The organism is Collinsella sp. AM41-2BH, assembly GCF_003468085.1.
Lineage (GTDB): Bacteria > Actinomycetota > Coriobacteriia > Coriobacteriales > Coriobacteriaceae > Collinsella.
The window spans coordinates 11,998-69,668 of sequence record NZ_QSGH01000001.1; the positions used below are offsets into that span (position 1 = coordinate 11,998).

51 protein-coding genes, 6 tRNA genes and 1 CRISPR repeat array (1 of these 58 running past the window's edge) are annotated in these 57,671 nt (G+C 58.5%); of the genes, 43 read left to right on the forward strand and 14 right to left on the reverse strand.

Annotated elements, in window-relative coordinates; translation table 11 throughout:
• Positions 1 to 378 precede the first annotated feature (378 nt).
• The 17 genes from asnB (at position 379) to DW899_RS00150 (ending at position 19,771) form a co-directional block, all read left to right on the forward strand.
• Positions 379 to 2,259: an asparagine synthase (glutamine-hydrolyzing) gene (gene asnB, locus DW899_RS00060; RefSeq protein ID WP_117563808.1), complete on the forward strand. Its 1,881-nt coding sequence runs from the start codon at positions 379 to 381 to the stop codon at positions 2,257 to 2,259.
• Between the two features lie 112 nt (positions 2,260 to 2,371).
• Entirely contained in the window at positions 2,372 to 3,934 is a 1,563-nt protein-coding gene (locus DW899_RS00065; RefSeq protein ID WP_117799669.1) for a Mur ligase family protein, read from the forward strand.
• Positions 3,935 to 4,041: 107 nt separating this feature from the next.
• Complete coding sequence (locus tag DW899_RS00070; protein ID WP_117799670.1) at positions 4,042 to 4,953, forward strand: HAD family hydrolase; 912 nt, start codon at positions 4,042 to 4,044, stop codon at positions 4,951 to 4,953.
• 51 nt (positions 4,954 to 5,004) lie between these two features.
• Positions 5,005 to 5,889, forward strand: coding sequence for a glutamate racemase (gene murI / locus DW899_RS00075; protein WP_117799671.1), 885 nt, complete (start codon positions 5,005 to 5,007; stop codon positions 5,887 to 5,889).
• Between the two features lie 53 nt (positions 5,890 to 5,942).
• Entirely contained in the window at positions 5,943 to 6,668 is a 726-nt protein-coding gene (gene rph, locus DW899_RS00080) for a ribonuclease PH (RefSeq protein WP_117799672.1), read from the forward strand.
• Positions 6,669 to 6,814: 146 nt separating this feature from the next.
• Positions 6,815 to 7,456: an RdgB/HAM1 family non-canonical purine NTP pyrophosphatase gene (gene rdgB / locus DW899_RS00085; protein ID WP_022094898.1), complete on the forward strand. Its 642-nt coding sequence runs from the start codon at positions 6,815 to 6,817 to the stop codon at positions 7,454 to 7,456.
• Between the two features lie 3 nt (positions 7,457 to 7,459).
• A complete protein-coding gene (dtd, locus tag DW899_RS00090; protein WP_117799673.1) occupies positions 7,460 to 7,906 on the forward strand; it encodes a D-aminoacyl-tRNA deacylase in 447 nt (148 codons plus the stop codon).
• A 130-nt stretch (positions 7,907 to 8,036) separates the two neighbouring features.
• Positions 8,037 to 8,333 (forward strand): Veg family protein, encoded by a 297-nt coding sequence (locus tag DW899_RS00095; RefSeq protein WP_117799674.1) that lies wholly within the window; start codon positions 8,037 to 8,039, stop codon positions 8,331 to 8,333.
• Between the two features lie 2 nt (positions 8,334 to 8,335).
• On the forward strand, positions 8,336 to 9,232 hold the full coding sequence (gene ispE, locus DW899_RS00100) for a 4-(cytidine 5'-diphospho)-2-C-methyl-D-erythritol kinase (RefSeq protein ID WP_117799675.1): 897 nt from the start codon (positions 8,336 to 8,338) through the stop codon (positions 9,230 to 9,232).
• A 49-nt stretch (positions 9,233 to 9,281) separates the two neighbouring features.
• Positions 9,282 to 9,358: transfer RNA gene (locus DW899_RS00105), tRNA-Pro, on the forward strand.
• A 112-nt stretch (positions 9,359 to 9,470) separates the two neighbouring features.
• On the forward strand, positions 9,471 to 9,746 hold the full coding sequence (gene tatA / locus DW899_RS00110) for a twin-arginine translocase TatA/TatE family subunit (protein ID WP_158554565.1): 276 nt from the start codon (positions 9,471 to 9,473) through the stop codon (positions 9,744 to 9,746).
• A 106-nt stretch (positions 9,747 to 9,852) separates the two neighbouring features.
• Positions 9,853 to 10,323: a transcription elongation factor GreA gene (greA, locus tag DW899_RS00120; protein WP_006234960.1), complete on the forward strand. Its 471-nt coding sequence runs from the start codon at positions 9,853 to 9,855 to the stop codon at positions 10,321 to 10,323.
• A 78-nt stretch (positions 10,324 to 10,401) separates the two neighbouring features.
• A complete protein-coding gene (gene lysS, locus DW899_RS00125) occupies positions 10,402 to 12,366 on the forward strand; it encodes a lysine--tRNA ligase (RefSeq protein WP_117799677.1) in 1,965 nt (654 codons plus the stop codon).
• Between the two features lie 320 nt (positions 12,367 to 12,686).
• Complete coding sequence (locus DW899_RS00130) at positions 12,687 to 14,255, forward strand: threonine/serine exporter ThrE family protein (protein WP_199570232.1); 1,569 nt, start codon at positions 12,687 to 12,689, stop codon at positions 14,253 to 14,255.
• Between the two features lie 310 nt (positions 14,256 to 14,565).
• A complete protein-coding gene (locus DW899_RS00140; RefSeq protein ID WP_117799745.1) occupies positions 14,566 to 15,159 on the forward strand; it encodes a DUF2798 domain-containing protein in 594 nt (197 codons plus the stop codon).
• Between the two features lie 186 nt (positions 15,160 to 15,345).
• Positions 15,346 to 17,988, forward strand: a complete 2,643-nt coding sequence (locus DW899_RS00145; protein WP_117799678.1) for an ATP-dependent Clp protease ATP-binding subunit — start codon at positions 15,346 to 15,348, stop codon at positions 17,986 to 17,988.
• Between the two features lie 325 nt (positions 17,989 to 18,313).
• Positions 18,314 to 19,771 carry an aminoacyl-histidine dipeptidase gene (locus DW899_RS00150; RefSeq protein WP_117799679.1) on the forward strand — a complete coding sequence of 486 codons (1,458 nt, stop codon included), beginning with the start codon at positions 18,314 to 18,316 and terminating at the stop codon, positions 19,769 to 19,771.
• Between the two features lie 127 nt (positions 19,772 to 19,898).
• On the opposite strand, the gene DW899_RS00155 is transcribed toward DW899_RS00150, so the two are convergent.
• The 3 genes from DW899_RS00155 to DW899_RS00165 form a co-directional block, all read right to left on the reverse strand.
• Positions 19,899 to 21,203 (reverse strand): type II toxin-antitoxin system HipA family toxin, encoded by a 1,305-nt coding sequence (locus tag DW899_RS00155; protein ID WP_117799680.1) that lies wholly within the window; start codon positions 21,201 to 21,203, stop codon positions 19,899 to 19,901.
• Positions 21,204 to 21,635 (reverse strand): helix-turn-helix domain-containing protein, encoded by a 432-nt coding sequence (locus DW899_RS00160; protein WP_117799681.1) that lies wholly within the window; start codon positions 21,633 to 21,635, stop codon positions 21,204 to 21,206.
• 128 nt (positions 21,636 to 21,763) lie between these two features.
• Complete coding sequence (locus tag DW899_RS00165) at positions 21,764 to 22,342, reverse strand: manganese efflux pump MntP family protein (protein ID WP_117799682.1); 579 nt, start codon at positions 22,340 to 22,342, stop codon at positions 21,764 to 21,766.
• Positions 22,343 to 22,568: 226 nt separating this feature from the next.
• On the opposite strand from DW899_RS00165, the gene disA reads away from it, so the two are divergent.
• The 6 genes from disA (at position 22,569) to DW899_RS00195 (ending at position 28,107) form a co-directional block, all read left to right on the forward strand.
• Positions 22,569 to 23,636: a DNA integrity scanning diadenylate cyclase DisA gene (disA, locus tag DW899_RS00170; protein ID WP_089572525.1), complete on the forward strand. Its 1,068-nt coding sequence runs from the start codon at positions 22,569 to 22,571 to the stop codon at positions 23,634 to 23,636.
• Entirely contained in the window at positions 23,636 to 24,364 is a 729-nt protein-coding gene (ispD, locus tag DW899_RS00175; protein ID WP_117799683.1) for a 2-C-methyl-D-erythritol 4-phosphate cytidylyltransferase, read from the forward strand. Before disA ends, ispD begins: the two co-directional genes overlap by 1 nt.
• On the forward strand, positions 24,354 to 24,848 hold the full coding sequence (ispF, locus tag DW899_RS00180; protein WP_006234975.1) for a 2-C-methyl-D-erythritol 2,4-cyclodiphosphate synthase: 495 nt from the start codon (positions 24,354 to 24,356) through the stop codon (positions 24,846 to 24,848). Before ispD ends, ispF begins: the two co-directional genes overlap by 11 nt.
• Before the next feature lie 3 nt (positions 24,849 to 24,851).
• A complete protein-coding gene (cysS, locus tag DW899_RS00185; RefSeq protein WP_117799684.1) occupies positions 24,852 to 26,318 on the forward strand; it encodes a cysteine--tRNA ligase in 1,467 nt (488 codons plus the stop codon).
• Positions 26,319 to 26,505: 187 nt separating this feature from the next.
• Entirely contained in the window at positions 26,506 to 27,426 is a 921-nt protein-coding gene (gene rlmB / locus DW899_RS00190; protein WP_117799685.1) for a 23S rRNA (guanosine(2251)-2'-O)-methyltransferase RlmB, read from the forward strand.
• A 3-nt stretch (positions 27,427 to 27,429) separates the two neighbouring features.
• The gene (locus tag DW899_RS00195) at positions 27,430 to 28,107 is read left to right on the forward strand and encodes an NYN domain-containing protein (protein WP_117799686.1); all 678 of its coding nucleotides are present in this window, start codon (positions 27,430 to 27,432) and stop codon (positions 28,105 to 28,107) included.
• Between the two features lie 27 nt (positions 28,108 to 28,134).
• Here DW899_RS00195 and DW899_RS00200 read toward each other — a convergent pair whose 3' ends face one another.
• Complete coding sequence (locus DW899_RS00200; protein ID WP_117799687.1) at positions 28,135 to 29,475, reverse strand: DNA-binding protein; 1,341 nt, start codon at positions 29,473 to 29,475, stop codon at positions 28,135 to 28,137.
• Between the two features lie 223 nt (positions 29,476 to 29,698).
• Between DW899_RS00200 and DW899_RS00205 the strand changes: the two genes are divergently transcribed.
• From DW899_RS00205 to rplA, 18 genes are all read left to right on the forward strand, one after another.
• Positions 29,699 to 29,773 (forward strand) — tRNA-Thr (locus DW899_RS00205).
• Between the two features lie 572 nt (positions 29,774 to 30,345).
• Positions 30,346 to 32,619 carry a CRISPR-associated helicase Cas3' gene (gene cas3, locus DW899_RS00210; protein WP_117799688.1) on the forward strand — a complete coding sequence of 758 codons (2,274 nt, stop codon included), beginning with the start codon at positions 30,346 to 30,348 and terminating at the stop codon, positions 32,617 to 32,619.
• Positions 32,620 to 32,640: 21 nt separating this feature from the next.
• Positions 32,641 to 33,294, forward strand: a complete 654-nt coding sequence (gene cas5c / locus DW899_RS00215) for a type I-C CRISPR-associated protein Cas5c (protein WP_117799689.1) — start codon at positions 32,641 to 32,643, stop codon at positions 33,292 to 33,294.
• On the forward strand, positions 33,291 to 35,078 hold the full coding sequence (cas8c, locus tag DW899_RS00220) for a type I-C CRISPR-associated protein Cas8c/Csd1 (RefSeq protein ID WP_117799690.1): 1,788 nt from the start codon (positions 33,291 to 33,293) through the stop codon (positions 35,076 to 35,078). The genes cas5c and cas8c overlap by 4 nt, the downstream gene beginning before the upstream one ends.
• A 33-nt stretch (positions 35,079 to 35,111) precedes the next feature.
• A complete protein-coding gene (gene cas7c, locus DW899_RS00225; protein WP_117799691.1) occupies positions 35,112 to 36,017 on the forward strand; it encodes a type I-C CRISPR-associated protein Cas7/Csd2 in 906 nt (301 codons plus the stop codon).
• A 2-nt stretch (positions 36,018 to 36,019) separates the two neighbouring features.
• Positions 36,020 to 36,643 carry a CRISPR-associated protein Cas4 gene (gene cas4 / locus DW899_RS00230; protein WP_117799692.1) on the forward strand — a complete coding sequence of 208 codons (624 nt, stop codon included), beginning with the start codon at positions 36,020 to 36,022 and terminating at the stop codon, positions 36,641 to 36,643.
• A 12-nt stretch (positions 36,644 to 36,655) separates the two neighbouring features.
• On the forward strand, positions 36,656 to 37,681 hold the full coding sequence (cas1c, locus tag DW899_RS00235; protein ID WP_117799693.1) for a type I-C CRISPR-associated endonuclease Cas1c: 1,026 nt from the start codon (positions 36,656 to 36,658) through the stop codon (positions 37,679 to 37,681).
• Positions 37,682 to 37,683: 2 nt separating this feature from the next.
• Positions 37,684 to 37,974, forward strand: coding sequence for a CRISPR-associated endonuclease Cas2 (cas2, locus tag DW899_RS00240; protein ID WP_117799694.1), 291 nt, complete (start codon positions 37,684 to 37,686; stop codon positions 37,972 to 37,974).
• 168 nt (positions 37,975 to 38,142) lie between these two features.
• A CRISPR array of direct repeats spans positions 38,143 to 39,959; the repeat unit is 32 nt; unit sequence GTCGCGCCCCGCGCGGGCGCGTGGATTGAAAC.
• Between the two features lie 776 nt (positions 39,960 to 40,735).
• Positions 40,736 to 40,817, forward strand: a tRNA-Tyr gene (locus DW899_RS00245).
• Between the two features lie 10 nt (positions 40,818 to 40,827).
• A tRNA-Thr gene (locus DW899_RS00250) sits at positions 40,828 to 40,903 on the forward strand.
• 3 nt (positions 40,904 to 40,906) lie between these two features.
• A tRNA-Met gene (locus DW899_RS00255) sits at positions 40,907 to 40,983 on the forward strand.
• 96 nt (positions 40,984 to 41,079) lie between these two features.
• Positions 41,080 to 42,270, forward strand: a complete 1,191-nt coding sequence (gene tuf, locus DW899_RS00260; protein ID WP_117799695.1) for an elongation factor Tu — start codon at positions 41,080 to 41,082, stop codon at positions 42,268 to 42,270.
• Positions 42,271 to 42,549: 279 nt separating this feature from the next.
• Positions 42,550 to 42,699, forward strand: a complete 150-nt coding sequence (gene rpmG, locus DW899_RS00265) for a 50S ribosomal protein L33 (RefSeq protein WP_022093895.1) — start codon at positions 42,550 to 42,552, stop codon at positions 42,697 to 42,699.
• 13 nt (positions 42,700 to 42,712) lie between these two features.
• Positions 42,713 to 42,788, forward strand: a tRNA-Trp gene (locus DW899_RS00270).
• Positions 42,789 to 42,864: 76 nt separating this feature from the next.
• Positions 42,865 to 43,203 (forward strand): preprotein translocase subunit SecE, encoded by a 339-nt coding sequence (secE, locus tag DW899_RS00275; protein WP_117583102.1) that lies wholly within the window; start codon positions 42,865 to 42,867, stop codon positions 43,201 to 43,203.
• Positions 43,204 to 43,206: 3 nt separating this feature from the next.
• On the forward strand, positions 43,207 to 43,743 hold the full coding sequence (gene nusG / locus DW899_RS00280) for a transcription termination/antitermination protein NusG (protein ID WP_006234984.1): 537 nt from the start codon (positions 43,207 to 43,209) through the stop codon (positions 43,741 to 43,743).
• 120 nt (positions 43,744 to 43,863) lie between these two features.
• Entirely contained in the window at positions 43,864 to 44,292 is a 429-nt protein-coding gene (gene rplK / locus DW899_RS00285) for a 50S ribosomal protein L11 (protein WP_022093893.1), read from the forward strand.
• A 117-nt stretch (positions 44,293 to 44,409) separates the two neighbouring features.
• Complete coding sequence (rplA, locus tag DW899_RS00290) at positions 44,410 to 45,117, forward strand: 50S ribosomal protein L1 (RefSeq protein ID WP_022093892.1); 708 nt, start codon at positions 44,410 to 44,412, stop codon at positions 45,115 to 45,117.
• Between the two features lie 125 nt (positions 45,118 to 45,242).
• On the opposite strand, the gene DW899_RS00295 is transcribed toward rplA, so the two are convergent.
• From DW899_RS00295 to DW899_RS00335, 9 genes are all read right to left on the reverse strand, one after another.
• The gene (locus DW899_RS00295; protein WP_117799696.1) at positions 45,243 to 45,953 is read right to left on the reverse strand and encodes a metallophosphoesterase; all 711 of its coding nucleotides are present in this window, start codon (positions 45,951 to 45,953) and stop codon (positions 45,243 to 45,245) included.
• Positions 45,950 to 47,866: a BMP family ABC transporter substrate-binding protein gene (locus DW899_RS00300; protein WP_117799697.1), complete on the reverse strand. Its 1,917-nt coding sequence runs from the start codon at positions 47,864 to 47,866 to the stop codon at positions 45,950 to 45,952. The genes DW899_RS00295 and DW899_RS00300 overlap by 4 nt, the downstream gene beginning before the upstream one ends.
• A 94-nt stretch (positions 47,867 to 47,960) precedes the next feature.
• On the reverse strand, positions 47,961 to 48,728 hold the full coding sequence (locus DW899_RS00305) for a mechanosensitive ion channel family protein (protein WP_117635370.1): 768 nt from the start codon (positions 48,726 to 48,728) through the stop codon (positions 47,961 to 47,963).
• Positions 48,729 to 49,063: 335 nt separating this feature from the next.
• A complete protein-coding gene (locus DW899_RS00310; protein ID WP_022093887.1) occupies positions 49,064 to 49,858 on the reverse strand; it encodes an ABC transporter ATP-binding protein in 795 nt (264 codons plus the stop codon).
• Positions 49,851 to 50,774 (reverse strand): ABC transporter permease, encoded by a 924-nt coding sequence (locus DW899_RS00315; RefSeq protein ID WP_117655043.1) that lies wholly within the window; start codon positions 50,772 to 50,774, stop codon positions 49,851 to 49,853. Before DW899_RS00315 ends, DW899_RS00310 begins: the two co-directional genes overlap by 8 nt.
• Positions 50,775 to 50,978: 204 nt before the next feature.
• Positions 50,979 to 51,959 (reverse strand): ABC transporter substrate-binding protein, encoded by a 981-nt coding sequence (locus DW899_RS00320; protein ID WP_117799698.1) that lies wholly within the window; start codon positions 51,957 to 51,959, stop codon positions 50,979 to 50,981.
• 160 nt (positions 51,960 to 52,119) lie between these two features.
• Positions 52,120 to 52,905 carry a hypothetical protein gene (locus DW899_RS00325; RefSeq protein WP_117799699.1) on the reverse strand — a complete coding sequence of 262 codons (786 nt, stop codon included), beginning with the start codon at positions 52,903 to 52,905 and terminating at the stop codon, positions 52,120 to 52,122.
• Positions 52,906 to 53,163: 258 nt separating this feature from the next.
• The gene (gene asnS / locus DW899_RS00330) at positions 53,164 to 54,567 is read right to left on the reverse strand and encodes an asparagine--tRNA ligase (protein ID WP_117799700.1); all 1,404 of its coding nucleotides are present in this window, start codon (positions 54,565 to 54,567) and stop codon (positions 53,164 to 53,166) included.
• A gap of 181 nt (positions 54,568 to 54,748) precedes the next feature.
• Positions 54,749 to 55,312, reverse strand: a complete 564-nt coding sequence (locus tag DW899_RS00335) for a PTS glucose transporter subunit IIA (protein WP_117799701.1) — start codon at positions 55,310 to 55,312, stop codon at positions 54,749 to 54,751.
• Positions 55,313 to 55,558: 246 nt separating this feature from the next.
• On the opposite strand from DW899_RS00335, the gene DW899_RS00340 reads away from it, so the two are divergent.
• Positions 55,559 to 56,461, forward strand: coding sequence for an alpha/beta hydrolase (locus tag DW899_RS00340; protein ID WP_117799702.1), 903 nt, complete (start codon positions 55,559 to 55,561; stop codon positions 56,459 to 56,461).
• A 272-nt stretch (positions 56,462 to 56,733) separates the two neighbouring features.
• On the opposite strand, the gene DW899_RS00345 is transcribed toward DW899_RS00340, so the two are convergent.
• Positions 56,734 to 57,384 carry a GntR family transcriptional regulator gene (locus DW899_RS00345; RefSeq protein ID WP_117756911.1) on the reverse strand — a complete coding sequence of 217 codons (651 nt, stop codon included), beginning with the start codon at positions 57,382 to 57,384 and terminating at the stop codon, positions 56,734 to 56,736.
• Between the two features lie 254 nt (positions 57,385 to 57,638).
• Between DW899_RS00345 and DW899_RS00350 the strand changes: the two genes are divergently transcribed.
• Positions 57,639 to 57,671 carry the start of a dimethylarginine dimethylaminohydrolase family protein gene (locus DW899_RS00350; RefSeq protein ID WP_117583089.1) on the forward strand. The gene runs 744 nt beyond the window's last position, so only the first 33 of its 777 coding nucleotides appear in the window; its start codon is at positions 57,639 to 57,641; its stop codon lies off the right edge, out of view.

Below are 57,671 nucleotides of genomic sequence, written 5' to 3' on the forward strand. Positions count from 1 at the left end.
AAGGGGCGATGCCCCGCTGTCCTAGCCTGAAAGGGAAAAACGGAATAGGCGGACCGACCGTTCGGCTGAGTCTGGGAAGAGGTGCCGGGCGGCGGGCGGAGCATGGCCGCCGGACCCATCGAAACACATCTCCACCGTTCCTTCAACTGGGAAAACGGCGCCCCCGGGCCCCGGAGGGGGCCGCGGGGGCGTTCGGCTAGGTGCGGGAACGGCCTATTTGCTCAATATGTTCGGCTGAGATCGGAAATCAACCCGCGTGTCGGCGCGGAGCTGATTCAGTTGAGATTGCCTGAACATTCCGCCCCTCTTTACGCCCTCGGGTATACTCAAAAGCTACTGATTCGATTTGATGCCCAGCAACAGCAGAGGGGATAGTATATGTGCGGTTTTGTCGGTTTTGTCGGTGGGACGGATAACCAATCCGAGGTGCTCACCAAGATGATGGACCGCATCGTCCATCGCGGTCCCGACATGGGCGGTCAGTTTATCGACGGCCGCGTTGCCCTCGGCTTCCGCCGCCTGTCGATCCTCGACCTGACCGAGGCCGGCGCCCAACCTATGGCCAACGAGGACGGTAGCGTCGTCATTGTCTTCAACGGTGAGATCTACAACTTCCAAGAACTCCGTTCCGAGCTCGAAGCCAAGGGCTACAAGTTCCATTGCGGCGCCGACACCGAGAGCCTCCTGCACGGCTACGAGGAGTGGGGCGAGGCCGTCCTCGATCGCCTGCGCGGTATGTACGCCTTCGTCATCTGGGACAAAAAGAAGAACAAGCTTTTTGGCGCCCGCGACATCTTTGGCATCAAGCCGCTTTACTACTATCCCATGGCCGATGCGGGCGACGGCGCTCCGGGCGTGCTCTTTGGTTCCGAGATCAAGAGCTTCCTGGACTACCCGCACTTCCACAAGGCGGTCAACAAAAAGGCCCTGCGTCCGTACATGACGCTGCAGTATTCGGCAACCGAGGAGACCTTCTTCGAGGGTGTCTACAAGCTGCCGCCGGCGCACTACTTTACCGTCGATATCCCGACCGGCAAGATGAACATCGAGCGCTACTGGGATTGCGATTACTCTGCCGTCGAGAAGCCGTTCGAGGAGTACGTCGACGAGCTGGACGAGGTCGTGCACGAGAGCGTCGAGGCCCATCGCATCGCCGACGTCAAGGTCGCGTCGTTCCTCTCCGGTGGCGTCGACTCTAGCTACATCGCCGCTTGCCTCATGCCCGACAAGACCTTCTCGGTGGGCTTTGACTACAAGAACTTCAACGAGACCAACTACGCCAAGGAGCTTTCCGATAAGCTCGGCGTCGAAAACGTTCGCAAGATGATTACCGCCGACGAGTTCTTCGGTGCGCTCGAGGACATCCAGTATCACATGGACGAGCCGCAGTCCAACCTGTCTTCCGTGCCGCTGTGGTTCTTGGCCGAGATGGCCCGCAAGGACGTTACCGTCGTGCTTTCGGGCGAAGGCGCCGACGAACTCTTTGGCGGCTACGCCTACTACGAGGATACGGTTCCGGTGCGCAAGTACAAAAAGATGGTGCCGCTGCCCATCCGTCGCGCGCTCGGTAACCTGGCGCTGCATATGCCGTACTTCAAGGGACATAACTTCCTGGTCAAGGGTGCCGAGATCCCCGAGAAGTCGTTCCTGGGACAGGCTCTGGTATGGCCGGAGCGCGAGGTCGACGGCGTGCTCAAGCCCGAGTACAACACCGGCGATGGCGCCTTCGAGCTTGCCGCTCCCATCTATGCGCGCGTGAAGGGTCAGCCCGAGCTGGTCAAGAAGCAGTACCTGGACATGAACATGTGGCTTCCGGGCGACATTCTGCTCAAGGCCGACAAGATGTGCATGGCGCACTCGCTGGAGCTGCGCGTGCCCTTCCTGGACCGCAAAGTCATGGAGTTCGCCGAGCACATTCCCGACCGCTACCGCATCAACGAGAACGGCAACAAACAGGTACTCCGCCACGCTGCCAACAAGTCGCTGCCCGATGAGTGGGCCACCCGTCCCAAGGTGGGCTTCCCGGTGCCGATTGTCTACTGGCTGCGCGAGCAAAAGTGGTACGACTATGTCAAGGAGTACTTCACCGCGCCGTGGGCAAGCGAGTTCTTCGATACCGACGAGCTCATGCACCTGCTCGATCTGCACTTTGCGGGCAAGGGCGATTTCCAGCGCAAGATCTATACGCCGCTCGTGTTCCTGGTGTGGTACAAGCGCTTCTTTATCGACGAGGACCAGCCCGCTGTTCAGGCTGCCTAGCCTCGGCTTACGAACGCCTGCGCGTAACGGCTCCTCCGGGAGCCGTTTTTGCGTGGGTGCGTTTCAGTTACTATAAAAACCGTCCCTGCCAAATGGCTGAGAAAGGTGAAAGATGCACCATTCGGATTCCGCGACCGTGACCACGGTCGATACGCTTGCCAAGCTTCTCGATGTGTGCGGCGAGCTGCGCGCATCAGAGCAGGTTGACGAGCGTGCCGTGACCGGCTGCTCGTTTGATTCGCGCGCGGTCTCGGCAGGTGACGTGTTCTTTTGCAAAGGTGCTGCCTTTAAGCCCGCGTTTTTGAGCATGGCGCTCGATGCGGGTGCCGTCGCATTTGTGTGCGAAGAGTCGCTGGTCGAGTCTCTGGAGCCGCTGGCGCAGGAGAGCGGTGCTGCGATGCTGGTTGTTGATAGCGTTCGCACGGCCATGGCCCTGTTGCCGCCGGAGGTCTACGACCGTCCCGACCACGACGTCAAGATCGTGGGCATCACCGGTACCAAGGGAAAGACCACGGCCGCTTTTATGCTCCAGTCGATTATCAAAGCGGCGGGCGAGTCCTGCGGCATGATCGGCTCGGTGAGTACCGACGATGGCATCGAGTGCTATGAGAGCACCAATACTACGCCCGAGGCCCCCGAAGTCTGGCGCCATATCGCCAACTGCCGCACGTCCGGTCGCCAGTCCATGGTCATGGAAGTCTCGAGCCAGGCGCTCAAGTACCAACGCGTCGAGAATCTGCCGTTTGACGTGGCGTGCTTCCTCAACATCGGCCGCGACCATATCTCGCCGATCGAACACCCTACGTTTGAGGATTATTTTGAGAGCAAACTCAGGATCTTTGACCAGGCAAAGACCGCCGTGGTGAATCTGGGCACCGAAGAGGTCGACCGTGTGCTGGAGGCAGCGTCGACGGCCGAGCGCTTGGTGACCGTTGGCGTCGAGCATCCCGAGGCAAGCCTGTGGGCGAGCGACGTACGCATGGTCGGCTTTAGCATCGAGTTCAACTTGCATGGCCTGTGTGCCGACGAGTCCGAGGCGGGGGAGAAGATCCTGCTGGGTATCGCGGGAGACTTTAACGTGGAGAACGCGCTGGTCGCTATCGCCGCCGCGCGCGAGATCGGCATCGGTATCGAGGCTATCAAGAAGGGCCTCTCCAAACTGCGTGTGCCGGGCCGCATGGAGGTCGTGGAGTCGAAGGACGGCCGCGTGATTTGCGTTGTCGACTACGCGCACAACCAGCTTTCGTTCCGCTCGCTTTTCTCGTCGGTCAAGCGCGCGTTTCCCGCCAGCCCGGTCATCGCAGTGTTTGGCGCCGCCGGCGGCAAGGCGCAGGAGCGCCGCGAGCAGCTTCCGCGCGAGGCCGCACCATATTCCGACCTGATGATCTTTGCCAACGAGGATCCAGCTCACGAGGACCCGATGAAGGTCTGTCGCGAGCTTGCCGAACATGTTCCCGACGATACGCCGAACAAGATCATCCTCGATCGCGAAGCCGCTGTGCATGCGGCGTTCAAGGCAGCGCGCGAGGAGTACGTCAACCCTGATGCTCCCACCATTGTCTTGCTGCTGGCAAAGGGTGACGAGGAGCTCATGCACGTGGGCGACGAGTTCGTGCCCATCGAGAGCGACCTTTCGTTGGCCAATCGCCTGATCGATGTTACCCAGTTTGACTAACGAACCATGATGGCGGCGGCGCCCTGAGTGCGCTGTCGCCATAAGCGTGTTCCCTCAATCAAAACATGCAGTCCAAGTCCAAACCCTTCTACGTAAACGGAGTAACCATGTCCCACAACACCCTGCCGACCGTCGCCGAGCTTTCGGGCGAGATGCGCGAGCGCTTGGCCAAGGTTAAGTACGTCTTTACCGACCTGGATGCTACGATGCTCGCACCCGGCTCGTGCGTGCTGCGCGACAACGACGGCAACCCTTCGACCAAACTCGTCGAGGCCGTCGTGGCACTTGCCCGCGCTGGTATTCAGGTGGTTCCCACCTCGGGCCGCAACCGCACCATGATCCACGAGGATGCGCGCGTGCTCGGCCTCAACTCCTACATTGGTGAGATGGGCGGCCTGGTCATGTACGACCTCAAAGCCAACGATTGGGAGTATCTGACCGGCGACATGCCCTACGACCCCTCTTGCGGTCTCACGCCGCACCAGGTGATCGAGCAGACCGGCGTGTGCGAGAAGATCCTCGCCCGCTGGCCGCACAAGATCGAGTATCACAACGACATGTCGACCGGCTACAAGTACCGCGAGGTCACCGTCGGCATGCGCGGCGACATTCCCGATGACGAGGCGCAGGCCATCCTGGACGAGGCCGGCTGCGGTCTGATCTGGGCTTGCAACGGCCATCTGACTCACCTGTCCAAGCCGACGACGCTCGAGCTCGATCGCGTCGAGGACGGTCGCGCCTTCAACATCAACCCCGCGGGCCTCAACAAAGGCGTCGCCATTGCGCGCTTCTGCGAGCACCTAGGGATCGAGCGCGAGGAGACGTTGGCGCTCGGCGATTCCGAGTCCGACTTCTACATGGCCGATCACGTGGGCACGTTCTGCCTGGTCGAGAATGGCCTGACGAGCGCCGGTGCGCCCGAGTTCTTGGCTGCTTGCGAGAACGCTTTCGTTACGCGCGGCAAAATTGTCGACGGTTGGGCGGCGACGGCAGAGCTGCTGGTCGCGGCGCGTTCGTAGCGCGGCGTCGCCGCACTTGGATATGTCTTTTCGAGAGAGACTGGTGAGGTAATGTCCGATATCGAGAATCCGGCAGGCGACACGCGTCCGATTGGCGTGTTCGATTCTGGTTTGGGCGGTCTGACGGTTGCGCGCGCTATCGCGACGGCGCTGCCGCACGAGTCCGTCTACTACTTCGGCGACACCAAACGCTGCCCCTACGGCACGCGCACCGAGGATGAGGTGCGCTCGTTTGCGTTGCAGGCGGGTCGTTGGCTGTCGAAGCACGACGTCAAGATTATGGTCATCGCCTGCAACACGGCGACCGCCGCGGCCTTGCGTCTGGCCCAGCAGGTGCTCGACGTTCCCGTGATCGGCGTGATCGCGCCGGGTGCCCGTGCGGCAATCAACAGTACCCGTTCGCGTCGCGTAGGCGTGCTCGCCACCAACCTCACCATTCGCTCGGGCGCCTACACGCGCGCCATTCAGGATCTAGATGCCGGCGTCGATGTATACGGCTGTCCTGCCTCAAGCTTTGTCGAGGTTGTCGAACACGAGCTCGCCTCGGGTGCACATCTGCAGGAACAGTGGCTCGAGAACGAGGACATCTTCGATACGCCTGCCGTGCGTGCGCTGGTCGGCGCTACGGTTGAGCCGTTGCGTGACCACGGCATCGATACCGTGGTACTCGGCTGCACGCATTTCCCGCTGCTCGTGGGGCCTATTCGCCATGCGCTGGGTCCCGGAGTGCGCGTGGTGAGCTCCGCCGAGGAGACCACGCGCGAGCTGACCGATATTCTCACACGCCGCGAGCAGCTGGCGGGCGACGCTGCCGAGCCGCAGCATCGCTTTGCGACGACGGCCGATAACATTGCCGAGTTTGCGGTGGCGGGTAGCTTTATCTTTGGCCAGCCGCTTAAAAGCATCGAGCATGTCGATATCGACGAACTCGGTTAGGCTCGCAATGTCGCCGGAGGCTTCGCCACATCTTTTGCCGAAAGGATAGTTCCATGGAATACATGCAGGTCAACCGCGCCAACGGCCGCGCCGCCAACGAGCTGCGTCCCGTTAAGCTCACCCGCGGCGTCATGAAGCACGCCCACGGCTCGTGCCTGGCGGAGTTCGGCGACACGCGCGTACTGTGCGCCGCCACCATCGAGGAGGGTGTGCCGGGTTGGCGCAAGGGCGCCAAGGCCGGCTGGGTAACGGCGGAATATGCGATGCTGCCGGCCTCGACCGGTAAACGCTGCAAGCGCGAGCATGCCAACCGCAAGGGCCGCTCCATGGAGATCGAGCGGCTTATCGGCCGCAGCCTGCGTACCGTCGTCAACATGAAGGCACTCGGCGAGTACACCGTTACCGTCGACTGCGATGTGATCCAGGCCGATGGCGGCACGCGTACGGCGAGCATTACCGGCGCCTGGGTGGCGCTGCACGACGCCCTTGCCATGTGGGTCGAGGCGGGCAAACTCGAGCGCATCCCGCTCACGGGCCAGGTTGCCGCCATTTCCATGGGCGTCGTCGACGGCAACACCCTGCTCGACTTGGATTATTCCGAGGACAGCCATGCCGAGGTCGACATGAATCTCGTCGCCACCGATTCCGGCGAGATGATCGAACTCCAGGGTACCGGCGAGCAGGCGCCCTTCGACCGCAAGCGTCTCAACGCCCTGCTCGATTTGGGCGACAAGGGCATTGCCGAGCTCATCGAGCTCCAGCGCCAAGCCCTCGCCTAACCTGCCAAAAAGGGACAGGTTTATTTTGGTAGGTTTTATCTGGGAAAACGTCGAAGTATAAGACTGCCGTTGATTGAGAGGGGAGAGAGGCCGAAGTCCTCGTCGTCCTCAACTCGGCATTGCTATAGAGACAAAGGAGGCCAGCTATGGCACTTGAGAAGATTGACATCGACACCCTCGACCCGGCGGCGACCATCGTCGTGGCAACCGGCAACGCCCATAAGCTCACCGAGATCGAGGCCATTTTGGGCAAGGTCATGCCCGAGGTGCGCTTTGTGGCGCTCGGCCAGCTGGGCGATTTTGAGGACCCTGAGGAAAATGGCACGACGTTTTTGGAGAACGCCATCATCAAGGCGCAGGCTGCGGTCGAGGAGACGGGCCTTATGGCCATTGCTGACGACTCCGGCTTGGTCGTCGACGCGCTGGATGGCGAGCCGGGCGTGTATAGCGCGCGCTATGCGGGCGTGCATGGCGACGATGCCGCCAACAACGCCAAGCTTCTCGTTAACCTGGAAGGCGTGGCAGACGAGGATCGTACCGCGCGCTTTATGAGCGTCGTCGCGCTTATCGATACGGACGGCCTGGTCACCTATGGCGAGGGCGCCTGCGAGGGCGTTATCGCGCACGAGGGCCGCGGCGATCACGGCTTTGGCTACGACCCGCTGTTCCTGCCGGTCGATACGCCGGGCAAGACTATGGCCGAGCTCACGGCGGACGAGAAGAACGCCATCAGTCATCGTTTCCATGCGCTCGAGCATCTGTCCGCCAAGCTGACGGGCGAGGAGTAAACCGTGCGTGCGGTGGTGCAGCGCGTGCTCAACGCCGGTGTGACGGTCGACGGCGAGTGCGTGGGCCGCATTGGACGCGGGTACCTGGTGCTGCTGGGCGTGGGCCACGGTGACACACGCGCCGAAGCCGACAAGCTGTGGGGCAAGCTCTGCGGGCTGCGTATCAACGAGGATGAGAACGGCAAGACCAACTTGGCACTGGCCGATGTCGACGGCGAGGTGCTCGTGGTGTCGCAGTTCACGCTGTTTGCCGACTGCCGCCACGGCCGCCGTCCGTCGTTTACGGATGCCGGCGCGCCCGATGTCGCTAACGAACTTTACGAGTACTTTCTGACGCTCGTCGCCCAAGACGTTGAGCATGTGGCGCACGGCATTTTTGGTGCCGACATGAAGGTCGACCTGGTCAACGACGGCCCGTTCACCATCGTTCTCGATACCGACAGCCTATAAGTAGTCAATTTGGGGCGGGGCTTTTTTAGCTGCTTGCGTATGGCTGCAGCAGGGTGCTATAGTATTAGAGTTTTGTCTATCTTAGGGGTATTATCCCCTTTTTGAATTGCACCCTCTGGAGGCCCTATTCATGGAAGAGATGGAAGTCAATCACGTCGACGACATCCACGAGAAGCTGACCGATATGGTGGGCGATCGCGTCAAGGTGAAGGCCAACATGGGCCGTACCCGCGTCATCGAGCGCATGGGCACCATCAAGAGCGTCCACCCCGCCGTCTTTATCGTTGAGGTTGACGAGCGTCGCGGCCGCAAATCGCGTCAGTCCTACCAGTATATCGATGTCCTTACCGGCCAGGTCGAACTGTTCGACCCCGAGAGCGGCGAGCATATCTTTACCCCGCTCGGCAACCAGCTCGAGGAGCACTAACGGTGACCGATCGGTCCCTCATCCTTACCGCGCCGGCAAAGATTAACCTCTATCTGGGAGTTCATACCGAGCGCGACGCCCGCGGCTATCACAGAGTCGATTCCCTGATGGCAGCCGTCGGTCTAGCCGATACCGTGACGGTCACGCCGGCGCAGGCGTTGACCGTTCAGACGGTTCCGGCATCCGATTTTCCCATGCAAAAAAATACGGCCTATCGGGCGGCAATCGCTATGGCCGAGCATTACGGTCGCGATGCCAACGTGTGCGTGACGATCGAAAAGCGTATCCCGCTGTGCGCAGGCCTGGGAGGTCCCTCGACGGATGCCGCCGCGGTCATTGTTGCCTTGGCCGAGCTGTGGGATATCGACCGCACCGACCCTGCGCTCGATGACATCGCTCGCGGTATCGGTGCCGACGTGCCGTTCTTTTTGCACGCGAGCCCTGCATTCTACGTGGGCGGGGGAGATGTGCTGGCCACTGAGTATCCTGTGCTTCCGGCAACGCCTGTCGTATTGGTCAAACCGCACGAGACGAGCGTTTCAACGGTTGAAGCGTATCGACGATTTGATGAGAGCCCGGTGCCCGCGGACAAACCCGGTGCGATTGCTTCTGCCTTGCGCGCCGGCGATGCCGAGGCGGCATATGCGCTCGTTCATAACAATCTGGGCGTCATATCCGTGCAGATGGAGCCGCGGATCCAGGCGGTTCTCGACTGGCTGCGCGCACAGGAGGGAACCGTTGCGGTGGACGTGTGCGGTTCGGGTGCCTGCTCGTTTGCCATTTGCGATACCGTCGCTACGGCAGCCCATCTTGCGGGAGCTGCTCAGCAAAATGGCTGGTGGGCCTGCGCGACTGAGCTTATTCCCAACACGGTTCAAATCGACGCGCCAAAGAAATAAAAATTTCTCTAGCACACGGCGAAAATCTTTGTTACTATAGTCGAGCTAACGGGTTGTGGCTCAGTTTGGTAGAGCACTGCGTTCGGGACGCAGGGGTCGCTGGTTCAAATCCAGTCAACCCGACCAGAGCATGAGAAGGGACCGCTTCTTGCGGTCCCTTTTTTTAGCTATTGTTGTGATACCGCGACACCCGCGGTATACTCATTCGAGCTTGTCTCGCTGTATTGTGGAGGTCTACATGTTTGGACTGAGGGCTCCTGAGCTCATCATTATTCTCGTCGTTGTCTTGATCATCTTCGGGCCTAAGAACTTGCCGAAGCTCGGCAAGTCCCTCGGCTCTACCGTCAAGAATATCCGCGAGGGTATGGAGGGCGACGATAAGGGTGAAACCAAGCAGGCCGAGGACGTTGTGGTCGAGGAGTCCAAGGAGGACAAGGAGATCGCAGAGCTCGAGGCCAAGCTCGCTGCTGCCAAGAAAAAGCAGGCAGAGGACAGCGACGCGGACGCAGAGTAGTCCCATCCCTTTGGGGTGAGCACCTGACCGGCTTGCCCGCAGGCTAGCCGGTCTTTTTCGTTTTGTTGACAGTTGATCGTTACGTCATAGTTGGGGAGATATCCGTATGGACGCAAGCCAGATTGTACTGACCGCTGAGGGCCGCCAGAAGCTCGTCGAGGAGCTCGCTTGGCGTGAGGGCGATTACGCCAAGGAGATCGTCGAGGACATCAAGGAAGCCCGCGCGTTTGGCGACCTTTCGGAGAACTCCGAGTACGACGCCGCCAAGGACAAGCAGGCCCAGAATGCTGCTCGCATTGCCGAGATTCAGGCCATCCTCGCCAACGCTCAGGTTGCTGCCACCACGGGCGATCTGACCGTCTCCATCGGTTCCACCGTTTCTCTCATCGATCCCAACGGTGAGGTCATGGAAGTCACGCTCGTCGGTACCACCGAGACCAACTCGCTCGAGCACAAGATCTCCAACGAGTCTCCGGTCGGTCACGCCATCATCGGTCACGGCGAGGGCGACTCCGTCGAGGTCGTTACGCCTTCTGGCAAGACTCGCGTCTACACCATCGCCAAGATCGCACGCTAGACCACGGTCCCGCGTAAAGGTATGTTTTCGCTCCCTGGGACCGAATCCTGGGGAGCGTTTTAGTTTGAGGAGCTAACTATGGCAGAGAACCAGAACGCCGCCGAGCAGGTATCGACGCTCAACGACGAGCGCGCCACGCGCCTGGCCAAGCGCGCCGCCCTGTTCGAGGCGGGCCAGAACCCCTATCCCGAGCACTCCGAGATCGAGGACTATGTCGTCGACATTGAGGCCAAGTATGCCGATCTTGCCGATGGCGAGGACACTGAGGACGTTGTGAAGATCGGCGGCCGTGTGGTCGCCAAGCGCGGCCAGGGCAAGATCATGTTCATCGTCGTCCGCGACGCGACTGGCGAGATTCAACTGTTCTGCCGTATTAACGACATGGACGAGGCGGCCTGGAGCACGCTTAAGGCCCTCGACTTGGGCGATATCCTGGGCGTGACCGGCATGGTCGTGCGTACCAAGCGCGGCCAGCTTTCCGTCGCCCCCAAGAGCGCGAAGCTGCTCTCCAAGGCCGTTCGCCCGCTGCCCGAGAAGTTCCACGGCCTCTCCGACAAGGAGACCCGCTATCGTCAGCGCTATGTCGACTTGATTGCCAACGACGATGTTCGCGAGACCTTCCGCAAGCGCTCGCAGATTCTCTCCACCTTCCGCCGCTTTATGGAGTCCGACGGCTACATGGAGGTCGAGACCCCCATTCTGCAGACCATTCAGGGTGGCGCTACGGCTAAGCCGTTCATCACACACTTTAACGCGCTCGATCAGGAATGCTACCTGCGCATTGCTACCGAGCTGCACCTCAAGCGCTGCATCGTCGGTGGCTTTGAGCGCGTCTTCGAGATCGGCCGCATCTTCCGCAACGAGGGCATGGACCTTACCCACAACCCCGAGTTCACCACGATGGAGGCCTATCGTGCCTTCTCCGACCTCGAGGGCATGAAGGCGCTCGCCCAGGGTGTCATTAAGGCGGCTAACAAGGCCATCGGCAACCCCGAGGTCATCGAGTACCAGGGCCAGACCATCGACCTTTCTGGTGAGTGGGCCAGCCGTCCCATGACCGACATCGTTTCCGACGTGCTCGGCAAGCAGGTCACCATCGACACGCCGGTCGAGGAGCTTGCTGCCGCCGCGCGCGAGAAGGGCCTGGAGATTAAGCCCGAGTGGACCGCCGGCAAGATTATCGCCGAGATCTACGATGAGCTGGGCGAGGACACCATTGTCAACCCCACGTTCGTTTGCGATTACCCCATCGAGGTCAGCCCGCTTGCCAAGCGCTTTGAGGACGACCCGCGCCTGACGCACCGCTTTGAGCTGGTTATCGCCGGTCACGAGTACGCCAACGCGTTCTCCGAGCTCAACGACCCGGTCGACCAGGCCGAGCGCTTTGCCGCCCAGATGGCTGAGAAGGCTGGCGGCGACGACGAGGCCATGGAGTACGACGAGGACTACGTGCGCGCCCTCGAGTACGGTATGCCTCCCGCGGGCGGCATCGGCATCGGTATCGACCGCGTGGTCATGCTGCTCACCAACCAGGCTTCCATCCGCGACGTGCTACTGTTCCCGCACATGAAGCCCGAGAAGGGTTTCCAGTCCGGTGCCGCTGCCGCTAAGGCTGCCGAGGCCGGCAACACCGCGAGCCCGTTCGTCAAGCCGCTCAAGCCCACGGTTGATTACTCCAAGATCGCCGTCGAGCCGCTGTTTGAGGAGTTCGTCGACTTTGATACCTTCTCCAAGAGCGATTTCCGCGCTGTGAAGGTCAAGGCGTGCGAGGCCGTTAAGAAGTCCAAGAAGCTGCTGAACTTTACGCTCGACGACGGCACTGGCACCGACCGCACCATCCTCTCCGGCATTCACGGTTATTATGAGCCCGAGGACCTGGTCGGCAAGACTCTGCTCGCCATCACCAACCTGCCTCCGCGCAAGATGATGGGCATTCCCAGCTGCGGCATGCTCATCAGCGCTATCCACGAGGAGGATGGTGAGGAGCGTCTCAACCTGATCCAGCTCGACGCCTCCATCCCCGCCGGCGCAAAGATGTACTAATTGGTTCCGCCGTTCTACCGAACGGCGGACCGGCCGACGCTGCGCGGGCCGCATTTGGACAATCTGACGTTCAACTTCAAGGGCGCGACCAGAAGGTCAGCGCCCTTTCGTTTCACGTCACCTTGTCTCAAATGCGGCCCGCTCGCTGACGTTGCCAATACATCGGCGTTGCCTTGGCCGTCAATAGTCATTGGGGACGTTCTTAAACGACTACCCAACGGCTATTGCGCACGTGGCTCGCATGACAGTCGTCTCTTTTATGTTTCCTTTAGCCGTCGCTGCCTAGGATGGGGGTTAGTCGGTAGGAAGGGAGCGTCTGTATGGACGACGCGAGCGATCGTGCAATCGAAGAGGACATGCTCAATCAGTTCAACTATTTTGATGATGAGGACGAGGAGCCGATCGACCGTCGCGAGCCGGCATCGCTTGACTCATTTGACCTAGTGGGTGAAGGGGCTGATGAGGTTGAGAATGAATCGACGGAACCCCCACAGCCTTCGCGCCCCGACCCGCTGCTTTCGAGAATCTCTTTGCACCACGGTGTCCGTGCCGGCGCGCTCCATATGAAAACTGACTGGCGCCAGATCGTGACGGCAGGCGATGAGCTTGCCGTCGATGCGCCACTTACCGACAAATCATCCATCATTTGTCGCACCGGTATGCTTATGCTCGCGAGCGGAACGGGTGCCTGGCGTGTACGCGATACCATGAATCGCATCGCCGCCGTGCTCGGTGTCACCATCCACGTTGACTTAAGTCTCCTGTCGTTTGAGTGTACTTGTATTGAAGATGGTCACTGCTTTAACGAAGTCGTCAGCTTGCCCACAACGGGCGTCAATACCCATCGCATTTGGATGATGGAGAGCTTCCTAAAGGAAATCGAGACATATGGCCGTCGTTTTACGGTGCATGAGTATCACGAGATGCTCAAGACCGTTGAGAGTTCAAAACCTGATTACACTCCCTGGCAACAGGGCCTTGCGGCAGCCTGTGCTTGCGGCGCCTTCGTCTTTTTGCTCGGCGGCGGCCCTATCGAGATGGCCTGTGCATTTGTGGGCGCTGGTGTCGGCAACTTTGCTCGCTCCCATATTCTTAAGCAGGGCCTTGGCCAGTTTAGCGCGCTGACGATCGGCGTTGCACTCGCTTGCGTCTCGTATCTGCTGGCATTGCTCGGTCTTGGCCAGGTCATACCGGGGGCAATGTCGCACCAAGAAGGCTATATCGGCGCCATGCTCTTTGTGATTCCCGGCTTTCCTCTCATTACGGCAGGTCTCGACATCGCTAAGCTCGACATGCGAAGCGGCATTGAGCGTCTTTCGTATGCTGTGTCGATTATTGTGATGGCGACGCTCGTAGGTTGGATGGTTGCCGAGTGTGTTGGCCTGGCGCCGGACGACTTTGCGCCGCTCGGCCTTTCGCCGCTTGCCCTTACGCTCTTGCGCGTGGTAATGAGCTTCGTTGGCGTATTCGGCTTCTCAGTGATGTTCAACAGCCCGGTAAAGATGGCCACGGCAGCTGGGCTGATCGGCGCCGTGTCCAATACCCTTCGTCTGACCCTTGTCGATGGGCCGACGATGCTTCCCTTCCTGGGCCTCAGCGCGGGAATGCCTCCCGAGGCGGCTGCATTTATCGGGGCGCTCGTATCGGGTTTGCTGGCAAGCCTGGCAGAAATCAGGCTCACCTACCCACGTATCGCCCTCACGGTGCCATCGATTGTCATTATGGTGCCGGGCTTGTATCTGTATCGCTCGATGTATTACATGTGCACCTTCGACACGGTCAATATGCTCGGCTGGTTTGTGCGTGCAGTGCTCATCGTGGCGTTTCTGCCCGTTGGCCTGGGTGTGGCGCGTACGCTCACCGACCCTCGCTGGCGCCACACCAGCTAATTGGTGCAAGGGGAACAGGTTACTTTGCACCAAATGAGTTGCGGTGAAATAGGGACTGAATTGCTGCTTAAAGGGTCAAAACAGTCCGTATTCCACCGCAACTTATGGGGTCGGGGGATTATTGGTGCCCTGCATCTTCATAAACTCAACGCTTACGAAGCACGCGCTTTTCGTGCTAGGCTGGTTCCACCACATAAGTAGTCGCAGACGCACGTACCACGGGCGGGCGAGATGAAGTCCCAACAGCTCCATCTCGCCCGCCCGTTTTTGTTGTGCGCCGCGGCGCAGCACAGAAAGGACCATGCCCTTTATGCCTATCAACAAACGAGAGAGCCTGCTGTTCACCTTTATCATGTGCTTTTGCATGGTGCTCTGGATGAGCATCTACAACGTTGCCCTGCAGCATGGGGCCATCAACGGCGAGGTTGTTGCCGCCGCGTGGCTCGGCTTCCCCGTTGCCTACATATTTGCCATGTGCTGCGACTGGTTTGTTGCCAGCCCCCTTGCCAAGGGTTTCGCATTTAAATTCCTGGTCACGCCGGGCAAGAGCTCGCCGCTTGCCATGACGCTCGCCGTCAGCTCCTGCATGGTCGTTCCCATGGTCATCATCATGTCACTCTACGGCGCGTGCGAAGGCCTGTTCCATATGCCCGGCGGCCCGCTTGCCAATTTGCAGGCGCTGCCGATGATGTGGCTCGTCAACATTCCGCGCAACTTTATCATGGCCCTGCCTTGGAACCTGCTGGTGGCTGGTCCGGTTGCTCGCTTTGTATTCCGCCGCGCCTTCCCCATGGGCACGGTCTTTGCCGAACCGCACATGGAGCTCGTGCGCATGCCGGGTGCTCCCGCTGCCGATGTCGTCAACGACGTTGCCGAGAGCATGGATGCCGAGCCTGCCTGTTAGGCAACAGCCTCTAACCTAGAGCGTCCGCCGCACCCGGCGATTCCTTTTTTGTAGACGTTGTCGTATGGCTGCATGCGGAAAAGGCCGCAGCGGTTAACATATACTCCATATGGGTAAAGAGACCAAAGCGCCGCCACGAGTGGCGCTTTGCGTTTGAAAAAACTAGCTCGTCTAAGAGGAACTAGCATGTTAGACCGTTTTACCGATCGTGCGCGCAAGGTCATGTCCATGGCCAAGCAAGAGGCGCTCGATCTTCATTCAAATAAGGTGGGTACCGAGCATCTGCTGCTCGCGCTTGCCAAGGAGGACGAGGGCATTGCCGCTGAGGCGCTGCGCTCGCTCGATATTTCCTACGACGACATCATGGACACGCTCAAAGAAGTCCAGACTACCGTTCCCGAGCCCAGCGAGGAAACCGAGGCCGCCAAGCTCGCTTTTACGCCGCTCGTTATTAGCGTGATGGAGCGTTCTTTCCGTGTGGCACGCGAGAACAACCAGACCTACGTGTCGACCGAGCACTTGCTCATCGGCATTGTCGAAGAGGGTAACGGCATGGCCATGGACATCCTCATGCGCTTGGGTGTGTCGTCTGCTTCCATCAAGAAGGCCATCGAGAAGCTTACCGCCAAGGACCAGGACAAGAAGCGCCCGCTCGCCGGCGCCGGTGCTGGTCGTCCCGGTGCGGGCCTGCCGTTCTTTAGCGGCTCGGATGCCTCTCAGCAAAAGGGGAGTGGCACCGACACGCTCAAGCAGTTCGCGACCAACCTCACGCAGAAGGCGCGCGACGGCGAGCTCGACCCTGTGATTGGTCGCGAAAAGGAAGTCCAGCGTATGATGGAAATTCTTTCGCGCCGCACCAAGAACAATCCGCTTATCCTGGGCGATCCCGGCGTGGGCAAGACGGCCATCGTCGAGGGCCTGGCGCAGCAGATTGCTGCCGGCAACGTGCCCGAGAACCTCATGAACCAGAATATCTGGACGCTCGACCTGCCGGGTCTCGTGGCGGGTGCCAAGTATCGCGGCGAGTTTGAGGAGCGCCTCAAGAACGTGATCCAGGAGGCCACCGAAGCGGACGACGTCATCCTGTTTATCGACGAGATGCATACCATCATCGGTGCCGGTTCTGCCGAGGGCTCCATCGATGCGAGCTCCATGCTCAAGCCCGTACTCGCGCGCGGTGCCTTCCAGATTATCGGCGCCACCACGGCCGAGGAATTCCGCAAGTACCTCACCAAGGACCCGGCCTTCGAGCGTCGCTTCCAGACCATCGATGTCGAGGAGCCGAGCGTCGAGGACACGGTCAAGATCCTGACCGCGCTCAAGCCGCGCTACGAGGAGCACCACCATGTGCGCTATACGCAGGGTGCTATCGAGGCCGCCGCGAACCTTTCCAACCGCTACATTCAGGATCGCTTCCTGCCCGATAAGGCCATCGACCTCATCGACGAGGCCGGCGCCCGCGCTCGCATCGCCGCCAACCGCGCGCCCGAGCCGGTGCGCGAGGCCGAGCATCGTATAGAGGAGCTCAAGGCCGCCGCGCAGGAGGCCACCGAGAGCGATGACATGAACAAGGCCGCCGAGATCACCGAGCAGCAGAAGGCCGCCGAGATTGAACTCGCCGAAGCCAAGGCCGCCTGGACCGCCGAGCTCGACGCCAGCCCGCTCACCATCGACGTGAGTCAGATTGCCGACATCGTGTCCGTGACCTCTGGCGTGCCGGTTTCCTCGCTCACCGAGAGCGAGAGCCGGCGCCTGCTGCAGACCGAAAGCGTGCTCAAGACGCGCATCATCGGTCAGGACGAGGCAGTCGAGGCCGTCGCCAAGGCCGTGCGCCGCAGCCGTTCGCCGCTCAAGGACCCGCGTCGCCCCGGCGGCAGCTTTATCTTCCTGGGTCCCACCGGCACAGGCAAGACCGAGCTCGCCAAGACGCTCGCCGAGTACCTCTTTGGCAGCAAGGACGCGCTCATCAGCTTCGACATGTCGGAGTTCGGCAGCGAGTTCGAGGTCTCCAAGCTCATCGGTAGCCCTCCGGGTTACGTGGGTCACGACGAGGGCGGTCAGCTTACCAAGGCCGTTCGTCGTCACCCGTATTCGGTCGTGCTGTTCGACGAGATCGAGAAGGCGCACCCCGACATCTTCAACATCCTGCTGCAGGTGCTGGAGGAGGGCCGCCTGACCGATAGCCAGGGCAAGACGATCGACTTCCGCAACACCGTGATCATCATGACGTCCAACGTGGGCGCCCGCGAGATCGCACAGGATGCGAGCGTTGGCTTTGGCACCACCGGCGAGCAGGGTCTCACGTCGAGTGAAATCAAGGGCCGCGCGATGGGCGAGCTCAAGCGCCTGTTCCGCCCCGAGCTGCTCAACCGTATCGACGACATTGTGGTGTTCCAGAAGCTCTCGGGCGAGAATCTCACCAAGATCGCGCACCTGCTGGTGGACGATCTGCGCCAGCGCCTGATCGCAAACGGCATGAACATCAAGCTCACCGATGCGGCCTATGACAAGATCGTGGCCGAGGGCACCGACCTCACCAACGGTGCGCGTCCGCTGCGCCGTGCTATTCAAAAGCTCATCGAGGACCCGCTGTCCGAGGAACTTCTGGCCGGCGAGTGGGGCGAGGGCGATACCGTCCTGTGCGACGTGGCCGATGGCAAGTTTGTCTTTAGCCACGGCACGGGCGAGATTCCGGCACCGCGTCCGGCAGGTACGCTCGGTGGCGATACCACCCCGGCGGCACCGCACACTGGCAGCGCCGCGCCCGTGAGCGGCGGCGTGACCTCGGGCCCCGGCGGCATGATGCAAGCCGGTTCCGGCGCGCTGTAGGGCGTAACAAAACCTTGTGTCCACGAGGGCGTTCCAAAGGAGCGCCCTTTTTCTGTTGGAAAGCCCCCTTCGTTCAAAGTAGATCTCATTAAACATATCAATGGCGTATGCATAAACGTTGATCAAGCGTTGAGGTTGGTTGAAGGGTCCAACGTTCCTTCGGCGCGGCCCGTCTAACCTGCTTTACCTTAATAAAGTGGCGTTTCCTCACCGTTAGCCGATGATGCAAGGGCGCTCGGCGTTTTCGACTGGTTTATGCACGCAAAGTCTGGGAATATACAAGTCGCATATCTTACTGTCTAACCAGTTGCGCCAAGGAGGCACCATGGACTACAAGATTACCGGCTACGAGCCCGCTCAGCTGTTCCATTTCTTTGAGGAGGTCAGCGCGATCCCCCGTGGGTCTGGCAACGAGAAGGGCATCAGCGATTTCCTGGTTGCGTTTGCCAAGGAGCGCGGCCTCGACGTGTATCAGGACGAGGTCTACAACGTCATCATTCGCAAGCCCGCATCTGCCGGTGCCGAGAATGCCCCGACCGTGATGCTGCAGGGCCACATCGATATGGTGTGCGACAAGTTGGGCTCCGTTGAGCACGACTTTACGACCGACGGTATCGACCTGGTCGTCAAGGACGGCGTCCTCACCGCTAACGGCACCACCCTGGGCGCCGACAACGGTATCGCCGTCGCGCTTATGCTTACCGTGCTCAACGATGATTCGATTGTCCATCCGGCCCTCGAGTGCGTATTCACCACCGACGAGGAGACTGGCCTGGTCGGCGCCGAGACACTCGACAAGTCCCAGATTAGCGCCCGCACCATGATTAACCTTGACTCCGAGGAAGAGGGCGTTGCCACCGTCAGCTGCGCCGGCGGCGTCGTCGTTACCTACACCTGCCCGATCGCGCGCGAGCACAAGACCGGTAGCGCCCTCACGCTCGACATCTCCGGCCTGCTGGGCGGTCACTCCGGCAGCGATATCAACCTGGAGCGCGGCAACGGCAACCTTATCATGGCCCGCATCATCGACCGCCTGATGGTTGCCGGTGAGCCCGCCATCGTCAGCTTCAACGGCGGCACCAAGGACAACGCCATCAATCGTGAGTGCAAGGCTGTTCTGGTCTACGCCGACCACGCTGCCGCCGAGGCCGCGGCCGAGATCGCCCGTGGCATCATCGCCGACGTTACCGCCGAGCTCGAGGTCTTCGACCCCGGCTTTACCTGCACTGTCGAGATCGCCGACAACGCCGAGGTCGAGGCCATGGACGAGAAGTCCGCGCTTGCCCTCATCCGCGCTCTGCGTCTTGCCCCCAATGGTGTGATTCGCCGCAACGTCGCCACCGACGGCTCAGTCGAGGTTTCCTCCAACATCGGCGTGGTCGCCACTTCCGATGATCAGGTCAAGATTATGCTGTCCCCGCGCTCCTCGATCACCTCGCTGCAGAACGAGTTCAAGGACCGCCTGCAGACGCTTGCCGATGTCCTGGGCTTCGACGCCAAGTTTGAGTTCGAGTATCCCGGCTGGAGCTATGCCGAGCATTCGCCGGTCCGCGACGTCTTTGTCGAGAGCTATCGCGAGCTATTTGGCTCCGAGCTGCGCATCGAGTCCATTCACGCCGGCCTTGAGTGCGGCCTGTTTGCCGAGGCCCTGCACGGCCTGGACGCCATCGCCGTGGGCCCGACGCTCTCCGATGTCCACACCCCGGACGAGAGCATGGAGCTCGCTTCTGCCGAGCGCTTCTACGAGCTGCTCATCGACGTCCTCAAGCGCCTCGCTGCGTAAAGGTTGCGCTAGCAGCAGTCTGAGCTACGTGCTAGCGGATTGCAAATGACATTACGAGAGGGGGCATCCGAGCTTTTGCGACGGGTGCCCCCTCTCTTCTTTTAAGAAATGGGAAATTGATTGGCGTCTAGCCCATATCCGCCTTGATGAGGTCGAGGGTGCGCTGGCAGTTTTCGCGGACGGGGCCGAGCATATGCTCGCGCAGGTCCGCCATGCCGGGCAGGTCGGCGTATTCGTCCATGACCTCTTCCATGCAAATGGGTACCTCGTAGGCGAGGTCCATCATGGTTGCAAAGCAAAACTTCTCGGATAGCCCGGCATCGGTAAGCGCCGCCTCCAGCGCGGGGTCGCCCATACCGTGGTATCGGCGGATAGCGCCTGGACCGATGCGCCCCACACGATTTTCGCCGCCAACGCTCATGGCGAGGCGCGCCCGGCGGCGCATGCGCTCATACGCCAAACCCGACGCGACATCGTACATGGGGGCGAGCGCCGCGTTTGTGCCTTTGCCAAGGATGAGCGAGTAGTTTTTAGCGTGTGCGTCAGGCGCTCCGATAATGGCGTTATAGAACAACATATAGGTAAAAAGCACAAGATTCATGTGGTGGGGGACTGTTTTAATCAGTCGTTCTTGGATGTCTCGTGTAGTTGGTCCTCCGTCGGCGGTGTATTTCTGGCTTGGCAATACACCGAGCGCCTGGCAAAAGTCCTCCTGATGCAGCCTTTCGATATTTCCGCTGCTATTGACCATTCTGTCGTACCGTTCAACGACGAGCGCGGCTTCGTCTTCAAATGTGCAATAGGAGACGTTGGCAGTTGGAATGCCAGCACGCCGAGCTGTTTTCATGCAGACGAATTCGTTTAAGGCCTGATGTTTGAACCCAACGACACCATTTTTGAAGATATGGGTAGTGGGGGATGACCCTAGACATTCGCACCATTGGCCGTCATGCCAAGCTAGTGCAAATTTGCCTTGGTTGCCGCCCAGGGACCAGCTTTCGTTGGAGCCCATCCATGTCTCTCTTTCGTCATCGCGAATTGATTTGAGCTTGTGAGCGATTTGAGAATTGGTAAGCGGGCGGTATGCCGAGACCCTGCCGCGGGCGGCGTCTAATTGATCGGCTCGACAAAACTGAACGGCCCCCGCGCAGTCAAGACCGATATGGCACAAGAGGGCGACGGGGTTGTTGGATGCAACGTCATGCTCGGCGGCAATAGCGCGACGCTGTTCTTGACTGTCGGGCAAAAGGCCAAATAGGAACGGGCGGACGATGTTATGGCCATACGTGCGATTGGAAAGCGGCATTGTTAGCGATAGCGGTGCTCCGCGATAGGTTGGGGCGTATACGAAGCTGCAGAGTCCATGCTTGTCTTGCCGGAGAGTGCCGGCGATTTCGCCACAAATGAGGGTCGCAAGCTCCATCTCTGCCATTTATTTCACAACCTTACAGCCAAAGGAGAGGTCTGAAGTGCCGGAAAGGCCTTGCTCGACTGCGATTTGGGCCAGCAGGGCACCATAGGAAGATGGCGTTCCTTGTCGGGCGGGTCGTCTGCCTACGCTTGGCTTTAGCAGGGCATTCGAGTTCACGATAGGGAGGTCCGCTATCGTCGTCGGATGTTCGGAGGGCGATGCGATGGAGTCGTTATCGCTTTGCGCAAAGAGACCTATGCCGAGTGCGTTAAAAACGGTCAGCAACTTGTCGAGCCGAATACCCGTGGCGTCGCCCAGCTCGAGCGATGCGAGCAGGCGCTCCGAAACACCGGCCTTTTTGGCGAGGGCGGCACGGGTGAGACCCTGAGCCTCGCGTGTCTGGCGCACGTAGATGCCAGCTTGGCGCGGTGTGGTGATGGGAAAGGTATCCACGGCGACCTCCTAACGTGCAGACTTTTGCATATCAGTATGACATGCAAAAGTCTGCATGAAAAGGCCTCATGCAAAACTCTGCATGAGTCCTTGTGCTGGCGTTGAGTTTTGAGCGATTGTGTTTGGCACTACAGCGCCAAAATCCCCAGATGCTCAAGCAGAATCTTGAGTCCTATGAGGATGAGCACGACGCCACCCACGATGGTGGCGGGTTTTTCGTAGCGCGCGCCAAAGGTGTGGCCGATTGCTACGCCGGCGACGGAGAAGATAAACGTTGTGACGCCGATGAGCGATACGGCGGGAACGATGTCAACCGAGAGCGCGGCAAATGAGATGCCCACGGCTAGGGCGTCGATTGAGGTGGCGATGGCGAGGATCAGGTACTCGCCCAGGTCAATCCTTTCGGCATCCTTGCCGTCGCCTTCATCCTCGTCCTCGGTAAATGCCTCCCACAGCATTTTGCCGCCAATGAAGGCGAGCAGGATAAAGGCGATCCAATGGTCGATGGGTCCGATGATGCCCATGAATTGACTGCCGAGCGCCCATCCGATTACGGGCATGCCGGCCTGAAAGCCGCCAAAGAACAGGCCGAGCACCACGGCGACTTTAAGGTTGATCTTTTTCATGCCGAGACCTTTGCAGATGGAAACGGCAAAGGCGTCCATCGAAAGGCCAACGGCGAGCAACACGAGCTCTACGAGTCCCATGGTTTGGCTCCCTCTCTGCGGGCAGGCCCGCGTGTACCTCTTGGGGGAGCAACAAAAAGACTAACCTTGGCACATGGTTGATTGGGTAGTCAAAAGAGCCCGTCCCAAATTAGCTATCTTAGCGGTGTTCGCTCATTCTGTAAGCATCGGATTTCGCGAGCGCCGCGGGGACAAACCGTGAGAAACTATTTAGCGTTTATGGAGCGTATGCGATGGGAGCGATGCCTTGGATAAGAACGAGCTGCAAAAGCGTATGGAACAGGCCATCCGCCTGACGGCACCTGGTCAGCCGATCCGCACCGCCCTCGACATGATCATCGCCGGTCACCTGGGTGCCCTTATCTGCGTCGGCGACACCGAAAACGTGCTCGCTGCCGGTAACGACGGCTTCCCACTCAACATTTCGTTCACCTCGAACCGCCTGTTCGAGCTCTCCAAGATGGACGGTGCCATCGTTATCGACGGCGACCTCACCCAGATCCTGCGCGCCAACTTCCACCTCAATCCCGATCCCTCGCTTGCCACGAGCGAGACGGGCATGCGTCACCGCACTGCCGCTCGCATGTCGGTGCTCACCGATGCCATCGTGATCTCGGTCTCGGCCCGTCGTGCCGTCGTCAACGTGTACGTTCACGGCAAGAGCTATGAGATCCAGCCCGTCACCACCATCATGAGCTCGGTCAACCAGCTCGTCGCCACGCTTCAGACCACCCGTCAGTCGCTCGACCGCTCCCTGCTGCGTCTGACGGCCCTCGAGCTCGATGACTACGTTACGCTCGCCGATATCACCGGGATTTTCTCGAGCTTCGAGATCATGCAGCAGGCAAAGACTGAGCTTAAGGATTGCATTGTCAAGCTGGGCAACCAGGGCAAGCTCGTGCAGATGCAGCTCGAGCAGCTCGCCGGCTCCAGCATGGATACCGAGTACGACCTGATGATTCGCGACTATGCGAGTGATTCCTCCGAGGCCAATGCCGAAAAGATCCGCGCCAACCTGAGCCGTATGACGCCTAAGGACCTGTCCGACCCACAGCATGTGGCGGCGGTTCTGGGTTACGACGACCTGGACGAGGACTCCGTCATGACGCCGCTGGGCCTGCGCACGCTTTCGCGCGTGTCCGTCGTGCGCGACGGCGTGGCCGAGAAGATCGTCGACGAGTACGGCTCGCTGCAGGAGCTCATGGATGACATCAGCGAGGATCCGGAGCGCCTGGGCGACTTTGGCGTCAACAACCCTGCCATTCTTGCGGACTCCCTGTACCGCATGAAGGGTACCAAACAGGGGAACGCATAATGGCGCCCGTATGCGCCGTGGTCGTTGCCGGCGGCAGCGGCCAGCGCTTTGGAAATCCCGGCGGCAAGCAGCTCGTTAACGTGGCGGGCCGTCCGCTCATGAGCTGGTCCATCCGCGCGTTCGATCGTAGCAACAAGGTCGGCCACATCGTGGTGGTGTGCCCTGCCGAGCGCCGTGCCGAGATGCGCCGCCTGGCCATCGACCCGTTTGACTATGACACGCCCATCAGTTTTGCCGATGCCGGCGACACCCGCCAGGACTCCACCCGTGCCGGCGTGCATGCGGTACCGGCGGGTTTCGAATATGTCGCCATCCACGACGGCGCCCGTCCGCTCATCACGACCGAGGCCATCGATCATGCGGTCGACGTGCTCGTGAGCGACCGTGCTCTCGACGGTATCGTGTGCGGTCAGCCCGCGATCGACACGCTCAAGATCGTCGATGGCGACAACATCGTCGAGACGCCGCCGCGCGAGCTGTACTGGGCCGCGCAGACGCCGCAGATCTTTAGCGTCGACGCCATGAAGCGCGCTCACGCCGCTGCTATCGCCGAGGGCTTTATCGGTACCGACGATTCATCGCTGGTCGAGCGCATGGGCGGGCGCGTCCGCTGTGTCCAGAGCCCGCGCGATAACCTTAAGGTGACGGTACCCGAGGACCTGCGTCCCGTAACCGCGATTCTGCTTGGCCGCATGGCCGAGGGAGAGGACCTTCCCCATGTTCAGTAACCTGCGCATTGGCCATGGCTACGACGTTCACCGTCTGGTGGAGGGGCGTCGATGTATCATCGGCGGTGTCGACATTCCCTACGAGCGCGGCCTGCTGGGCCACTCGGATGCCGATGTGCTCGCGCACGCCTTGGCCGACGCCATTCTGGGCGCCTGCCGCGGGGGAGATATCGGCAAGCTATTCCCCGACACCGATCCCGCCTACGAGGGTGCCGATTCGATGGTGCTGCTCGCCCGCGTGATGGACTATGCGCGCGAGCTGGGCTTTGAGTTTGTTGATGCCGATTGCACCATTGCCTGTCAGCAACCCAAGATCACTCCGCACCGCGATGCCATGCGCGCCAACCTTGCCCATGCCCTGGGCGTCGACGTGGAAAACGTGGGCGTCGCCGCCACCACGACCGAAAAGCTCGGTTGGGAAGGCCAAGGCGAGGGAATTGGCGCCTGGGCCGTCTGCCTGCTACAGAAAACCGTTAAGGAGTAACGAATGCGTATCTACAACAGCGCTACCCATAAAAAGGAAGAGTTCCAGCCCATCGAGTCCGGCAAGGTTCGTATGTACGTGTGCGGCCCCACGGTCTACGACAACATCCATATCGGCAACGCCCGCACGTTCATCAGCTTTGACGTGATTCGCCGCTGGCTCATCGCGAGCGGTTACGAGGTCACGTTCGCCCAGAACCTCACCGATGTCGACGACAAGATCATCAAGCGCGCCAACGAGCAGGGCCGTACGGCTGCCGAGGTCGCGACGGAGTTCTCCGACAAGTTCATCGGCGTCATGCGTGCCGCCAACGTGCTCGATCCCGATGTGCGCCCCCGCGCCACCAAAGAGATCGGCCCCATGATCGCCATGATCAAGACGCTCATCGAGCAGGGCCACGCCTACGCCGCCGATAACGGCGACGTGTACTTTGCCGTGCGCAGCGATTCCAACTATGGTCAGGTCTCGGGCCGCAACATCGACGACCTTATGGTTGGCGCGCGCATCGAGGAGAACGAGGACAAGAACGACCCGCTCGACTTTGCCCTGTGGAAGGCTGCCAAGCCCGGCGAGCCCAGCTGGCCGAGCCCCTGGGGCGAGGGCCGTCCCGGTTGGCACACCGAGTGCGCCGCCATGGTGCATCGCTACCTGGGCACCCCGATCGACATCCACGGCGGCGGCTCCGACCTTGCCTTCCCGCATCACGAGAACGAGTGCGCCCAGGCCACCTGCGCCTGGCACCAGGGCTTCTCCAACACCTGGATGCACACGGGCATGCTGCTGGTAGACGGCGAGAAAATGTCCAAGTCGCTCGGCAACTTCTTTACGCTGGCCGAGGTCCTCGAGCAGCATTCCGCTGCCGCCCTGCGCCTGCTGATGCTGCAGACGAGCTATCGCTCGCCGCTCGACTTTTCTTGGGAGCGCTTGGAGGGTGCCGAGAACTCGCTCACGCGTATCGCCGGTACGGTCGAGAACCTGCGCTGGGCCGCGAACCATGCGACGGCCGATGCCGATGAGGCAGCATCCGAGGCGTTTGCCGCCAAGGCCGCCGAGACCCGTGCCACCTTTAAGGAGTGCATGGACGACGACTTTAACACCGCCGGTGCCATGGGTGCCGTCTTTGGCTTTGTGACCGAGTGCAACCAGTACCTGGAGCAGGCGGGCGACGCTGCCGACAAGGCCGCCGCGCTTGCCGCCGCCGATACGCTGGTCGAGCTGCTCGATACGTTTGGCGTTGAGCTCCCCGAGCCCAAGGTCGAGCTGCCGCTGGGTCTGCTGGGTGTCGCCGCCGGCCTGGTCGCCTACACGGGCGACGACGTGGACGAGGCCGCTGCCAAGATTCTCGAGGCCCGCGCCGAGGCCCGCGCTGCCAAGAACTGGGATCTGGCCGACGCCATCCGCGACCAGCTCAAGGACCTGGGCCTCACCATTGAGGATACTGCCGCGGGCACCCGTATCAAATCTCTCTAATCCCCGCGGGTTTCCCAAGCACCCGACCTTGCCGTTCAAACCGTCGCTCGCGTACTCAAGTACGCGTCGCTCCTCTTTCACGGCAATCTCGGGCACTTGGAAAACCCGTACCGACCGCTTGAGCTATTCGTCTTAAGCGGTCGCTTCTTTTGTCTTGCTTGAATAATTTTTTAAAGGAGGCCGTTTTATGGCCGACAATCGTAAGCGTGCGTCTCGTGGCGGCAAGCAGACTGCTTCTGGCTCGCGTCCGATTCGCCGCAACGACCGCGCTGCCGCTCCCAAGGGCCCGCGCGAGCGCTCCCAAGCCCAGGCCGCACGTCCGCAGCGCGATCGCAACCGCGACGCTGTCCAGGCTCCCAGGGGCGAGTTTATCGAAGGCCGTCGTGCTGCCGCCGAGGCGCTGCGCACCGGTTTTCCCATCAAGTGCGCGCTCATTGCCGAGGGCGGGGAGCGCGATGCGGCCCTGTCTCGTCTGGTCGACGACCTCAACGCCGCGGGCGTCCGCATTAAGTATGTGTCGCGCGCGCAGCTTGATGCGCTGTCGAGCCATGGCGCTCACCAGGGCATTGCGCTCGAGGTTGGAAGTTTCCCCTATGCCGATATCGCCGATATTCTCGACCGCGCGGGTGACGGACCGGCACTCGTCGTCGTGCTCGACCATGTGACCGACGATGGCAACTTTGGTGCGATCGTGCGCTCCGCCGAGGTCGTGGGCGCGGCGGGCGTCATCATTGCAAACAAGCGCGCCGCCGGTGTGACCGTGGGCAGCTACAAGACCTCTGCTGGTGCCGTCATGCACCTGCCTATCGCGCAGGTTCCCAATATCGCCCGTGCGCTCGATGATCTCAAGGCCGCCGGCTTTTGGGTGGGCGGTGCTTCCGAGCACGCCGAGGGCAGCTGCTGGGATGCCCCTTTCGAGGGCCGCGTTGCGCTCGTCATGGGCTCCGAGGGCGACGGCATCTCGCGTCTGGTGCTCGAGAAATGTGACTTTTTGACCAAGCTTCCCCAGCGCGGCATGACCGAGAGTCTCAACGTGGCCCAGGCGACCACCGCGCTGTGCTTTGAGTGGCTGCGCCGCAATGCCGGCGAGCTCATGGGGGAGGAGTAGCGCATGTCAAAGAAGAACCGCGCCAAGTCCAAGGCCAAGCGCTTTGGCGAAGGCTCGGCCAAGCCGATTGTTTCGGCCGCGACCTATGGCGTGGGCGGCAATGCGTTTGCGCAGGCTATCTCCGATCCGGTCTCGACGGTGCACTCCAATAAGCCCGAGCTGCTGGTGGTCGACGGCTACAACGTGATTCACTGCACGCCGCGCTACGAAAAGCTTGTCTACGACCATTCCGACGATCCGTATTCCAGCGACGTCCACGATATGGCGCGCACCGCGCTCATCAACGATGTTGCGGCGTTTGCCCAGGGCCGCTACGAGGCCGTGATTGTGTTCGACGGTGCGGGCAATATCTCCAGCGAGCGCCCTAATCTGCCTGCCCGCGGCGTGCGTATCGAGTTCTCGCCGACGGGCGTATCGGCCGATACCGTGGTGCAGAAGCTCTGCATCGAGGCGCGCGAGGAAGGCCGCGCGTGCTCCGTGGTGTCGAGTGACGGCACGATCCAGGCCGTCGTCATGGGCAAGGGCGTAACGCGCATCTCGAGCCGTATGCTGGTGGACGAGATCAAGCAGATCGATAACGACGTTCACGAGGCAGAGGAAGCTCCGCAGATCAAGATGACTCTGGGCAGTCGCCTGAGCCCCGATGCCCTGGCAAAGCTCAAGGCCCTCCGCGGGAGGTAGGGGAGCTGACGGTGCGACGCTGTCTCGCTAACTCCATTCAGCGATGTCGATCATTCTACGGAGGCGCCATGTAAGTGCCTCTTTTAGATATGGCAGCCTTGCCGTGAGCGCGTCGTTTCTGGACAGAATCTCGAGTGCCTCGTCAACGAAGCCTTCGAGTTTGTCGCCGTCAAACCAGCTCATATCCTCAACAAGCAGCATTTGTTTCGCGGGGCTTGAATGAAACTGCGCGCTGGTAAAACTGTGCTCTCCTGCCCGAAGCTCCTCAAGAGAAATGTTGCACCAGAGCGATGAGCCCGAATCGAAGATGGGGGCAGGTCTGCAGGTTAGCGTGTTGACGTTTCGTACAAGGCCAAAGTTACGCCAATGGCGGTCATAGTTGGCGATGATGTCGTCGCATACAATCATGCGGTCAAGGGCATCCTTGACGCCTGTCACCCCGAGCTCTTCGCAGTTTGCTACATATCGCTCGTAGTCGGTTAGCCGTTCATCTGCGTTTGCGTGCTGGTTTACATAGAACGCAGGGACATACTCTTCTTCATCAGTTAAGAAGACATCGCATATGCTCAGGGCAGAAGTACCCACGCCTTCGAGCGAATAGGGTACATAATCGCAAGCGTTTAGGATGCGACGGTGAAGTGCAGTCGCCACCATCTCGTTATAGGGTTCCTGGTTTAGATGCGCACCTGCCTTGTGGAGGATTCGACGGTCACCCTCGCATGTCCAGTACTTTTGAAGATTGCCGTCCGAGGTGTTGTCGGGCTTTGCGGCAGCCGCCTTGCCCTCTGGGGCGAAGGGCGCGATGCTGAGAGAGACGTCGTCAAAAGCATTATTGAAGAAATTGATATCTTCCCACGCGAGACCGGAGTCTTGGGGCCTAATCCAATACTGGTCGGATAAGGAGAGACCAAGATTTCGCTGTACGAGTTCATCGGGAACATCGACTGCGGCTTCTGCAAGCAGGGAGGCTAGCCCAATGCGTGCGAGCGGGATACCGCGGCCGCGCCACCAGATGCGGAAGGAGTCGAGCGATATGGGGCTATTAGGGCCAAATACTCCAATAGGGGCGTGGGCGTAATCGATGTCGGCACCGATGTGGGTAAAGTCTTTTCGCGATGTGCTGTAGACCAGCTGGGCGACCTCGTGCGTGCGATTCATGAGGGTGAATGCGATCTCGCTTTTCCCGTGTCCACGACGAGGCCGTCCCCCTCTTTTGGTTGCGGAGCGGAGTCGCGTGTCTACGCTGTCTTTGTCGATAAGCCACACGCCAGAAGCCTTCCGGGCCTCAAGTGCTCCGTTATTTATGAGCTCTTGCACCCTGCGCGGAGTGATGCCGAGCAGTTCGGCGGCTTCCTTGGTAGTTAACATCGCGAAACCCTTCGCCAGAACGAACAGTTTTATCTATTTCATTGTAATTAAAACTATTCGTTTTGACGAAGGGTTTTAAGATTGAGGGCGAACTGACAGAAATGAACGGGCCTGGTACGTGTTGTTGCTGGATTTTGCATATTTGTATAACGCTGTGCGGCCTGTTGCGCCTCGTCCGCAATTCCTTTATTCTTAATTGGCTTCGCGCGAAAGCGCCAAGTGTGCCAGTGTGGCGCAACGGTAGCGCAACTGATTTGTAATCAGTGGGTTGCAGGTTCGATTCCTGTCACTGGCTCCATGAGAGTTTCGGGCTCTGTTCCCTTTTGTGGGACAGGGCCCGTTTCTTTTTAGGTGGTGTGCCATCGGGTCAGCGGCCATTCCGTTTTCGGTTTGTCTCAATCTGTAATACCAAGATGGGTAATTCGCTTCTAATTGTTACAGATCCAGACAGAAGGTCGAGGGTCAGTCCGTTTATCTCAATCTGTAACAGCAGGGAGGAATATGTCTACCTAACTGTTACAGATTGAGATAAAGAAACAAGCTCTACCGTGACGGTTGGGCGGCTCTCTCGAATCGCGTATGAACCTCAGTGACGGCAAACCCGGGGGCTTCCACAGACTAAATCTGGAACGCACGGGGCTTTGCATTGCTCTGTATACTATTGGCAGGCGTTTCCGGTATAAGTCGCTTGTGCTGTCATCGCTTGTGCGGTGTGGATTGAAACAAGTTTTATTATGAGCAGCTGGAATCGCTCAGCCCGGTGAATTGACCGTTCACCGGGCCTTTTTAATCATAATAAAACTTGAAGTTTATACTAATTGAAAAAGATGTCCGCACAACCATGTATCCTCGAATTCATTGGAGGTGGCAATGGACGTCTACTATGCTCATAGTATTGACGGTGCTGAAAAAAGCGAATGGCAAACGCTTAAAGAGCATCTTTCAAACGTATCGAAGCTAAGTGGCTTTTTCGCGGATGCTGTTGGCGCTGAACAGCTGGGGATTGCGGTTGGAGCCTTGCATGATGCGGGGAAGGCCTGCCAGGCGTTTCAGCTGCGTCTTGAAGGCTCACCGGCCAAGGTCGATCATTCGTCTGTGGGGGCCATCGTAGCGTATGGGAAGTTGCGTGAGGTTGGCTACCCCCTTGCCTACGCTGTGGCGGGCCACCATTCCGGCCTATCCAATGGGCTTACGAGTGAGTCAGGATTGTCTTCCCTAAGGTCGAAATTAAAGAGAACAGATCTGCTGGACGCTATCGACGCCACTGTTGTTCGGAATATGCGTAACCAGCTAGGAAAAAGTGCCGGAAAACTATCGAGGGAATTAATTGAATTCATTCAGCGTGGTTTGTCGGATTCTGGCGAGATTGACAAAGAGGGGCAATTTCAAGCTTATTTGCTAACGAAGATCCTGTTTTCCTGTCTTGTCGATGCTGATTATCTCGATACAGAGCGGTTCATGGCACCCGACAATTCACATCTGCGATCGGCCACGGTTGATTCCATGGATGGATTGCTTACAAAGTACGATTCTTACATGGCACGTCTTTGCGGCGCAGCGGAGAACAATGAACTCAATGCCTGTCGTGGCTCCGTTCGAAATCAATGCATGGTGGCAGCGAAAAGCCCGCAGGGGTTCTTCACGCTTCGGGTTCCTACTGGGGGAGGAAAGACTCTCTCGGTTGTGGGTTTTGCGCTTGCGCACGCCAAGAGGCACGGTCTGCAACGTATCGTCATTGCGCTTCCGTATACAAACCTAATTGAACAGACAGCAGATGTGCTGCGTGATGTTTTTGGCGCCCAGAATGTACTAGAGCACCATTCAAATTACGATTTCGAGGCCGTTGATCCAGAACGCGCTCAACACGAAAGGCTTGCAACACAAAACTGGGATGCGCCCATCATTGTTACGACGAATGTCCAGCTGTTTGAATCTCTATTTTCAAATAAACCCGGCAAGAGCAGGAAAGTGCACAATATCGCAAAGAGCGTCCTGGTCCTCGACGAAGCGCAGTCACTCCCCGATGGAGTGCTCAAGCCGACGCTGGCGATGCTTGAAATGCTTGTTCGTTCTTGTGGCGTAACTTGTGTGCTCTGTACGGCAACGCAGCCGTACTTCAAAGATATCTGGCCTTTTAAAGAAACTCCTCAAGAGATTGTTGCAGACAGAGCTGGCTTTAATGAGGTGTTCGGCGATAGAACATACTTTAATAATCTCGGGATATTGACTATGGACCAGCTGTGCGATCGGCTTGCTTCTGAAAAACAGGCGCTCTGTATTGTCGGAAACAAGACGGAGGCTCGGGAACTTTATCGTGGTGTGGCACAGCGTCTTGAGGGCGGTGTCGCGGGGGCGTCGTGCTTCTGCCTGTCGACAAACAAGACACCTGATCATCGCATGCGCGATCTTAAAAAAATAAAGGCACTGCTGGCAGCGAATAGACCGTGTCATGTGATGTCCACGCAGCTTATCGAAGCGGGAGTCGATATTGACTTTCCGGTTGTTTATCGCGAGCTTGCCGGAGTTGATTCTCTGTTCCAGGCTGCGGGGCGATGCAATCGCGAGGGGTCGATTAAAGAGCCGGTTCCTGTCTATATCTTCGAGTGCTTAAAAGAAGATGGAACACTATTCAGAACAACCTCCTGGCTTGCAAAGCAAAGGGAGGCTACGCGGGCGATTCTTCGGGAGAGGGACGGAGTCATTGATTCCGGTGCCATAGAGCCGTTCTTTAAGATGCGCTACTCGAGTGATGAGGAACTGGATGCTTATCAAATCTTGAGCATGATTTGTTGCAATGCAGATTTGGAATCATCGTTAGAAATAATGCCGTTTGCAACAATCGCAGAGAAATACCGGTTCATGCCAGATGAGTCTCTTCCTGTATTTGTGCGCTGGGGCGACGAAGCGGAAAGACTATATCAAGACATGCTAAATGTGCTCGAGCCAGGTGCATTGGCACGGCCCGCCCAACGATTCAGCTTGAGTCTGAGAGAAAGGGAGATTAGAGATCTTGAGCAAGCGGGATATATCGAAGAATTGGCGCCGTTCAAGATTCTTAATGCTTGTGATGGATGCCGGATCGTCTACGACGACAAGGTGGGTTATCGATTTGGAGAGGAGGAGCTCTTGACGCTCGTTGGCTAGAGGATTGAAGGGAGGACAAAAATGGGATTTGGAATCAAGGTGCTTATTAGTGGAGATCGAGCATGTTTTACGCGCCCCGAGATGAAGACTGAGCGCGTAAGCTATGACGTCATAACGCCGTCTGCTGCACGAGGAATACTTGAGGCTGTCTATTGGAAGCCGGCAATCGCTTGGAAGATTGACAGTATCCAGGTCGTGAACGAAATACGTTTTGACACATTTAGGCGTAATGAACTGGCAAGCAAGCTGAGCTATCAAAACGCAAAGGCTGCCTATTCAAAAAACGTGCCTGTATATGTAGACGTAATGGCTGATCGCCAGCAGCGGGCCACCATGTATCTCAAGGATGTTGCGTATATCGTCACGGCCCATTTTGAAATGACAGCGCGAGCGGGTGAATCTGACACGCCCGAAAAACACTACAACATTGCGTTGCGAAGGCTTCGAAAGGGACAGTGTTTCAATCAGCCCTATTTGGGATGCAGGGAGTTTCCGGCTACGGTGTCGCTTGTTGAAGACGGAACTGTCGAGTCGTACTACCAAGACATTGACCGGTTTGACCTGGGATTCATGCTGTATGACATCGATTTTAAAAACAGCATGGAGCCGATGTTCTATCGGGCTGTTATGAAAAATGGCGTCATCGATACTTCACGGCGGGAGGTGAAGCGATGATTCTGCAAGAACTAGCTAATCTTTATGATCGATTGGCTGCTGATCCGGAAATCAAGATTCCAGGGATGGGGTGGAGTGTCGAAAACGTTTCGTATCGTATCCGAATTGATGACAATGGACGTACGACGGGCGTAATTCCGTATGTAGTCGGAGAAGGCAAGGAACAAAGGCGGTTTGTTAAACGGATTGTGCCTGAACATGCATCAAGGACCTCGGGAATTCAACCGTTTTTTCTGTGTGATAACGGCTGTTATTTGTTTTGCCTGGGCAAGGCGAGGGGCGAGGAAAAGTTTAGCGCCTCTGCCGCATTGCATAAAAAGGTGCTTGCGGAGTCTAATAATCCCGCAGCACGAGCGGTGCTCGCTTTCTTTGATCGGGGGCCTCAGGCGTATGAGTTGTCGAGCGATGACGCCGGTGTAATTGCAAGCTCTTTTGTTGTTTTTGAATATGCGCCAGAAAACAAGCTTATTCATGAAATGCCAGATATAGCGCGTTTATGGGACCTGTATAGAGCTGCGACGGCAAGCGCGGACGCGACTAAAGGACAGTGTGCCATTACGGGAGAGCATGGTTTAATCGCCAGATTGTATCCTCAAGTTACGGGATTTCCCGGCGCTCAGTCTGCGGGAGCAAGCTTGGTGTCCTTTAATTGCTCGGCTTTTGAGTCTTATGGGAAGCGCGGCACCTATAACGCTTCGATTTCAGAGGCTGCGGCATTCAAGTCGGGAACTGCGCTTAGGTACCTTTCAAAAGATGATAGCCATCGAGTGAGTATCGGTGACACACTCTTTATCTGTTGGACTGATGGGCCAACACTGCGGCCGACTGGTGTGATAACTGCGCTTTTGGGCTTTAAACAAGAACGCAACGGATCGCGTGCTGAGGACGCACGGACACTTGACCAGGTGCGCGGAGATCTCCAGTCGATACGTCAGGGATATGCTCCGATGCCTTCTGTGCCGTCGACAAAGTTTTATATGGTCGGCGTGGCACCAAACGCAGCACGACTATCGATTAGGTATTTCAAGGTTGAATCCTATGGAAAACTCGCCGAAAACCTAATTCAGTATTTGAAAGATATTGAGATGGTCGATGTTAAGCCCGCCTCGCAAAAAAGTCTGCTTCGACAAATAGCACCACTGGGGGAGGGCGCGGCCATTCCTTCGACATTGTTGCATGGCTGTTTTGACGCAATGCTGGGCGGAAGTCTCTTTCCTAGGGCTTTACAAGCTTCTGTGCTAACGCGTATGAGGGCAGACCACGCATCGAGAAACCGTTGGGATATGGGGCAGCGAGCAGCATTGCTTAAGGGCTGTCTTAACCGACAAATTAGAAAGAAAAGCGCGGCAGGAGAAAAGGAGTACACGGTGTCACTTGATAGGGAAAACGCCAACCAGGGTTACGTGCTCGGTAGATTATTTGCCGTTATTGAGCGGGCGCAACGAGCCGCTTTGGGGGATGGCGTAAATGCAACCGTTCGCGATAAGTACATTGGGGCAGCATCGACAACGCCGACACGTGTTTTTCCGCGGTTGCTGGCCAATTGTCAAAACCATCTTTCAAAAATCGAAAAAATGCCCGGAAAGCGAGGTATGGCCGTTGGCATTCAAAAAGATCTTGATGAGATTGTTGGCAAATTGAACGGCAACGATGGATTGTTTCCGCGGACGCTTGGCATGAATGATCAAGGAGCCTTTTTTATCGGCTATTACCAGCAGAGGCAGAGCAGTTTTGTGCGCAAGGAGCCCGAAGAGCGCGAAGTGGTTTCATCGGTTGAGGAATAGTGCAACGTTATCTTTAGAGGAAAGGAACAATCCATGTCAGAGCCAATCAAGAATCGCTATGAGTTCACGCTTTTCTTCGACGTGAAAAACGGCAATCCTAATGGCGATCCCGATGCAGGAAATCTTCCTCGTCTTGATCCGGAGACCAGCAGGGGCATAGTTTCGGATGTGTGCATCAAGCGCAAGATTCGCAACTATGTCGAACTGGTTGCTGATCAAGGTGAGGATTGGTCGGTCTCCGGAGGACATCGCTTTTATGTCTATGTGAAAGAGGGCGCGGTCCTTAACGAGCAAAATGAGCTCGCCTACCAGCATAACGATATGAAGCCGCAATCCAAGAAATTGCCCAAGTCGATGGAAGACCGGCTCAAAGTGACGCAGTTCATGATGGACAACTTTTATGACATTCGTACGTTTGGGGCTGTAATGACGACAGAGGTTAACTGCGGCCAGGTGCGAGGGCCGGTGCAGCTTTGTTTTGCCGAGTCGGTTGATCCGGTCCTTCCGCTCGAAATGAGTATCACGCGTATGGCGGTCACCAATGCAAAAGATGCCGAGAAGGAAAGGACGATGGGACGCAAGCAGTACATTCCGTATGGTTTGTATCGCATGGACGGATTTGTCTCGGCGTCATTGGCCGAAAAGACCGGGTTTGATCAAGACGACCTCGACTTGCTGTTTGAGGCCCTCATGAATATGTTCGAGAACGATCATAGCGCGGCACGAGGGCTTATGTCTTCCCGTAAGCTCATCGTATTTAAGCACGAGAGCAAGCTTGGCAACGCGCCGGCCCATGCGTTGTTTGATGCCGTTAAGGCCAAGCGAGTGATTCCTGAGGGCCAGGAAGCCCGCTCTTATGCCGACTATCAGATTGAAGTCGGAGAAATGCCCGAGGGGGTTACGGCAGACATTATTGAGTATATTCCCCCGCGAGCATAACTATGTTTGGTGATGATGACCTGCTGGCGCTTTCTGGGCTACAGCATATTGCATACTGTGAGCGTCAGTGGGCTCTGATCCATCTTGAGCAGGAGTGGTCTGATAGCTTCGATACGGTTCGAGGGGATCTGTTTCACGCTCGTGCTGACACTAAGGGATATTCAACGCTGCGGGGTTTTCGTTGCGAGCGAAGGGTCAGGCTTGTTAGCCATTCTTTAGGAATCTATGGCATAGCCGATATTGTCGAATACAGGCTCGGTGCTGAAGGCGGTTCTGTTCGTCCGGTTGAATACAAGGTAGGTAAGCCAAAAATCGAAGATTGGGACCGGATCCAAGTGGCGGCACAGGCAATGTGCCTCGAGGAAATGCTGGGCCTTTCAATCGATGAGGGGTATCTGTTCTATGGTGAAACACGACGAAGAGAAAAAGTTGACATTGATTTCGCTTTAAAGAAAAGAGTCAAACAGCTGTGCCAAAGAATGCACTCGTTGTTTGAGCAACGGAAAACCCCGCTGCCGCTTAGAAGCCATAAGTGCCGAAGGTGCTCTTTGGTGGATAAATGCCTTCCAGATATCTGCGGCGTTGACGCTCGTGACTATTTGAAGCGGATGGGTCTGGAGTTGTGAGGGGAACGAAAGATGAAAAAGCTGCTCAACACGCTTTACGTTACGAACAAGGATGCCTATGTTTGCAAGAAGGACGACAACGCATGTGTTCGAGTTGACGGCAAGGAGGTATTAAGGGTTCCTCTTCATCTGCTCGAGGGCATTGTTCTATTTAACTATGCGGGTGCGAGTGCTCCACTTTTGTATGCGTGTGCCGCGAGGGGCATCTCGGTGTCTGTTCTCGATGAGAAGGGGAGATTCGCCGCCCGAGTTGAGGGTCCGGTGTCGGGGAACGTGCTTTTGAGAAAAGCTCAATATGAGGTGGCGGCGGACCCGACCCGATCGCTCGTGCTAGCTAAACGATTCATGGCGGCGAAGTTTTATAATTCACGCGCGGTATTGCTGCGACATAAGCGAGAGCACCCCGAGAACGGAGATGGTCTCTCAAATGCGATTGATACGTTTTCCAATGGATTGGAAACGCTGGGCTCTGTAGCGTCGCGTGAGGAACTGCTAGGTGTGGAAGGGGATGCCGCCCACGGCTATTTCGATTCGTTTCCCCCGTTAATTAGGGATAAAGAAGTCCGTGTCGAATTTGTTGGCAGAAATAGAAGGCCGCCAAAAGATCCCGTCAATGCATCACTATCGTTTTTCTACACCCTGGCATCTCGTGAGATAGCTACGGCGTGCGAGTCCGTTGGCCTTGATCCTCAGATGGGTTTCTACCATCAGCCGAGGCCGGGAAGGGCGAGTCTGGCACTTGATGTGCTTGAGGAGTTTCGCGCTCCTCTGATTGACCGATTTGTAGTAGCGCTATTCAATCGCGGACAACTGAATAAGACAGATTTTGAGTTCGATGCTGGCGGAGGTTGCTTCTTTAGCGATGCGGCGCTTAAGCGCGTTCTGGATGCTTGGCAAAAAAGGAAGCAAGAAGAAATCAAACATCCTTTCCTGGATGAAAAGGTCAAAATTGGACTGCTTCCGTTTGTCCAAGCGCAGTTGCTCTCGCGTTATTTGCGCGGGGATATGAATGACTATCCCGCTTTTTGTTGGAGATAGCCATGTACGTTTTGGTTTCCTACGACGTCTCGACATCGGATTTATCGGGCACCTCTCGGCTTAGGCGCGTGTCTAAAATATGCTTGCGCTATGGTCAGCGCGTTCAGTGCTCCGTGTTTGAGTGCATGGTGGATTCCGGACAGCTTGAAAAAATGAAAAGCGAGCTCCGGTCTGTTATTGATGAGTCAAAAGATAGCCTGCGCGTATATAACCTCGGGAAGAATTGGCAAAGAAAGGTGGAGCATTTTGGTGCGAAGAAACCTTATGACCCTGAGGCTTCGCTAATTGTCTAGCTCGATGTCGCGCGAATGGTAAGTGATGTCGATTTATTACGATGTTCGCGCGCGTTCCTTGACAACGGAATTGAGGAACCGCAGGTCGCGTAATCTTCGTTAGCTTTGTTGCGGCTTGGATGTAAGATTGCTTTGTCGAATAGTTGGTATTTGTCCAGTTAGGAGACAGTCGCGCCCCGCGCGGGCGCGTGGATTGAAACTGCAGCTCCGTGAAGAACACGACATCATATGGCGTCGCGCCCCGCGCGGGCGCGTGGATTGAAACCAAAACGACGAGAACTTCGAGATAAACTCGACGTCGTCGCGCCCCGCGCGGGCGCGTGGATTGAAACGGCTCATGCCCGATCGGGGGAACACGCAGGCCATGTCGCGCCCCGCGCGGGCGCGTGGATTGAAACCGACGCGCTGGCAATCGATCAGATCGTCGTCGGCGTCGCGCCCCGCGCGGGCGCGTGGATTGAAACTTGGTCATGCGCCCCTCGTGGACGAGCTCGTCAGGTCGCGCCCCGCGCGGGCGCGTGGATTGAAACGTGACGACGACCGCGGTATTGTCGATCGTGACAGGTCGCGCCCCGCGCGGGCGCGTGGATTGAAACCAGATGACGGCAGCAACACCAACAGGCACGCCGGGTCGCGCCCCGCGCGGGCGCGTGGATTGAAACGTCCAAAAGTTGCACGGTTGCACTTTTTTAAGTCGTCGCGCCCCGCGCGGGCGCGTGGATTGAAACCCCTGCTTCAGGGACCGAAAAGGGCTCGGTTGAGTTGTCGCGCCCCGCGCGGGCGCGTGGATTGAAACCTGTGGTCGATGCTCTCGATGACGTCGTTGATGGTCGCGCCCCGCGCGGGCGCGTGGATTGAAACGATTTTAGAGCCACGAAATACGCGAGGGCATGTCGTCGCGCCCCGCGCGGGCGCGTGGATTGAAACTCATCGTGCTCAAAAAGACCCTTGAGCCGATCTAGTCGCGCCCCGCGCGGGCGCGTGGATTGAAACATCTGACAGGCAACGACACGATGCCGACGGTGCAGTCGCGCCCCGCGCGGGCGCGTGGATTGAAACATGGGCGTTATCTCCCAGCAGTACGATCGTGCATAGTCGCGCCCCGCGCGGGCGCGTGGATTGAAACAACGACAGACAAATCGCTTAGGAGGCGTTATGGCGTCGCGCCCCGCGCGGGCGCGTGGATTGAAACACCTGCCACGTTCCCGGGTCTCGGTCCGGCGCGTAGTCGCGCCCCGCGCGGGCGCGTGGATTGAAACTTACAGCCGCGAGGAGCATCCACTAGAACAGGATGTCGCGCCCCGCGCGGGCGCGTGGATTGAAACGTGGTCAAGGGCACCATCGCCCCGACCGCCTAGGTCGCGCCCCGCTCGGGCGCGTGGATTGAAACCCGGCGGGCACCGACATCAGCGTCTTGACCGACGTCGCGCCCCGCGCGGGCGCGTGGATTGAAACGAGCGAGACGACGTCTCCTACAACAGCTCCGACCTGTCGCGCCCCGCGCGGGCGCGTGGATTGAAACAACCTGCTCCCCATCATCGTCGGCATCCTGGTCGTGTCGCGCCCCGCGCGGGCGCGTGGATTGAAACTAGCGCACGTGCGCGGCGGCACAAGCGCATCAACGTCGCGCCCCGCGCGGGCGCGTGGATTGAAACACGCTATCGTTGTAGTTGGCGGTCTGCACCCAAGTCGCGCCCCGCGCGGGCGCGTGGATTGAAACTTTTGATCGAGGAAGACGCCGGCTGCCACGAGGAGTCGCGCCCCGCGCGGGCGCGTGGATTGAAACCTAAACATTGTATGCGTAGCAATGGAAGTGTCTATGTCGCGCCCCGCGCGGGCGCGTGGATTGAAACTCTTTTTTGAAATCACCCCAAGTGTAGGTGCCGAGTCGCGCCCCACGCGGGCGCGTGGATTGAAACCCCGAGGTGAAGGACTACATCGTGAAGGGAACCAGTCGCGTCCCACGCGGGCGCGTGGATTTGCCGGTGGCGACATGGCTGTCGTGTGATATCGAAAGGCGGATCAATAGGCACGCAATAGACATTCTCAATCTGTAACAACTGGGGAAATGACTGTCTAGCCGTTACAGAATGAGATAAAGATCTTGTCCGGTCAACAAATGTCTCAATCTGTAACAGATAGGAGAGGAAAACCGTTCTTACTGTTACAGATTTAGATAGATGGTTGGGTTGGTTGGTAAATGTCTCAATCTGTAACAGATAGGAGAGGAATGGGCCTCTTGCTGTTACAGATTGAGACGGAAGCGGTGAGATGTCTGAATGCTCTGCGTGAGCGAGGATTTTCGGACATGCGAGCGTGGAAAATCTCCCGCTTAGTGAATGAGCGTGGATAATCTGCCACATTGGGCCCAGTGGCACGTCAAAAGTGGGAGATTATCCACGCTCGATTTCAAACGGAAGAAAATCCACGCTCGATTTTGCCTGGAAAGAGCAATCTTCTGTCTGGGAAGCCCGATCTCGACCTATATATAGGTGCAAATGAGTCGTTATCGAAGCAATATTCTGCAGGCTCACTCCACTGCGCCAAAGTGTTCCCTCGGGAAATGTCACCGCCACATGCAAATCCACCGCCCTTCATATCCAAACTCAGCAAAACCGCAGTTCAAAAGCATATAGATACGCCCGGCCCCGTGTATCTAGAGGTTTTCATTGACAGCCCCCAAGGTGGCATCGTATTATCTTCTTCGTTCGCGGGGGCGGCGGTCCAAAAGACCAAAGGACCTGCGAATACTTGAACGATTGGGAGTTTGCCCGAGTGGTTAATGGGGACGGGCTGTAAACCCGTTGGCTCTGCCTACATAGGTTCGAATCCTATAGCTCCCACCCGTCAAGTGCCTGTATAGCTCAGTCGGTAGAGCACTTCGTTGGTAACGAAGAGGTCACCAGTTCAAGTCTGGTTGCAGGCTCCATCCGGCGGTGTAGCTCAGTTGGTTAGAGCACACGGTTCATACCCGTGGCGTCACTGGTTCGAATCCAGTCACCGCTACCATAGGTAACACGGTGGCTTCTCAATAGTATGTTGAGAGGCCACTATGGTATAAAGGCAAAGTCCCGTCCGGGGACGACCTGTTTAGAGGAGGGCTTTATGGCCAAAGAGAAGTTTGAGCGCACTAAGCCGCATGTTAACATCGGCACCATTGGTCACGTCGACCACGGCAAGACCACGCTGACCGCTGCCATCACCAAGGTTCTCTCCGAGACCGAGGGCTGCAAGGCTGACTTCACTGCGTTCGAGAATATCGACAAGGCTCCCGAGGAGCGCGAGCGCGGCATTACGATCTCCGTCTCCCACGTCGAGTACGAGACTGCTGCCCGTCACTACGCTCACGTTGACTGCCCGGGCCACGCTGACTACGTCAAGAACATGATCTCCGGTGCTGCTCAGATGGACGGCGCTATCCTGGTCATCGCCGCTACCGACGGCCCCATGGCTCAGACCCGCGAGCACATCCTGCTCGCCCGTCAGGTCGGCGTTCCTTACATCGTCGTCTTCCTGAACAAGTGCGACATGGTCGACGATGACGAGCTCATCGACCTCGTCGAGATGGAGACCCGTGAGCTCCTCTCCGAGTACGATTTCCCCGGCGACGACATCCCCGTCATCCGTGGTTCCGCTCTGGGCGCTCTCGAGGGCGACGCCAAGTGGATGGACGCCATTCGCGATCTCATGAAGGCCGTCGACGAGTACATCCCGACGCCTGCTCGTAACAACGACCTCCCCTTCCTGATGGCCGTTGAGGACGTTATGACCATCTCCGGCCGTGGTACCGTTGCTACCGGCCGTGTCGAGCGCGGTGAGCTCAAGCTCAACGAGCCCGTCGAGATCGTCGGCATCAAGGATACCCAGAACACCGTCGTTACCGGTATCGAGATGTTCCGTAAGTCCATGGACTTCTGCGAGGCTGGCGACAACGTCGGTCTGCTGCTCCGCGGCATCAAGCGCGAGGACATCGAGCGCGGCCAGGTTCTCTGCAAGCCCGGTTCGGTTACCCCGCACACCAAGTTCACCGGTGAGATTTACGTTCTGACCAAGGAGGAGGGCGGCCGTCACACCCCGTTCTTCGATGGTTATCGTCCTCAGTTCTACTTCCGTACCACCGACGTTACCGGTACGGTCAAGCTCCCCGAGGGCACCGAGATGGCTATGCCTGGTGACCACATCACCATCGAGGGCGACCTCATCCACCCGATCGCCATGGAGGAGGGCCTGCGCTTCGCTATCCGCGAGGGTGGCCACACCGTCGGTTCGGGCATCGTCTCCACGATCATTGAGTAAATTAGCTCTTTGATATAGCTGACTTAGAGAACCCGGCACTTATATGGGTGCCGGGTTCTTTTCTGCAATGGATATTGAGCCGTTGCTGGTGTCGAGAGGATCGATAATGGTCCTGGTCGCACCGTCGATTAGCTCTCGTTGGCTTCATTGATGTGTTCCAAATATGAATGGATCCACCGAGAACCAATTGATTCGAGGTTTTCATTGACAGCACTTATATAGAGCTGATAAAGTACCAACTCGTGCCCGTACGGGGCGGAAATGAAAGGTTCAGGATACATGCGTACTCTAGTTACTCTTGCGTGCACTGAGTGCAAGCGCCGCAACTATACGACCACCAAGAACAAGTCGACCATGCCTGATCGTATGGAGATCAAGAAGTATTGCCCCTGGTGCCGTCACCACACGCTGCACAAAGAGACTCGCTAGTCTCTAGTCACATACGCCAGTAGTTCAATTGGTAGAGCATCGGTCTCCAAAACCGAGTGTTGAGGGTTCGAGTCCTTCCTGGCGTGCCAGTCATTATTCCGTAAGCTCCCAATTGGGGGCTTACGGTTTACTCATGTATAAGCGCATTGCGCGGAGGTAACCCAAATGGCCAACAAGAAGAACAAGAAGAAGGCTCAGCAGCCGGCACCTGCCAACAACGCTGCCGCCAACTCCAAGGTTGAGGCCAAGAAGGCCGTTGCCAAGAAGAACGAGAAGGCTGCGAAGTCCAAGAAGAACGAGAAGCCTGGTTTCTTCGCCCGCACCAAGAAGTATTTCGCCTCGGTCAAGTCCGAGATGAAGCGTGTCACGTGGCCCGATAAGAAGGAGCTCGTGAACTACTCGGTCGTCGTTTGCGCTTCTCTGATCGTCGTCGGCGTCGTCATCGCTCTGCTCGATGCTGGCTTTGGCGAGGCTCTTGCTCTGTTCTCTGGATTGAGGGGCTAAACCATGTCTAAGCGTTGGTACGTCGTTCACACTTACTCTGGATACGAGAACCGCGTTAAGTCCGATCTCGAGCATCGCATCGAGACTATGGGCATGCAGGACCGTATCTTTGATATCGAGATTCCTATGGAGCGCGTCACCGAGATTAAAGAGGGTGGCAAGCGCGAGACCAAGGATTCCAAGATCTTCCCGGGTTATGTCCTGGTCCGCATGGAGATGGATGACGATGCTTGGACGTGTGTTCGTAACACGCCTGGCGTCACCGGTTTCCTGGGCGGCAACGGCAAGCCCGCTCCGCTTTCCCGCGACGAGTACAACAAGATGACTCGTCGTCCCGGTAAGGGCGATTCGCCCAAGCGCACCTCGGTTGATATTCAGGTCGGCACGTCCGTCCGCGTCACCGATGGTCCGCTTACCGACTTTGATGGCAAGGTCTCCGAGGTTAACACCGAGGCTGGCAAGCTCAAGGTCACGCTGATGATCTTTGGCCGCGAGACGCCGGTTGAGCTTGACTTTAACCAGGTCGCTGTCATCGCTTAAGTTTTCGTCCGTTCGCGCGAGCGTGCTTCTTCTGTGACTGCTCATCTCAGGAGTGCTTCTAACACGTGCGTGCTTACGATATAGCAAGTACTTCACACTCGTGATTCGAAAGGAATGACCATGGCTGAGAAGAAGGTTGCCAACGTCATTAAGCTCCAGATTCCTGCTGGTGCCGCTAACCCCGCTCCTCCCGTCGGCCCCGCCCTGGGCGCTGCTGGCGTGAACATCATGCAGTTCTGCCAGGCCTTTAACGCCGAGACGCAGGACAAGAAGGGCGACATCATCCCCGTTGAGATTTCTGTCTACGAGGATAAGTCCTTCTCCTTCATCACCAAGACCCCGCCGGCGGCTCACCTCATCAAGAAGGAGCTGAACCTCAAGTCTGGTTCCGCTAAGCCCCAGGCCGACAAGGTTGGTCAGCTCTCCCAGGAGCAGCTCACCAAGATCGCCGAGATCAAGATGCCGGACCTCAATGCCAACGACATTGACGCCGCCAAGAAGATCATCGCCGGTACCGCCCGTTCCATGGGCGTCACCATCGCTGAGTAGCGATTTCTTTAGGTAATGACGGGTGCCCCGACCGGGGCGCCCGTTATATGTGTGCAATAGGGCACACGATACGATGTGGGAGGGCATAAGCCCGTTTAACCACAGGAGGTAATGCACATGGCTAAGCATGGTAAGAGCTATAACGCCGCTGCCGAGAAGATCGACCGCGCCACGCTCTACACCCCCCTTCAGGCTGCCAAGCTCATCAAGGAGCTCGACACCGCCAAGTTCGACGAGACCGTCGAGGCCCACTTCCGTCTGGGCATCGATACTCGTAAGGCTGACCAGAACATCCGTGGTTCCATTTCTCTGCCCCACGGCACCGGCAAGACCGTTCGTGTTGCCGTCTTCGCCGAGGGCGAGAAGGCCCGCGAGGCCGAGGCTGCCGGCGCCGACATCATCGGTTCCGACGAGCTCGTCGCCCAGATCCAGAAGGGCGAGATCAATTTCGACGCCGCTATCGCCACGCCGAACATGATGGCCAAGGTTGGCCGCATCGGTAAGATTCTTGGTCCCCGTGGCCTCATGCCGAACCCCAAGCTCGGCACCGTGACCATGGACGTCGCCAAGATGGTCTCCGAGCTCAAGGCCGGCCGCGTTGAGTATCGTGCCGACCGTTACGGCATCTGCCACGTGCCCCTGGGCAAGAAGTCCTTCTCTGAGCAGCAGCTCGTCGAGAACTACGCTGCCCTGTACACCGAGATTCTGCGCGTCAAGCCCTCTTCTGCTAAGGGCAAGTACGTCAAGTCCATCTCCGTGTCTTCCACCATGGGCCCTGGCGTCAAGGTCGATCCCGCTGTCCAGCGTGACTTCCTGGCTGAGTAACTTCTAGTTACTGCCTGAGTACAGCAAGCATTGCTAAAGAAACCCGGTTCTGCCTTGTGCAGGACCGGGTTTCTTGCTATCGCGTCAAAACCACCATAAAGGGGACAGTGTCCCCTTTATGGTGGTTACCAGGGTGTTCTGGCTGTTGAAGACTCGATGGCTTCGTGGCGTTTGAGCTCGCGGCGCATCGTTTGTGAGTTGAGCCAAGCTGCTTGCCAGCCGCGGATGGGGTAGTGCGTCTGGTCGAGCTCAAACTGCGTATAGCCGCAGGCGTTGATGATCGTCGTTCCACACACATGCTGACGCTCGCGCTGAAAATCGCAACCGTAGCTTTGGTGCACATGCCCGTGCACCATGTAGTCGGGATTCCAGGATTCGAGTGCTGTGTTAAAACACTCGAATCCTCGATGCGGCAGATCGTCCAGATCACCCATACCGGCGGCGGGTGCATGGGTAAGCAGAATGTCGCACCCGCCGACCATCCTAACCTTACGCGACAGCTTACGCATGCGCTTGGACATCTCGCGTTCGGTGTACATGTTGGCGCCGTCGCGATAACGCATGGACCCGCCAAGGCCCGCAATGCGAATCCCTCGGTACGTGTACACGCTGTCCTCTACGCAGATACATCCACCCGGTGCATGACGTGCGTAGCGGTCATCGTGATTGCCGCGCACGTAGATGAGCGGTTTGTTGATGACCGTAACCAAAAACTCAAGATAGTCCGGGTCCAGATCGCCGGCGGACAAAATCAGGTCGACGCCCTCAAAGCGTTCCTTGCGAAAGCACTCCCATAGGCATCGTTCTTCGGTATCGGCTATGGCAAGGATTTTCATAGGGCGCGGACCTTCGGCTCATCGTCGAGCTGCGGAATGGTGCCTACCACGCTATCCGCCAGCCAATTCATCTCGACAATCTGCGTGCTCGGCAGCGGAGGGAAGCCTTCGATCTGTACCACGCCGTTCTGGCTGTGGAGCTCGCCGCCAAAGGGGTTGATGGATCCCTCGACAATGCCGTTGCGGAGCAACTGCACGAGTTTGCGCGTCTGGTAGGGTAGGCCCGGAGCGTAACGGATGTCGATAACGCCGGAGCTCATGCCATACCAGTAGTTGACGGCGCGCACTTGGTTGTCGTCGCTGGTCTCGTCCCACGTGCCGTGAAGAAGGCTGCGAACGATGAGCTCGTAGTAACGGCCCCAGTTCCATACGGGCATGGCGATGCCGGTGACTTTGCCGTCGACCAAGCGGTGAAGCCCGTAGGCCGTTGGGTCTTCGAGCGACTTTGACATGTCAGCGCCGGTCATGACGCTCACACCTTCGCGGCACATGGTCTCGGCAAGGCCTCCGGCGGGCACATCGCCCCAGGTCAGGATGATTTGCGCACGGGGGTCGAGCAGCGAGGCGCCAATCGCAAAGGCGTTGATCTCGCTGAGTGCGCCCGAGGCGAATACCGACGCGTGGTAACCGATGCGGTGGTTGTCCGCCATGCTGGCCGCAAGGGCGCCCAGCAGAAACTTGGCCTCGTACATCTTGCCAAAGTACGAACGGACGCTTTGATGGGGAAGGCCGATAGAGCAGTTGAGGAACCGAACCCGGGGATACTCAACGGCAGCCCTGAGCGTGTATTCCATCAGGCGGTGCGAGGTCGAGAAGATGACGTTTGCTCCATGTTTGACAGCCGTTTCCACGGCGGCGTAGAACACATCCGGATCGTGACAGTCCTCGAACGCCTCGGTGCGCACGATACCGCCAAAGTGCTCATCGAGATACTGACGCCCTTGGTCGTGCAGGCTGTCCCAGCTCGACGTCGCACAGGGGAACTCATGGATAAAGGCGATGCGCAGGGGGTTGGCCGTCGAGTAGACGGTCTTGCCCATAAAGAAGTTGAGCACGCCGGAGGTGGACTTGGTGGGCGCCTCTTCCTCATCGACGCTCGGCGCTTCGACAAGATCGACCTTGTCCTCGTCATTTTTGCCGGCAATGACCAGCTCGCGCCAAATCTTGCACAGGCGGTTTACGACGATGTCCGTCGGCGTATCCAGTAGACGGTCTTGGTTGTACACATTGAGGTAGACGAGCATGGCGTCGGCGGGCGTAATGTCCAGATGGTCGCCGCCGGCGCGCAGGTAGGCGCGCTTAAAGAGCAGGAAGGTGTGGCGCAGGTAGTCGACCTTTTTCTGCGGCCATTTTTCGATAAGATTCTGACCGAGCATCTTGGCGAGCGTTTCGTAGCTTCCCTCACGCGAGAACTCGATCTCGTATAGGGGGCAGACGCGCCAAAACGCGCAGAACTCGCCATAGAGGCGGCTTTCGACGGAATCCCATTTTCCAGGGTAGAGGCGGGTGACCTTGGCCGAAACCGTCGGGGCGTCCAGGAATTTGAGGACGCTGACGCGCTTGTTGCCCTCTTGGACGTAAAAGCGGTGCATGAACTCGGTGACGATGATGGGGTCGCGGTAGCCCTCGGAGATTTGGATATCGTAGAGGTTGGACCATTTGCGGGCGAATTCGGTATTCCAGGGGAGCAGCGGCATAAAGTTACACGAAAAGGCGGACTGGCGACCTTTGGTAACCGTGCCGACGACCATTTCGAGCGGAATGTCCCGCAGGCCGATGTTCTCGCGCTGCCCGCAGGGAAGCTGGGCGACCAAGCTGTCGAGGTCCGTAAGATATGGATGCTCGCTTTGGCTGATGGCGCGACGGCGTTCCTGTTCGCCGCGCTTGCGCGCTTGACGATAGGCCTCTTCCATGGTGTCTACTCCCTTAGTCGTTTAAACAACGATATGAACCATGGTACCACGATGCGAAACCACCACAAAGGTGCCTGTCCCCTTTGCGGTGGTTTTAGGCGATGATGGGGGCGATGGCGCGGATGCAGGCGTCGGCTGCCGTAAAGGTGGTGCTGTCGTCACTGACGATAAAGATGATCTTACCCTTAATGCCAAAGTCGCCGATCTCGCTAAAGAGCACGTAGGGTTCCTTGTCAAAGCCCGAGATGGGTGAAACGGCGACCTTGGTGGCACAGGCGAGCTCGTCTGCCAGCGCATCGAGCGAGTCCCACTTTGACGTGTCCTTCACCGCGACGGGAACGACAACGCGTCCAAAGGGCATGAGGTGCACGAGTGTGTTCTTGGAGATGTTGGAGTTGGGGACGATGATGGTCTGTCCGCAGGCGTCCTCGATGGTCGTGTGGCGCCAAGTGATGTCCTGGACCACGCCCGACACGCCGCCGACCTCGATATTGTCGCCGGGCTTGATGATGCCCATAAAGGTCACTTGCATGCCGCCGATAAGGTTTGATAGCGTGTCCTGAAAGCCGAGCGAGATGGCGATGCCGCCGACGCCAAGAGCGGCGACGAGCGCGTTTGCGTTAATGCCAAAGCAGTTGTCGAGGATAAAGCTGCCGCCGATCATCCAAATGACGGCACGCGCGATGTTGATGAAGATGCTCGATGCGGGAAGCGGGTTGTCGTCTCGGTTGAGTAGGTGGCGCAGGGTCTTGGATGCCACCTTGGCGGCGATGGCGGTGACTATTACCAAGATGACGGCCCAGATGATGTTGTGGACCCAGCGCTGCTCAAAGAAATGAAGAATCGGTTCAAACAATTCCATGTAGGGAAAACCTCCTAATGATCATTCAACCATGATACCCACCAAAAAGCCCGTCCGATCACATCGGACGGGCCGATAACTTGAGATGGGGTGGCCGCGGTGGCGTAAGCTGGGCCGCCGGCGAGCACGCCGGCAAGGAGTGCGGCGGTCAAGCAAGACGGGGAAGGAGTCTTCTCATGGCAGTTTCCTTAGTTCTTAACCAGTGGTTCCTGCTGACGCTGGATTATCGACATGATATGCGAAAACCGTCGCAAAGGTATCTGTTCCTTTGCGGCGGTTTTGACGTTTGCGCAGATAAAACCTGCCAAAATAAACCTGTCCCTTATTGGCAGGTTTTAGCTCAGCAGCATGCGGTCGTTGGCGAGCTCGCCGCCCGAGACCTCCTCGAACTTCTGCAGCAGGTCGGCGACGGTGAGCGACTTCTTCTCGTCGCCCGCCACGTCGTAGATAACGTGGCCCTCGTGCATCATGATCAGGCGATTGCCCAGACGGATGGCGTCATTCATGTTGTGCGTGACCATGAGCGTGGTCAGGTGGTTCTCGTCGACAATCTCCTCGGTCAGATTGAGCACCTTAGAGGCGGTCTTGGGGTCGAGTGCCGCGGTGTGCTCGTCGAGCAGCAGCAAGCGCGGCTTGGTGAGCGTGGCCATGAGCAGCGTGAGTGCCTGGCGCTGGCCACCCGAAAGCAGGCCGACCTTGGCGTTGAGGCGCGTGTCCAGGCCAAGGTCCAGGCGCTTGAGCAACTCAACGTACTCGTCCTTCTCGGCCTTGGTGACGCCCCACGAAAGGCCGCGACGCTGGCCGCGACGCTTGGCGAGGGCCAAGTTCTCGGCAATCTGCATGTCGGCTGCGGTGCCGCGCATGGGATCCTGGAACACGCGGCCCAGGTACTTGGCGCGCTGCGACTCGCTCAGGCGCGAGATGTCGGTGCCGTCGAGCTCGATAACGCCCGAATCGAGCGGATATACGCCGGCAATCATGTTGAGCAGCGTGGATTTGCCGGCGCCGTTGCCGCCGATCACAGTTACAAAGTCGCCGTCGTTGAGGGTAAGGTCGACGCCGGTGAGCGCGCGCTTCTCGGTGACGGTGCCCTTGTTAAAGGTCTTCTTGACGTGCGAGAGCTTAAGCATCTGCCTCATCTCCCTTCGTGTAGGAGCTGCGGAGCTTATAGCGCTCCCAAACCACGGGAACGCACAGGGCCACGGCGACGATCACGGCGGAGAGCAGCTTCATGTCGTTGGCGTCCATGCCCAGTTGCAGCACGATGGCGCGGATGAGGAAGTACACCACGGAGCCAAAGACGGCGGAGGCCAGACGGACGGAGAACTGCGTGAGACCGCCGGGCAGCAGGCGGCCGAGCACCTCGCCGATAACGATGGCGGCAAGACCGATAACGATGGCGCCGGTACCCATGCCAATGTCGGCATACTTCTGGCTCTGGCAGATGAGCGCACCCGAAAGGCCAATGAGGGCGTTGGAGAGCACGAGGGCGATCATTTTGGTGGAGTTGGTGTTGACGCCTAGGGCGCGGATCATGTACTCGTTGTTGCCGGTGGCACGCAGCGCCGAGCCGATCTCGGTGCCAAAGAACCAGTACAGGATGGCGACGATGGCCACGGCCAGCACAATGCCTAGGATAATGGCAACAGTGGACTGCGGCAGGCCCGTCATGTTGCTGACGGATGAGAAGATAGTGCCCTTGGCAAGGATGGGCGTGTTGGACTTGCCCATGATGCGCAGGTTGATGGACCACAGACTGATCTGCGTAAGGATTCCGGCGAGGATTGCGGGAATCTCAAAGACGGTGGTCAAGATGCCCGTGACGGCGCCCGCGATGGCGCCGGCGCACATGCCGGCCAGCACGGCGAGCAAGGGGTCGACGTTATTGTTGACGATGAGTACGGCGCAGACACAGCCGCCGAGGGCAAAGCTGCCGTCGCAGGTCATATCGGGGATGTCGAGCAGGCGGAACGTGATAAACACGCCAAGCACCATAATGCCCCAGAGGACGCCCTGCGAAACGGCGCCCTGCAATGCAATGAGCATGCTTCATACCTCCTAGGATAGGGTGGACACGTGATTTTCCATAATAGCGGTACCAATGCATAAAAGAGCTGCGGACGGATGTTTTGTCTCATCCGAAACAAGCAGGGCGAACGCCGGTCTTTAGCGTTCGCCCCAAGGACTCAGATATTGAATAACGCGGCTGTGGCGCGCGTGCGGGCCCTAGACGCGTTACCGCGCATGGCGCTACTCGTCCAGAGCGGAAAGGTCGATACCCAGAGCCTCGGCCATCTCGTCGTTCTTGACGACGACCAGGTCCTTGCTCGAGAGGTGCTTGATCGGCATATCCTCGGGCTTGGCCTCGCCCTTCAGGATCTTAACGGCCATCTCGCCCGCGGCGTAGCCCAGGTCCTTATAGTTGATGGAGAGGGTGAACAGGCCGCCGGCCATGCACATACCCTCCTCGCCGGTCACGAAGGGGAGCTTATTCTCCTTGCAGATCTGGCCGACCTGCGAAGCGCCCGCGGCGATGGTGTTGTCAGTGGGGGAGTACAGCGCGTCGACCTTGCCCACGGAGGACTCGACGACGGACTGAATCTCGTTGGAGCTCGAGACGGTGAAATCGGTGTACTCGAGGCCCAGCTTGTTGAGCTCCTTCTTGGCGGCTTTGATCTGGACGTCGGAGTTGGACTCGGCGGTGCAGTAGAGCAGGCCGACCTTTTTAACGTCGGGCAGGACCTTCTGCATCATCTCGAGCTGCTCGGCGACTGGGGTGAGGTCGGAAGCGCCCGTGACGTTGGTGCCGGGCTTGTCGTTGTCCTGGACCAGGCCGGAGGCGGCGTAGTCGGTGATGGCACAGCCCACGATGGGGATATCGGCCGTGGCGCCGGCGGCAGCCTGCGCGGCGGGCGTGGCGATGGCATAAATCAGGTTGACGTTGTCGCCCACAAACTTGTCGGCAATGGACTTACACGTGGACTGGTCGTTCTGGGCGTTCTTCTGGTCGATCTTGACCTTAAGGCCGCTCTCCTTGATGGCCTTGACAAAGCCGTCGTTGGCGGCATCGAGTGCGGAGTGCTCGGTGAGTTGCAGAACGCCGATGGTGTAGTCGGAACCGGCGGCAGCAGAGCCGGAACCAGAGTTGCCGCCGCATCCGGCGAGCGGGGCGAGCGCGAGCAGACCGGCGGAGACCAGAAGGCTCCTGCGGCTGATGGTGATGTCCTTCATATCATTACCCCCAGTATAAAAATGGCTGGAAACACTGCACTGGGACAAAGTGCAAGTGGAACTATAGTAGCGCTGATGTCCATTTTTACAACAGCCTGGCGGGTTTTTTAATACAGAATCGGATGGGCGGTACGGGTAGTCGAATGGGCGGCGGAGGGTCTTATGCGGCGGAGGAGGCATCGTCCTCGTCCAGGACGGCGAAGAGCTTCTTGCCGTCGAGGAGACGTGTGGTGACGTTTCTCATGCGGCCGATCTCAACGGTACGCAGCGTGTCGTCGGCGCCTCGCGCGTCATAGACCGTTCCCAGCAAATACGAGATGCCGTCTCGTTGCTTGATGGCAAAGGGCCGGAGTGTCATCCGCGCCACTTCGACCTCTCCGCGTGCCGTGACACTCGAAATATCAAAACTCACCGTGGTTCCGTGGTCGATGGCCTGCTCGATGAGCTCGCAGGCATCGATGCGCTTGACGGGCGTGCGTATGGCCTTGGTGGATTTGTCGCCTGCGCTTGGAGCAGGCTCGGGTGCATCGAGGTAGCCGCGAACGTCGGCACTCGCCATGGCGACCAGGTGCTGCGCCATGCTTTTTCGAATGGCGATGGGCGTAGAGCGGTTGCGCATGACCATGCCGTGGAGCCGGATGATCTCTTCGTCGGTGAGCGGACGGGTCAAGAGCCGATACCCCACGCCGCGCTTGTATTCAATTTCGTATCCGGCATGGCGAAGTGCGGAGATGGCGGTGTAGATGCTGCGCCGCGCCGCCGAGATGGGCATGCGGGCGGGGTCGTCGGGATGGGCGAGACGCCGGATCAACTCATCGGAAAGCATGGCCTTGTCCTCGCCGGTGTTTTCGCTTAATAATTGCAGGATGCGAACGGCGCGATAGGCTGCCATCGAGGCGGCGCCCCTCGTCGTGGTCTCGTAAGTTTCAACAGCGGTTTCGGTCATGGCGTCCACGTCCTTTCCGTTTTGGGTGGCGACGGTATGGAGCCTAGGGCGCGGGGCTTTCCCAGGGGTGCAGGACACTCCGGGCGGTCGGTAGCCGTCGGCAAGCGGCGGGTCGAGTTTTCAACAGCCCTGGTCAACTGACCAAAAACTTGCCAAAAGCTTGACGGATGTTGTTGAAAAAAGCGTCTCTCGACCGATGTCGAGAGACGCTTATGCGATGAGCGTTGGCGTGTGGCGACGCGAGCTAGCGTCCGACGATTAGAAGTCGGCGTTGCCCACGGTGCGCGGGTGCGGCAGGACGTCGCGGATGTTGCCCACGCCGGTCAGATACATGACCAAGCGCTCGAAGCCCAAGCCGTAGCCGGCGTGCTTGCAGGAACCGTAGCGGCGCAGGTCAAGGTAGTACTTGTACTGCTCGGGATTCATGCCCAGGTCCTTGATGCGGGCCACGAGCAGATCCAGGCGCTCCTCGCGCTGGGAGCCGCCGATAATCTCGCCGATACCGGGAACCAGGCAGTCGGCGGCGGCGACGGTCTTGCCGTCCTCGTTCATGCGCATGTAGAACGCCTTGATCTCAGCCGGGTAGTCGGTCACGAAGGTCGGGCGCTTAAAGTGCTCCTCGGTCAGGAAGCGCTCGTGCTCGGTCTGCAGGTCGATGCCCCAGCTGACGGGGTAATCAAACTGGTGGCCAGCAGCGACTGCCTGCTCCAGGATCTCGACGGCCTCGGTGTAGGTAACGCGGGCAAAGTCGGAGTTTGCCACGTGGTCCAGGCGCTCGATCAAGCCCTTGTCCACAAACTTGTTGAGCATGTTGAGCTCGTCGGGGCAGGTGGCCATAACGTCCTTAAGGACGTACTTGAGCATGGCCTCGGCGTTATCCATGTAGTCGTTAAGGTCGGCAAAGGCCATCTCGGGCTCGATCATCCAAAACTCGGCGGCGTGGCGCGTGGTGTTGGAGTTTTCGGCGCGGAAGGTGGGGCCAAAGGTGTACACGTCGCCAAAGGCCATGGCAAAGTTCTCGGCATTGAGCTGGCCGGATACGGTAAGGCTCGCGTGCTTTCCAAAGAAGTCCTGGCTCCAGTCAACCTCGCCGGACTCGGTGAGGGGCGGATTTTTGGGGTCGAGCGTGGTCACGCGGAACATCTCGCCGGCGCCCTCGCAGTCACTCGTGGTGATGATGGGGGTGTTGACGTAGACAAAGCCCTGCTCCTGGAAGAAGCGGTGGATGGCAGCGGCCGCGACAGAGCGGATGCGGAACACGGCGCGGAACAGGTTGGTGCGCGGGCGCAGGTGCTGCTGGGTGCGCAGGAACTCGACGGTTGCGCGCTTCTTCTGCAGCGGGTAATCCGGGGCGCTCGTGCCCTCGACCTCGATGGAGGTGGCAGAAAGCTCGAAGGGCTGGGGCGCATCGGGGGTCAGTTTGACGGTGCCGGTGCAAATGAGTGCGGCCGAGACATTTTGGTGGGCGATCTCGTCGTAGTTGTCGAGCGCCTCGCGGTTCATGACGACCTGCAGGTCGCGGAAGCAGCTGCCGTCGTTGAGCGTAACAAAGCCAAAGTTCTTCATGTCGCGGACGGACTTGACCCAGCCGGCGACGGTGACGGTCTGGCCGCCGAGCGACTCGGCATCGGCATAGAGCTGCGCGATTTTGGTGCGGTTCACGTATCCTCCCATAACGGTTGAATGATAGTTATCCATACAGTTCGGTATTCTAGCAGCTCGGCTCATTTGGGCTATACAGATAAGGCATTGGCGGGATGGTTTTTCAAACGAAAAGCGCCCGCGGCCAAATGGTCGCGGGCGCTTGACGAGGTGCCTTTTGGCTGTGTGGCGCGGGGCCTTGCTACTTGGTCTTGGCAACCAACAGCGGATCGCCGAGCTTGACGAGCGGATTGCCGCCGATAAGCGTGCCAGACTCGCCGACATGGTCGATACTCTTAAGACGATCGAGCTCGGAGACGATGACGGTCACGATGTCCTCGTGGCCGGCGGCCTTAATGGCGTCGCGGTCGAAGCTGATGAGCGGCTGGCCGGCCTTGACCTCATCGCCCATCTCAACAAAGCGGGCAAAACCCTTGCCGTTCATTTCCACGGTGCCCAGGCCGACATGGATGAACACGCGAAGACCGTCCTCGGTAATCATGCCGATGGAGTGGTTGGTGACGGTGGTGGCGCCGATGCGACCGTTGGCGGGCGCATAGATGGTGCCGGTAATGGGCTCGATGCCATAGCCCTGGCCAAGCATGCCCGAGGCGATCGTCTCGTCGGGAACCTCGTCCAGGTTGACGAGTACGCCATTGACGGGGGCATAGATGACGCCTTCGCGGGTGGCGAAGCTTGCTGCGGGCGGAACGGACGCCTCGCCCGACGAAGTGAACGTGGACTTGAGCGAATCGAGCAGACCCATAGATGCCTCCAACGTATCAGGCGCGCATGTTGCACGCGTGTGGTTTGCCGGAAACGTTTCGTACGTGTTTCCCAGCACGGTCAGCGCTCCTATTTTACGCTGTCCAACGATACCTCTGAACAACGATTTTGTGATATATCAGTTGAAGGCCAACTTATTGCGGGGGTGTTTCTGCGCCGCGGGCTCAAGTGGGGTACGCTAAGGTGCGAAAAACGAGTGCGCACGAATCGCACGGAGGGAGCACCTATGATTATTGAGAACCATGCGCTGTGGGGCGAGGAGCCGACCGAGGATTATCCGGCGACCTTTACGTATCTGGGAGCCGAGCCGCTGCCCGATAAACCGAATGGCCGCCGCCCTGCCGTGATTATCTGCGGCGGAGGTGCGTTTACGCATATCGCTCCGCATGAGCAGGACCCGGTGGCGTTTGCGTTTTTGGATCACGGTTACCAGGCCTTTGTGCTCAACTATGTCACGAGTTCTACGGGTGACGTGAGCTTTCCGCACCCCCAGGCAGATCTTGCCAAGATGGTCGCCACGGTGCGTGCGAATGCCGACGAGTGGCATGTCGATCCCAAGCGCGTGTGCGTCGTGGGCTTTTCTGCTGGCGGCATGATTTGCGCCTCGCTGGCAACACAGTGGAAGACCGGCCCCTTCGCGGCACTTGCCGGGGCGCGTCCGGACGACATTCGTCCCGATGCCGTGGTGCTGGGTTATCCATTGCTCGACTTTGCCTATGTGCGTGACATGCAGACGCGCGATCCGCGCATTGACTTGCGTGTGCCCAAGACGGGCGGCAAGACGGGGCGCGATCTGCTCAACGACTACCTGTCGATGGTGACGGGTGGCGAGGCAACTGACGAGCATTTGGCCGATATCTGCCCCACCACGCATGTTTCGCGTCAGATGCCGCCGACCTTTGTGTGGGGCGTGTCCGACGACAAGACGGCACCGATCGCGCAGGTCTACCCGTTTGCGCAGCGCATGGCCGAGGAGGGCGTTGCATGCGAGATGCACGTCTTTGACCAGGGCGGTCACGGCCTTTCGCTCGGCAACGCCAACACCGCGGTCGACAACGAGGACAAGCAGGTTTCCGTCCGTCCCTGGATCCGCCTGGCCTTCCGCTTCCTGGAACGCCACGGGTTTTAGTTACGGCGTTTTACCAAACGCCGTAACCACTTGACGCTGCAAGCCCGCCAGAGCGGCAATCTGCCTTTCAACTTCGGCGGCATGAACAGAAGGTCAATGCCGTCTCGTTTCAAGGCACCTTGCTCGCTCTGACGGGCTTTCGCTGTCTGCGCCAAAACATCGGCGTTGTCTTGGCTGCCAAAAGAATGATCCCTCGGGGACGGAGGAAAGCGGATCAGTTTGGGCGGTGCTGGCGCTAAGGTCTAAGACCGACGTCGTCCCTTGTTGCTTTCCTACCAGACGGTGAACTGGGCGTTTTCCGTGTTCCAATGGACATCGCGAACGTAGTCGCGCACGCCCGTCGCATCTCGTGCTTCGAACAACTCAAGAATATGAGCATGTTCGCTGTTGGCTTTATTGAGCAGTTTGCACGCCGTCTCTTGGTCGACAGTCTCGTAATCGCGCTTGATAAAGCAGCGCTCGAGTTGCGAGATCATGTCGCGCAGACGGTCGTTGCCGCAGCGGTTGAAGTACGTAAGGTGAAAGTCTCGCTGAATGTCGTCGTACTTACGGATGAGGCCGCCTTGGATCGCGAGGTCCATGGAGCCGACGAGAAATTTAAGCTGCGTAATGTCATCGTCGGTTAGGTTCGGACAGGCGAGATATGCGGCCTGCCCGTCGAGCGGCCCCATAATCTCAAAGACTTCAACGGCGTTTTGCTGATCGAACCCACGGACGCGGAATCCGCGGCGGGGGAGATTGTCCAGGTAGCCATCGCTTGCCAGCTGGATGAGCGCCTCGCGGACCGGCGTGCGCGACACGCCCATGGCATCGCAGATCGCTTGCTCGCTCAGCCGGTCGCCGGCGGACAACTCGCCGGCGTCAATACGGCTCGAAATATAGTCGTATACGTGGTCCTTCAGGGGCCTTCTGAGCGTTTCCATGAGCTTGTGTTCCTTAACGGTATATTTCTAAAATTAAATACGTTTCGCTTGAATAGCTCAGTCGAATTATAGAACGACCAGCTAAATCGTGCTACTTTGCGCCGATAAGCAGGAATACGCTTACCGAGGATTATCTACCGTTCTGGATTGTATACAATATACAAAACAGCAAAGACACCCTAAGATAAAGCCATCGGAAGGAAGGCGGACGCAAGGAAGTCCGCTCAGTACTATGAGATCCAAGGAGGATCATCATGACCAAGTTCAGCCACGTCATCATCCGTCGT

Bases quoted from the DNA above. Each gene is read 5' to 3' on its own strand.
- asnB (WP_117563808.1), top strand. From the start codon at position 379: ATGTGCGGTTTTGTCGGTTTTGTCGGTGGGACGGATAACCAATCCGAG.
- DW899_RS00065 (WP_117799669.1), top strand. From the start codon at position 2,372: ATGCACCATTCGGATTCCGCGACCGTGACCACGGTCGATACGCTTGCC.
- DW899_RS00070 (WP_117799670.1), top strand. From the start codon at position 4,042: ATGTCCCACAACACCCTGCCGACCGTCGCCGAGCTTTCGGGCGAGATG.
- murI (WP_117799671.1), top strand. From the start codon at position 5,005: ATGTCCGATATCGAGAATCCGGCAGGCGACACGCGTCCGATTGGCGTG.
- rph (WP_117799672.1), top strand. From the start codon at position 5,943: ATGGAATACATGCAGGTCAACCGCGCCAACGGCCGCGCCGCCAACGAG.
- rdgB (WP_022094898.1), top strand. From the start codon at position 6,815: ATGGCACTTGAGAAGATTGACATCGACACCCTCGACCCGGCGGCGACC.
- DW899_RS00095 (WP_117799674.1), top strand. From the start codon at position 8,037: ATGGAAGAGATGGAAGTCAATCACGTCGACGACATCCACGAGAAGCTG.
- tatA (WP_158554565.1), top strand. From the start codon at position 9,471: ATGTTTGGACTGAGGGCTCCTGAGCTCATCATTATTCTCGTCGTTGTC.
- greA (WP_006234960.1), top strand. From the start codon at position 9,853: ATGGACGCAAGCCAGATTGTACTGACCGCTGAGGGCCGCCAGAAGCTC.
- lysS (WP_117799677.1), top strand. From the start codon at position 10,402: ATGGCAGAGAACCAGAACGCCGCCGAGCAGGTATCGACGCTCAACGAC.
- DW899_RS00130 (WP_199570232.1), top strand. From the start codon at position 12,687: ATGGACGACGCGAGCGATCGTGCAATCGAAGAGGACATGCTCAATCAG.
- DW899_RS00140 (WP_117799745.1), top strand. From the start codon at position 14,566: ATGCCTATCAACAAACGAGAGAGCCTGCTGTTCACCTTTATCATGTGC.
- DW899_RS00145 (WP_117799678.1), top strand. From the start codon at position 15,346: ATGTTAGACCGTTTTACCGATCGTGCGCGCAAGGTCATGTCCATGGCC.
- DW899_RS00150 (WP_117799679.1), top strand. From the start codon at position 18,314: ATGGACTACAAGATTACCGGCTACGAGCCCGCTCAGCTGTTCCATTTC.
- DW899_RS00155 (WP_117799680.1), bottom strand. From the start codon at position 21,203: ATGGCAGAGATGGAGCTTGCGACCCTCATTTGTGGCGAAATCGCCGGC.
- DW899_RS00165 (WP_117799682.1), bottom strand. From the start codon at position 22,342: ATGGGACTCGTAGAGCTCGTGTTGCTCGCCGTTGGCCTTTCGATGGAC.
- ispD (WP_117799683.1), top strand. From the start codon at position 23,636: ATGGCGCCCGTATGCGCCGTGGTCGTTGCCGGCGGCAGCGGCCAGCGC.
- ispF (WP_006234975.1), top strand. From the start codon at position 24,354: ATGTTCAGTAACCTGCGCATTGGCCATGGCTACGACGTTCACCGTCTG.
- cysS (WP_117799684.1), top strand. From the start codon at position 24,852: ATGCGTATCTACAACAGCGCTACCCATAAAAAGGAAGAGTTCCAGCCC.
- rlmB (WP_117799685.1), top strand. From the start codon at position 26,506: ATGGCCGACAATCGTAAGCGTGCGTCTCGTGGCGGCAAGCAGACTGCT.
- DW899_RS00195 (WP_117799686.1), top strand. From the start codon at position 27,430: ATGTCAAAGAAGAACCGCGCCAAGTCCAAGGCCAAGCGCTTTGGCGAA.
- DW899_RS00200 (WP_117799687.1), bottom strand. From the start codon at position 29,475: ATGTTAACTACCAAGGAAGCCGCCGAACTGCTCGGCATCACTCCGCGC.
- cas3 (WP_117799688.1), top strand. From the start codon at position 30,346: ATGGACGTCTACTATGCTCATAGTATTGACGGTGCTGAAAAAAGCGAA.
- cas5c (WP_117799689.1), top strand. From the start codon at position 32,641: ATGGGATTTGGAATCAAGGTGCTTATTAGTGGAGATCGAGCATGTTTT.
- cas8c (WP_117799690.1), top strand. From the start codon at position 33,291: ATGATTCTGCAAGAACTAGCTAATCTTTATGATCGATTGGCTGCTGAT.
- cas7c (WP_117799691.1), top strand. From the start codon at position 35,112: ATGTCAGAGCCAATCAAGAATCGCTATGAGTTCACGCTTTTCTTCGAC.
- cas4 (WP_117799692.1), top strand. From the start codon at position 36,020: ATGTTTGGTGATGATGACCTGCTGGCGCTTTCTGGGCTACAGCATATT.
- cas1c (WP_117799693.1), top strand. From the start codon at position 36,656: ATGAAAAAGCTGCTCAACACGCTTTACGTTACGAACAAGGATGCCTAT.
- cas2 (WP_117799694.1), top strand. From the start codon at position 37,684: ATGTACGTTTTGGTTTCCTACGACGTCTCGACATCGGATTTATCGGGC.
- tuf (WP_117799695.1), top strand. From the start codon at position 41,080: ATGGCCAAAGAGAAGTTTGAGCGCACTAAGCCGCATGTTAACATCGGC.
- rpmG (WP_022093895.1), top strand. From the start codon at position 42,550: ATGCGTACTCTAGTTACTCTTGCGTGCACTGAGTGCAAGCGCCGCAAC.
- secE (WP_117583102.1), top strand. From the start codon at position 42,865: ATGGCCAACAAGAAGAACAAGAAGAAGGCTCAGCAGCCGGCACCTGCC.
- nusG (WP_006234984.1), top strand. From the start codon at position 43,207: ATGTCTAAGCGTTGGTACGTCGTTCACACTTACTCTGGATACGAGAAC.
- rplK (WP_022093893.1), top strand. From the start codon at position 43,864: ATGGCTGAGAAGAAGGTTGCCAACGTCATTAAGCTCCAGATTCCTGCT.
- rplA (WP_022093892.1), top strand. From the start codon at position 44,410: ATGGCTAAGCATGGTAAGAGCTATAACGCCGCTGCCGAGAAGATCGAC.
- DW899_RS00295 (WP_117799696.1), bottom strand. From the start codon at position 45,953: ATGAAAATCCTTGCCATAGCCGATACCGAAGAACGATGCCTATGGGAG.
- DW899_RS00300 (WP_117799697.1), bottom strand. From the start codon at position 47,866: ATGGAAGAGGCCTATCGTCAAGCGCGCAAGCGCGGCGAACAGGAACGC.
- DW899_RS00305 (WP_117635370.1), bottom strand. From the start codon at position 48,728: ATGGAATTGTTTGAACCGATTCTTCATTTCTTTGAGCAGCGCTGGGTC.
- DW899_RS00310 (WP_022093887.1), bottom strand. From the start codon at position 49,858: ATGCTTAAGCTCTCGCACGTCAAGAAGACCTTTAACAAGGGCACCGTC.
- DW899_RS00315 (WP_117655043.1), bottom strand. From the start codon at position 50,774: ATGCTCATTGCATTGCAGGGCGCCGTTTCGCAGGGCGTCCTCTGGGGC.
- DW899_RS00320 (WP_117799698.1), bottom strand. From the start codon at position 51,959: ATGAAGGACATCACCATCAGCCGCAGGAGCCTTCTGGTCTCCGCCGGT.
- DW899_RS00325 (WP_117799699.1), bottom strand. From the start codon at position 52,905: ATGACCGAAACCGCTGTTGAAACTTACGAGACCACGACGAGGGGCGCC.
- DW899_RS00335 (WP_117799701.1), bottom strand. From the start codon at position 55,312: ATGGGTCTGCTCGATTCGCTCAAGTCCACGTTCACTTCGTCGGGCGAG.
- DW899_RS00340 (WP_117799702.1), top strand. From the start codon at position 55,559: ATGATTATTGAGAACCATGCGCTGTGGGGCGAGGAGCCGACCGAGGAT.
- DW899_RS00345 (WP_117756911.1), bottom strand. From the start codon at position 57,384: ATGGAAACGCTCAGAAGGCCCCTGAAGGACCACGTATACGACTATATT.